The sequence below is a fragment of the Acinetobacter sp. ACNIH3 genome, from assembly GCF_002918965.1.
GTDB lineage: Bacteria > Pseudomonadota > Gammaproteobacteria > Pseudomonadales > Moraxellaceae > Acinetobacter > Acinetobacter schindleri.
Genome location: NZ_PQLP01000012.1, coordinates 1 through 57,671 on the forward strand (window position 1 = coordinate 1; position 57,671 = coordinate 57,671).

Genomic DNA, 57,671 nt, shown 5'->3' on the forward strand with positions numbered 1-57,671 from the left:
CATATAAACCATTATCTCCCTATAGCTTATTTTATTTTTATTTATTAAGTTAGTATAATCCACCCTTAAATCTAATTATCCACATTTCCAACTTATCAAAGAAAATTAATAATCAACAAATAATTAATTATTTTTAAACCCAATAATTTACATTTCTAAAAATAAAAATATAAAAACACCATTCAATTTGAGTGGTTTTTTCCTTTAAATCAAATGATCCGAGAAATTAATTTTACTCTTTATAACGATCTTGTTTTCTTGAATCCAAGGTATGAACGAGTAAAAAACATTGTTTTGTACGAAGTGTAAGGAGACAAAGCACTGCTTTGAATGAAGTATAAGAAGCGAAAGCACACTGTTTTCATCTATTTGAGGCATGAAGTTCAACTCAAATAAATCAGTTTTGTTTTTTACGAGACATCAAAAAAGCCCCTGTTGAAAACAAGGGCTTTTAGACTTAGAAATTAGAACTTAGTTCTTTTCTTTGTCTACAATCTTGTTCGCTTGAATCCAAGGCATCATCGCACGAAGTTTGTTACCCGTTACTTCGATACCGTGAGCAGCATTTTGACGACGACGTGCAGTCATAGATGGGTAGTTCAACGCACCTTCTTGGATGAACATCTTCGCATATTCACCTGATTGAATACGTTTAAGTGCATTGCGCATTGCTTCACGAGACTGTTCGTTAATAACTTCAGTACCCGTTACATATTCGCCGTATTCAGCGTTGTTAGATACTGAGTAGTTCATGTCCGCGATACCGCCTTCGAACATTAAGTCAACGATCAATTTAAGTTCGTGTAGACATTCGAAGTAAGCCATTTCAGGTGCATAACCCGCTTCAACCAAAGTTTCGAAGCCCATTTTAACCAATTCAACAGCACCACCACAAAGAACTGCTTGCTCACCAAATAAGTCAGTTTCAGTTTCTTCACGGAAAGAAGTTTCGATGATACCTGTACGGCCGCCACCAACACCTGATGCATAAGAAAGCGCAACGTTACGAGCGTTACCAGAAGCATCTTGATGAATAGCGATCAGGTCAGGAACACCTGAACCACGTTGATATTCAGAACGCACAGTGTGACCAGGCGCTTTAGGCGCAACCATGATTACGTCAAGATCAGCACGTGGAACAACCTGGTTGTAAAGAACAGAGAAACCGTGAGCAAATGCAAGAGTCGCGCCTTCTTTGATGTTTGGCTCGATTACGTCACGATAAAGTTGTGCTTGGAACTCGTCTGGAGTCAAGATCATCACTACGTCAGCTTGAGCAACAGCAGCAGGAACTTCAGCAACTTTAAGACCAGCGTTTTCAGCTTTTTTCCAAGAAGTAGAACCAGCGCGAAGACCTACAGTTACGTCTACACCAGAATCTTTAAGGTTAAGCGCGTGCGCGTGACCTTGTGAACCATAACCAATGATCGCTACTTTCTTAGATTGGATGATAGATAAGTCGCAGTCTTTATCGTAAAAAATTTGCATTGCTGTCTCCGCTTAATGCTTGTTTGTCTGTTTAACCAGGCAGTGAATCTTGTATTTACACTGCCTGATACCCCCTTCTTTTTAGGGTGAGGAAATACTTTAAAATTAGATTGTCAGTACTTTTTCGCCGCGTGCGATACCCGAAACACCTGAACGAACCACTTCTAAAATGGTATGTTCCGCAAGTGCATCAATAAACGCATCCACCTTTTCAGTTGTACCTGCAATTTGAATGGTATAAGTCGTTGGCGTTACATCAACAATCTGACCACGGAAAATATCGGCAGTACGTTTGATTTCATCACGCGATGAACCGAGTGCTTTGATTTTAATGAGCATCAGTTCACGTTCAATATGCGCACCTTCTGACAGATCCACTACTTTTACCACTTCAACTAATTTATTCAGCTGTTTAGTAATTTGTTCGATCTTGTGATCATCGCCATAAGTGGTCAATGTCAAACGAGAAAGTGTTGGATCTTCAGTTGGCGCAACGTTCAATGTTTCGATGTTGTAGCCACGTTGTGAGAATAAACCCACTAAACGGGAAAGCGCGCCTGCTTCGTTTTCAACAAGTACAGAGATGATATGTCTCATGCTGTGCGCTCCCCTTTTGCCAACCACATATCCTGCATTGACTGACCTGCAATAAGCATCGGATAAACGTGCTCAGAGCGATCAACCATTACGTTAATAAATACGCACTTATCATTGATTGCCATCGCCTCTTCAAGCTTAGACTCAAGCTCATCTGCATGATCAATCTGAATACCAACATGACCATAAGCTTCCATCAATTTTGCAAAGTCCGGCAATGACTCTACATAAGAGCTAGAGTGACGACCTTCATAGTTCATATCCTGCCACTGTTTTACCATACCCAATGCACGGTTGTTCAGGCACAGAATTTTCACGTTCAAGCCGTATTGCTTACAGGTTGAAAGCTCCTGGATACACATCTGGATCGATGCTTCACCAGTAATACACACCACTTGCTGATCCGGAAATGCAAGCTTAGCCGCCATTGCATATGGCAGACCTACGCCCATCGTTCCTAAACCACCTGAGTTGATCCATTGACGTGGACGCTTGTAGCGATAGTGCAATGCGCCGAACATCTGGTGCTGACCCACGTCAGAGGTGATGATCGCTTCGCCATTGGTCACTTTGTCGAGCGCACGAACTACTTGTTGAGGCTTCATCGAACCATCAGTCGGTAGATCAAACTTCAAGCAGTTCACTTGACGCCATTCATCAATTTGCTTCCACCATGCCGCAATCGCTTCAGGATTTGGCTTGGACACATTCATCTGTTTCAGCTGGTTTAGCATTTCGTTTAGTACAGGCTCTACTGCACCCACGATTGGAATGTGCGCCATGATGGTTTTAGAAATTGTCGCTGGGTCAATATCAATGTGAATGACTTTGGCATTTGGACAGAATTTCGCAGGATTATTGGTTACACGGTCATCGAAACGCGCACCAATACACAGAATCACGTCTGCATTGTGCATGCTCATGTTGGCTTCGTAAGTACCGTGCATACCGAGCATGCCCAGGAACTGTGGATCATCGCCCGGGAATGCACCAAGACCCATCAAGGTATTGGTTACTGGGAAGCCCAACAGATGTGCAAGTTCAGTCAATTGTGCTGAAGCATTGCCTTGAACCACACCACCGCCAGAATAAATCACCGGGCGTTTAGCATGAATCAGTTCGTCAATCGCTTTACGAATTTGACCTGAATGACCACGGTATGGTGGCTGATACGAACGCATCTTCACTTTTTCAGGATATTCGTAAGCAAATTTCTCTGCTGGATTGGTCGCATCTTTCGGAATATCAACAACGACTGGACCTGGACGACCAGAAGCAGCGATATAGAATGCTTTTTTGATAATTGCCGGAATTTCGCTGGCATGACGAACCTGGAAGCTGTGCTTTACAATCGGACGGGAAATACCAACCATGTCCGTTTCCTGGAACGCATCCTCACCAATTAAGTGACTTGCAACCTGACCAGACAGGATCACCATTGGAATGGAATCCATATAAGCTGTTGCAATTGGAGTTACGGTATTGGTTGCGCCCGGACCTGATGTCACAAGCACGACACCAGTTTTACCTGTTACGCGCGAGTATGCATCTGCCATATGGCCGGCAGCTTGTTCGTGACGTACGAGGTAATGATTAATTTTGTCTTGTTGAAATAGCGCGTCGTAGATATGTAGAACTGCGCCGCCTGGATATCCAAAAACATGTTCAACGCCTTCATCCGCTAATGCGCGAACGAGCATTTCACCACCAGATAAAAGTTCCAACGTGATTCACCCTAATATTATTCACTGCACAAATGGGAGGCATTTGCAGTGTTCATTCATTAACTGTCTGCACTGTTATAGCACATAAATTTCATAGTTTTCATAGCAATAGGAAAAAAAATCTGGTCTCTTTACTGTTCGAGCAATACAAGACCTAAAACATGTTGGGATAAACATATTTTGCTTAGCTTTGTTCAATTTCTCGGCTAGAGAAATCGCCCACTGCATGAAATGACACTTATTCGAAGGGTGATCGATCTAAGGCATATAAAACTACTGCAGCATTCTTGTGTTTTCAGTCTGTAAAGTCAAGTTCAAAAAACACTCTGTTTCATCTAGCTTATAGGGTTTTTGCTGTTTTTCTAAACTTTTATTCAAGATATAGCTTTATAGACCCTCTTTATCTAGCAAAAATATTTAATAAAATCATTATTATAAATATTTATTTCTATAAAATTTTAGTATGCCTTATATAAAAAAAATGAATGAATTTTTCTATTTTTTGATTTTAATGTTTATAAATAAATTTACTTATTGGTCTGTTTATATTTTCTTCAATTAGCTTTTTCTGCATTTATTACGAAAAGTCCATAAAAATACTCCTTTAATTATTTAAACTGACTACAATATGCACAACCTGAATGCTGAAACTGCAAAGGATCGATAACCATGAGACGTTCACTGTTTGCCATGTTAACAAACACCCTTCTACTCTGTTTTATGAGTGGAAACACCATGGCAAATCAATACTATAAATGGGTCGATGCCAAGGGAGTAACGCATTACACCAAAACACCACCGCCAAAAAATGCAAAAAAAGCAGGTAAAGTGGAAACTTATGGCTGGAAAAATTCAGCCCCAACCCCTCTTAGAAGTGCTGAACCTGCTGAACAAACTGAGCACGCATCTCAAGAACAGCTGCAACAATCGCCTCAAGCTCCAGCGAATCAAGACCAGCAGCAACGCGAAGCGAACGAAGCCTTGCAACAATCTAAAAAGCGTGCAGTCGCTTTATAAGGCATCCCTTTAATAGGACAGTCGTTTTTTCTTCGGGAAATGTGAGTGCAAAATTCACTATAAGTGCATTTTGCGCTATGCTGTGCCTCATAATTTTTTAACCGTTCTCTTGTATTACGTATATGACTACTCACATTGACTCAGAATACCAAGCCAGTGCGATTGAGCCTCAAGTCCAACAGGACTGGGAATCGCAGAAAGCCTTTAAAGTTGCCGACACTGTAGAAGGTCCACGTCGTTATATCCTCTCGATGTTCCCTTACCCAAGTGGCAAACTGCATATGGGTCATGTGCGTAACTATACGATTGGTGACGTGATCAGCCGTTTCCACCGTTTAAAAGGTGAAACTGTGCTTCAACCAATGGGTTGGGACGCTTTTGGCTTACCTGCGGAAAATGCAGCAATTGCGCATCAGGTTGCCCCTGCAAAATGGACCTTTGAAAACATTGATTACATGCGTAATCAGTTGAAAAAGTTAGGTCTTGCAGTGGACTGGGATCGTGAATTCGCAACCTGCACACCTGAATACTACCGCTGGGAACAATGGTTATTTGTTCAGCTTTATAAAAAAGGCCTGATCTACCGTAAACTTTCAACCGTGAACTGGGATCCAGTCGATCAAACAGTTCTTGCCAACGAACAAGTTGAAAATGGTCGCGGCTGGCGTTCAGGTGCATTGGTAGAAAAACGTGATATTCCAATGTACTACTTCCGCATCACAGACTATGCGCAAGAATTATTGGATGACCTAGACACACTTAAAGATGGTTGGCCACAACAAGTCTTGACCATGCAACGTAACTGGATTGGTCGCTCGCAAGGTATGGAAATTACCTTCCCTTCAGCAAATCCTGAAGTTTACTCAGATGGTCTAACTGTATTTACCACACGTGCCGACACCTTGATGGGTGTGACTTATGTTGCTGTTGCAGCAGAACACCCAATGGCGCTAAAAGCGGCTGAAACGAATCCTGAATTAAAAGCATTTATTGAAGAATGCCGTATGGGTTCTGTGGCAGAAGCGGATCTTGCCACTGCCGAGAAGAAAGGCATAGCAACAGGTTTGTCAGTTAAGCACCCTGTAACAGGTGAACAAGTTCCAGTTTGGATCGCAAACTATGTGTTGATGTCATACGGTTCAGGTGCGGTGATGGCGGTACCTTCACACGATGAACGTGACTTCGAATTTGCCAACAAATATGGCTTAACCATCAAGCAAGTGATTGATGCCAAAGGCGCAGATGATGCGGACTTTGATGCAACACAATGGCAAGAATGGTACGGTTCGAAAGAAGGCAAATTGGTCAATTCAGGCGAATTTGACGGTTTAGATTTCCAAGGCGCATTTGATGCATTCTTAGCGAAACTTGAGCCACAAGGTCTTGCGAATGTAAAAGTTCAATTCCGTTTACGTGACTGGGGCGTCTCTCGTCAGCGTTATTGGGGTTGTCCAATTCCAATGATCAACTGCTCAACGTGTGGTCAAGTGCCAGTGCCTGAAGATCAACTTCCTGTTGTACTTCCAACTGATGTGGTGCCAGACGGTTCAGGCAACCCATTGAACAAAATGCCTGAGTTCTACGAAACTAAATGTCCTTGTTGTGGTGGCGATGCACGTCGTGAAACCGATACGCTAGACACATTCGTAGAATCATCTTGGTACTATGCACGTTATGCATCTCCAGACTTTACCAATGGCATGGTGAAACCTGAAGCGGGTCAAACCTGGCTTCCTGTCAACCAATACATCGGTGGTGTTGAACACGCGATTCTGCATTTGCTTTATGCACGTTTCTTCCACAAATTGATGCGTGATGAAGGCGTGGTACAAGGTAACGAACCATTCACTAACCTTTTAACACAAGGTATGGTGCTTGCTGATACCTATTACCGTGAAGCAGAGTCAGGCAAGAAAACATGGTTTAACCCTGCGGACATCGAGCTTGAAAAAGACGAAAAAGGTCGTATCACTTCTGCGAAATACAAAGAAGATGGTCAAGACGTTATCGTTGGCGGTCAAGAGAAGATGTCGAAATCGAAAAACAACGGGATCGACCCGCAAGCGATTATTGACCAATACGGCGCAGACACTGCACGTGTATTCATGATGTTTGCTGCACCACCTGATCAATCTCTTGAATGGTCAGATGCAGGTGTGGAAGGTGCAAACCGTTTCTTGAAACGTGTATGGCGTTTGGCAACGGGTTTCCTTGAACAAGGTAACAATGTATCAGCTATTGATAAAGCTACGCTTTCTACTGCTGCGCAAGACTTACGCCGTAAAACGCATGAAACCATCCAAAAAGTGGGTGATGACATCGAACGTCGTCATGCATTTAACACTGCCATTGCAGCGATGATGGAACTTCTGAACGCAAACAATAAGTTTGAAGCGAAAGATGACAATGACGTGGCTGTTGCTCGTGAATCGATCATCACGCTTTTGACTTTACTTGCACCGTTTGCACCACACTTAAGCCAGACTTTATTGGCGCAGTTTGGTATTGAGTTAACTTCTGCTCAATTCCCAAGCGTTGATGAGTCTGCATTGACACGTAATACACAAACCATCGTGGTTCAGGTCAACGGTAAACTTCGTGGCAAGCTTGAGGTGTCTGTTGATGCATCTAAAGACGACATTCTTGCACAAGCGAAAGCATTGCCAGAAGTTCAACAATTCTTGACGGGTCCAACCAAGAAAGAAATTGTGGTGCCGAATAAGTTAGTGAATTTGGTGGTTTAATATCCTCAAGTTCCCTCTCCTATTAGGAGAGGGTTAGGGAGAGGTAATTTGAAAAAATCACCTCATCCTCTTGCGGAATATATTCCTCATCCCAGAGGGAGAAGGAACTTTATAAAGGATTTCACAATTCCCAAACAAAGCCCGTTGCCAGTCAACGGGCTTTGACTTTACAATCCCCTACAGAATTTCAATATTTTCCCATTTTGGAAAAACAGAGGACAGCGCATGCATTTGGGCAAACGTTTAGCAGTAATTGTTTTAACTTGTGGTCTGAGTGCAGGCTTAGTCGGCTGTGGCTTCCATCTTAAAGGTAATAATCCGAGCTCCGCACCTGTTACTTACTCTGTCATGAGCCTGTCTTTACCGCCCAATACTGAAGAACTGCAAGAGAAGCTGGCAGTTTACCTCGGTGCTGCAGGCGTACAGCTAAGTAATGCACCCAATGCTTATGTGTTACGTGTCTTGGATTATACCCCTCGCCGTCTAGAACTGAACGGTAAACTGGTAGAAACATTATTACGTCTCAATGTGACCTTCCGTATTGAAGATGCACGAGGTAATCCTGTGACTGAACCGCGTACGATCGTCGCGACCCGTACTTATCAATATGATATCGAGACAGTAAATACTGATGACCAGGAACAGGTTTTCCTGAAACAGGTTCTCATTGATGATGTAGCACAACAGATTGCGCGTCAGATATCATCAAATCGCCTACCATTGGCAAATCCTGAAACTCCTACTCAACCGGCACAATAAGACTGAACCATGAAAATTGATTACCTTCAGGCATTAAAACGTGTCTCCGATGCTCGCGGTGCCTGGGTGTTACATGGTCAGGAACCTCTGCTTGAGCAGAACTTGATGGATGCTTTTCGTACCAGCTGGCAACAGCGGGAAGTTGAACGTCAGCGCTATGATGTCAGTTCGGTCAGTGACTGGAAAAATGTCTTTAATGCATTAAATAGTTTGTCTCTGTTTTCGACTCAATTAGCGGTTGAAGTACATGGCAACATCAAGCCGGACGCTAGTGGCATCAAGCTATTAAAAAGCTATTTGCAGCAGGACAGTGACAATTTATTGCTGATCATCATGCCTAAACAGGATAGTAGCAGCCTGAAATCCAGCTTTTTCCAGGTCATGGATGCCAATGGCGTCAATGTCTCTCTGACAGCCAATTATCCGCGCGACCGTCAGCAAATTTTGTCAGTTGAGGCAGAAAAGCTCGGCATTAAACTTGCCAATGATGCCTGGGTATGGCTGGAACAACACCATGAGCATAACCTGCTGGCAGCCAAAAATAGTCTGATGCGTGTTAGTGATACCTTTGCTGAGATCGATGTAATCCAGGTGGATCATCTGTATGCCTGCCTGCAAGATCAATCACGTTATAGTACCTATGACCTGAGTGATGCCTTGCTAAATGGCAATCTGGCACAATCGATTAAAATTTTTCAGTATCTGATTGCTTCTGGTGAGCCATTGAGCTTAATTCTGTGGAGTATCAGCAAGGAAATGCGTTTGTTAATGCAGCTGTTTGAACAGCCACAAAATGCGCTACAGATCGGTATCTGGAAAACCAAAGTGAGCCTATATCAACAGGCTTTACGTCGACTTAGCCCACAAACCTTTTTATCTTGGCCAGCCCTGTTATTAAGAATTGATGCTTCTATCAAAGGATTAGGGCATGAAAACCCTGAATATCTGGTGCAGCAAGTCATTGCCAGTATGTGTGGCAAAACTTTATTTCATTAAGAACTTAATCATCAGATAAATAAAATAATAATCATTCTTATTTGTTAAAAAATTCACGATTTATCCTTAATTCGCTTTTATAATCATTCACATATCTCTGACTTAAATCTGTTCACTATGCCAAAAATAAAACCGTCCAAACTGATCATGGCAGTAGTAATTGCCATTGCACTTATAGCCACCGGGTGGTATTTCCTCAAACCTGAAGAACAGCCAACACAATACATTACTGCTGAGGTGACTCAGGGAGATATTGAAAACTCGGTACTGGCAACAGGTGTACTGGAAGCCACCAAAATGGTCAGCGTCGGTGCGCAGGTTTCTGGTCAGGTGAAAAGAATGTATGTGCAACTGGGCGATCAGGTTAAACAGGGTCAGTTAATTGCTCAAATTGATTCTGTACGTCAGGAAAATGATTTAAAAACTGCTGAAGCCAGTATTAAAAACCAGATGGCACAACTTGCTGTGCGACAAGCAAATCTGGCCAAAGTTGAAGCGGAATATAACCGTCAGAAAGCCATGTATGCACAGGATGCGACTTCCCGTTCAGAGCTGGAATCAGCCTTGGCAAATTATAAGACAGCACAAGCGGACATTACTGCAATTAATGCTCAGATTGAACAGTCACGTTTAACTTTAGCCACTGCAAAAGAAGATCTGGGCTATACCCAAATCGTGGCACCGATGGATGGCACCATTGTGGCAATTGTGACTGAAGAAGGCCAGACCGTAAACGCGAACCAGAGTGCACCGACCATTGTGAAGCTGGCAAAACTTGACACCATGACCATCAAAGCCGAGATTTCTGAAGCAGATGTCATGAAAGTTGAAGAAGGCCAAACGGTTTATTTCACTACCCTAGGCAACAGTGAAAAGAAAATCTACGCGAAACTACGTCAGGTAGAACCAGCACCGAATTCAATTAATACCGATACCAATACTTCAAGTTCATCTTCTAGTTCTGCAGTGTATTACAACGCCTTGTTCGATGTACCGAATGAAGATGGCAAACTTCGTATTGATATGACGGCGCAAGTCTATATTGTGCTGGATGAAGCACGAAATGTATTGACCATTCCAGCCGCTGCGATTCAAACCTCTAACCGTCCACAACGTCCAAATCGTGGTGAAGGTACTCAAGAAACACGTGGCGAGGGTCGTTCACGCAGCGAAGAGTCTGCTGCTCGTGATGAAAGCCGTGCCGACAATGCAAAAGGTGAGCGCCCTGCCCGTCTGGAACTTTCTGATGCAGAACGTGCTTTGATTGAACAAGGGAAAGCTCAACGTGCCATGGTTCGTGTATTACAAGCGGACGGTACTGCAAAACCGACCCCAGTGCTGATTGGTCTGAATAACCGTGTGACAGCGCAAGTGATTAAAGGCTTGAAACGTGGTGATCAAGTGGTTATTGCCGATGGTTCAGACACTTCAAATGACAGTGCTAAACGAAGTGGTGGTGGTCGTAGTGGCGCCGGCCCAATGAGAATGTAAGCATGAATCAACAACAACAGCCTCTGTTAGAGGTCAAGAATCTGATTCGTGAATTCCCTGCGGGTGAAAGTACGGTTCAAATTCTCAAGGGTGTTAACCTCGAAATCTATCCCGGCGAGCTGGTTGCCATTGTTGGTCAGTCCGGTTCAGGTAAATCAACCTTAATGAACATTTTGGGTTGTCTGGATAAGCCCACTGCTGGCAGCTATAAAGTCAAAGGGCGTGAAACCCGTGAGCTGGAAGCGGACGAGTTGGCCCAGTTACGCCGTGAATACTTCGGCTTTATTTTCCAGCGCTATCATCTTCTTGGTGACTTGAATGCTGCAGGCAACGTTGAAGTGCCTGCCATTTACGCGGGTGCGGACTCAACTGAACGTCATGAGCGTGCTGTCAAATTGCTGACTGATTTGGGGCTAGGTAAAAAAACCGAAAACCGTCCAAGTCAGTTGTCTGGTGGTCAGCAGCAGCGTGTTTCAATTGCTCGGGCCTTAATGAATGGTGGTGACGTTATTCTTGCCGATGAACCAACAGGGGCATTGGATAAGAATAGCGGTATTGAAGTAATGCGCATTCTGCGCGAGCTGAATGCCAAAGGTCATACCATTATTCTGGTCACACATGATCATAATGTGGCCAAGAATGCGACCCGTATTATTGAGATTTCAGACGGTAATATTATTTCTGACCAGCAGAATGTACCTGAAGTCGATGATGGTTTTACAAAGCAAACGCTAGAACGCAGTGAACAGAAGAAAATCTCCAGCTGGCGTTCAGCAGTAGATCGTCTCGGTGAAGCATTCCGTATGGCGCTACTGGCCATGAATGCCCACCGCATGCGAACCTTTCTGACCATGCTTGGGATTATTATCGGGATTGCCTCCGTGGTTTCCGTGGTTGCGCTGGGTAACGGCTCGCAAAAACAGATTCTGGAAAATATTAGCAGTCTCGGGACCAATACCATTACTGTATTCCAGGGCCGCGGCTTCGGGGATAATTCACGGTCCTCCCAAGCCAAAACCCTGATTCCTGCCGATGCAGATGCTCTGGCAGAACAGCCTTATGTTGATGGTGTGAGTCCATCGGTCAACAGCAGTGTCACTGGACGGTATAAAGAGATCGAAGCTTCAACCACCGTCAACGGCGTCAGTGAAGACTTCTTCTATGTCAGAGGCATGACTTTTAAGTCCGGTCAGCCTTTTGATAAGGAAAGTGTTACGGAACAGGCCCAAGATGTGGTCATTGATACCAATACCCAAAACACTTTCTTCAAAGATGGTACCAATCCGGTTGGACAAGTGATTCTGCTGGGTAGTGTACCAACCCGAGTGATTGGGGTCATTGATGCGCAAAAAGGCATGATGGGCAACAATGATACGCTGAATGTATACCTGCCTTATTCAACTGTTATGAGCCGTATGCTGGGGCAGTCCAATGTGCGTCAGATCATTGTACGTATTAAAGATGAGTACCCAAGTGCCGCGGCTGAAAATGCGATCCTGAACTTACTGGTACAGCGCCACGGTGCGCAGGATGTATTCACCCAGAATGCGGACAGTATTCGTGAAACCATTCAGCAGACAACCCAGACCATGACCTTGCTGATTTCTGCAATTGCAGTCATTTCTCTGGTCGTCGGTGGTATTGGCGTGATGAACATCATGCTGGTGTCGGTAACAGAACGTACCCAGGAAATTGGGGTACGTATGGCTGTTGGTGCTCGTCAAAGTGATATTCTGCAGCAATTCCTGATTGAAGCAGTACTGGTGTGTATTCTGGGCGGTATTTTGGGTGTGCTGCTATCCCTCGGTATTGGTCAACTCATTACCCATTTTGCTGGAGGTACTTTCCAGATGGCTTATTCGACCACTTCAATTGTGGCAGCTTTTATCTGCTCTAGTCTGATCGGTATTGTGTTCGGCTTTATCCCGGCGCGTAATGCAGCACGACTGAATCCTGTCGATGCTCTCTCTCGAGAATAAGGAATCTGATATGCAAATGAATTTAACCAAACTTGCCAGTGCCCTGCTCCTCGGGAGTTCACTGGTGGGATGCGCAGCTGTGGTAAAAACACCTTATGAACAGCCAAGCATAGCTGTGCCTGGCAGTTTTCAGAATAATACTGCGCTAAGTAAGCAGATTTATGATGATGTCCTGGCTGATCAATGGTGGACCTTATTTAAAGATCCTCAACTGAATACGCTTGTCGAGGATGTATTATCACGCAATAGCAACCTTGCAGTAGCCGGGATTAACCTGCAACAGGCACGTATTCAGGCCAGACAAACGCAAAGCCAGCAAGGTATACGCATTGGTGATGCACGTGTTTCAACTGGTCGTCAGTTTAGTCTGGATGGTGACGGGGACCGTTCTACTGGGATTTCACTAGGTTATCCTGGTCTTAGTTATGAGCTGGATCTATTTGGCAAGCTTGCCAATCAGACTGAAGCAGCCCGTTGGGAAGCTCGTGCTACTGAACAAGACTTGCAGGCAACGGCGCAAAGCCTGATTGGAACGACTGCACAGCTTTACTGGCAATTGGCTTATTTAAATGAGCGCTATAGTGTCGTACAGCAGAACCTGGCAACGGCCCAGAAGACTTATGACCTGGTACGGGTACAGTATCGTGCTGGTGCAGTTTCCGGACTAGATCTGACCCAGGCTGAACAGGCAATCCAGAGCCAGCAAGCTACTTTAAGTCAGATCGAGCAACAACGCGTTGAAACACGTACCGCACTTGCAGTCCTTATGAATATGCCGGTGCAGCAGCTTTCTATTCAGGAACCACAACGCCTGCCGAATATTGCCTTGCCTGCGATTGCAGCGGGTTTGCCTGCAAGTCTGCTGTCACGTCGTCCAGACTTAAATGCTGCTGAATTGCGTTTACGTAAAGCGCTCGCCAATAAAGATGCTAACAAGGCTAGCTATTATCCATCAATTAGTCTGACCGGTAGCTTAAGTACGGGTATTGGTACCAGCACGTCTTTGTCAGATGCGCTAAAAAATCCGGTTGCAACATTGGGCGCAGGTCTCACCTTGCCCTTCCTGCAATGGAATGACATGAAGCGTGATCTACAAGTGAATGAACTGGAATATGAAAAAGCAATTCTGCAATATCGCCAAACCATTTATGAAGCTTTTGCCGATGTAGAAAATGCCCTGTCAAATCGTACTGAGCTGACGAAACAGGTCGAGCTACAGCGTCGCAATGTCGAGCTGGCAGAGAAAACAGAACGTTTGACTGAAGTGCGTTATCGTAATGGTGCAGTTGCCTTGAAGAACTTACTTGATGCGCAGGAAACCACACGTAATGCGCGCCTCAGTCTGGTACAAACGCGTCAAAATCAATACAACGCTTATGTCACTTTGCTGCAGGCGCTAGGTGGTAGTCCAATCAAGCAATTACCATAATATCTTCAAATAAAAAAACCGCTGCCGAGGCAGCGGTTTTTTTATGCCAGTCTATTTTTCATTTGCAGATAGGCATTTAAATTGTTTAGCTGTTCCTGTGAAGCCGCATGTCCTAGCAGACTTCCCTTCTCTAGCCATGCTCGGGCAAGCGTTACATCACGATCTACACCAATGCCCTTGGTGTATACACGTCCCAGATGACTATAAGCGTCAGCATTTACCTGTGCAGCAGCTTTATGATAGAACTGGATCGCTTGATCCATATTAGCTTCAACGCCAATACCGTGTTCCATCACTTCCCCGAGCGCATTCAAGGCCATGGCATTTTGCTGGGCAGCTGCCTGCTTTAAATAATTCAGACCTAAAGCAGTCTCTTGCTCTACGCCTTCACCTTTAAGATAACTCATACCAAGCTGTGCTTGTGCCTGTGCATGACCTAACTGAGCCGCTTGATGCAAATAGCGTTTAGCCTGATCTTCATCAATAATAAATACTGGATATTGACCTGACAGTGCCTGATACAAATACCAGGCGGCATCAGCCGAACCTTTGCTTACGGCCTGATTCAGATATTGAATGGCCTTATCACGGTTGGGCAATGGATACTCAGGCAGGCTATAGAAGCGTCCAACGATATAAATTAGATCCGCTTCAGATTGTGTATTAATATTCCAGTGCTGCTGCGCGTTCTGCTGAATGATTTGCGTGGCTTTAGCGGTATCTTTAACTGTACCAATACCATGCAGATAGCACAGTGCGAGACCCATCTGGCTATAGAAATAAGCTGGATCAATTCCGGCAGCAGCCTGATACAGGCTAAACGCTTTTTCAGGCTCATTTGCGACCAGATAAGACTCATAATATAATGCTGCAATCATGCACAAAGCTTGAGGAAACTGAGTATTCGCAGCCTCGCTCCAATAGCGAAAGGCCATGGTTTCATTCTTATCGACAAACCAGCCATAAAAATAGGCTAAACCAAGTAAAGTTTTGGCTTGAGCATCTTTATGCTCATAAGACAGCTGTTGCAAATGCTGCAAGATCCGCTGCCGCTGATCAACATCAATCGTACCTAGCAATACACCAGCATAATAATCATACAAACCATTCTGATCGCCCAAATTAACGCTTTGTTTAATGAAGCGTAAGGCTTTTGAATGATCCTGTGGTAATAGCTCACCACTTGCATACAGTTGTGCAATCTGTTGGGTTGCTTCGAGATGATCTTGCTGCGCGGCCAGAAACAGATAATGGATTCCCAAGCTTAAATCTTGGGTAGTACCCTCTGCCAAATAATATTGTGCCAACTGGTACTGTGAACCAGAGTGTCCCTGATCTGCATTCTGAATCAGCAGTTGTAGACGATGCTGTTCTGCCGCATCCTGAGTGGGTTCGGACAATTCGGTGATTCGATATTGGGCTTCCAGATTACCTCGTGCCACGGCATGACGATACCAATACAGTGCTTTTTCGCGATCTCGATGCTGATAGTGATCATCTTCAAAGACCTGACCCAAATGGTAAGCAGCTTCATCACTGCCAAGACGGAATGCATTTTCAAACAGATTAATCGCATTTTCGGTACTTGGCGGACGCCCCAAACCTTTGATTTGCATCAGCCCCATACCAACATAGGCCTGAGGGATTTCCTGCTGCTGAGCCAGATCCTGATAGATCTGATAGGCACGCTCATAATTCGACTGCTGTCCTTCAGTACTGAGACGAGCCGCGTGCTTGAGCTGGGCCTCAATCTGTTCAATCCATAGGTCATGTTGCACTGCCCTGGCTTGATCTCGTGTTACCGGGTCAGGACGCTTCCACATCCAGATCCCTAACGCCACGATTCCCAAAATCAGCACCAGTAAGAACCACATAGCTGCTCCCTGATATTGTTTTTTGTTATATGAATATAGTTTTCATTCTAAACGCAGGCACAAAAAAAGCACAGTAACTGTACTTTTTTATTTTGTATATCAGGCTTTTGCTCGCTTCATATCCAGCTTTTTCAACACTTCTGATACTGCAACCATGGCAAAACTGGAAGTCACCACTACCGCTGAACCATAGCCACCGCAACGTAAGCCCGCGCTTGGACAGACATCGGCACTGGAGAAGGGATTGTCGATTGAATAAACACAGGTGATGCCAAATTTTTCTTTCGGTTTTTTACAGATACCTTTTGCACGTAATTGCGTACGTAATTTTGCCAGCATCGGGTCCTGTTCAGTTTTGGATAAATCAGCCACCCGGATTTTTAATGGGTCCAGTTTACCGCCTGCTCCACCCGAGACAATCAGAGGAATTTTATTGAAACGGCAATGCAGCATCAAAGCAAATTTAGCTTTTACATCATCAATACAGTCCAGAATGATGTCAGGATTACCTGCCAGGATTTCTTTGACATTTTCAGGCGAGAGATAGTCATCAATCAAGTTTACTTTAATACGTGGGTTAATCGCACGGCAGCGTTCTGCCATGATTTCAATCTTTTCACGGCCTAAGGTGGTCGTCATCGCGGGTAACTGACGATTGATATTCGATGCCGCCACTACATCCATATCAACAATAGTTACTTCACCGATGCCGGTACGTGCCAGTGCTTCGACTGCCCATGAACCGACACCGCCAATTCCAATCACCATCACGTGACTGTTTTCATAATGATGAAAGCTGTCATCGCCATAAATTTTGGCTACACCGGCAAAGCGGCGGTCATATTCATCATCTTGAAGCAGGTCAGTCATAGGTCATCAATAGCAAGAAAAACATCGGGGCATTTTAGCAAATTCGCAGCCGGTTGACTGCCACTAAAATTCAGACACAAATTCAGTCAAAAAACTATTCTTTAACCATCCATAAAAAGCTTAAAATCGATCAAATTCTATTCACCAGTAAAATCATCACAATAGATCTTTTTCATAAATCAAAACATGATCGTTATATTCATATTTAAATGGATATTGAAAGCTCCTTCTCCCTCTTGAATGAGAAGTATTACTTCGCAAGAGGAGGGAGATTTCTTAGATATAACCTTTTCCTTGCGCAGCAGTACTACTCATCTCCTACAAAGAGAGCAGAATTTCATTTTAATGATTAAAAAATGATTTATGAAAGAACCCTAATAACCAGAATATTTTAATCCTTCTCAGCTTATAGGGAGTCAGGTCAGTATGCTATTTAACGCTCTTTATGCACTCATGGTTGTTCTGTTCCTGCTTTATCTTTATGGCTTAGTTTTCAAAAAGCAGAAAAATTATTATATCAGTATCATGATTCGCTTACTGACTTTGGGATTATTTGCTTTAATTGTCTTTGATCAACATGAAACCCAGATCCATCTTGCTTTGGTCCTGCTCACCTGGGTACTGTTTGAAAGCAGCGACAATTTTTATAATAAAAGACTCTCTTCAAGTAAATAAAAAAGAGGCTTTACGCCTCTTTTTCAATGTCCGGATTACTTGTTCATAATGAAAAAATATTCACGATAGTATTTCAGTTCAGCAATTGAATCACGAATATCATCCATCGCCAGATGTGAAGCATTTTTCTTAAGACCACTCATGATTTCCGGACGCCAGCGTTTTGCCAACTCTTTCACTGAAGACACATCCAGGTTACGGTAATGGAAATATTGCTCCAGTTCTGGCATCAGACGATGCAAGAAGCGACGATCCTGACAGATCGAATTACCACACATGGGTGATACTTTTGGATTGACCCATTTTTTCAGGAATTCAATGGTTTGTTGTTCAGCATCTTGTGCAGTAAGCTTGCTGCGACGCACACGCTCCACCAGACCCGATTGTCCATGTTGACGGGTATTCCATTCATCCATGGCATTGAGCACACGATCCGACTGATGAACTGCAAGGACAGGACCTTCGGCAAGAATATTTAAATTGTCATCGGTTACAATCGTTGCAACTTCAATAATCTGGTCATTGTCTGTATCCAGACCTGTCATTTCCAGGTCGATCCAAATCAGGCGGCTATCCGGGGTGCTGCTCATAAATGTGCAATCTTATTAGGCTATAAAACATTTATAGTAGCAAATTTATTACGTCGATGCTGTAACTGACACCCTGCTTCATGCTATTTTTGCCATCTCGCTCCCATGGTTTTTTAGGATTTGAATGGCTTTAATACGTAAACGTCGTTTAACTGAACAACAACAACGTCGTATTCAAAAACAGCACAAAACGCGTCAGGAAGAGGCGGATACCTCCCAAGACCTGGAAGGACTGGTCGTGCAGCATTATGGTCGACAGCTAGAAGTCCAGGCGCTTTCGGTTCCTGAACTGCATCCTGAAAAACCGGTGGTGGCTGAAGGTGAACCTGAACCCTTCTGGAAAGAAATTGAAATGGGCAGCGTGTGGCGCTGTCATACCCGTACTAACCTTGAATTGCTGGTCACAGGTGACCGGGTCAAATGGCAGGCTGATCCAAATACTGGCTTGGGAATTATCACTGCGATTCATCCGCGTAAATCACTGCTGACCCGACCTGACCGTTATCACAAGGTTAAACCGGTCGCAGCCAATATTTCCCTGATTGTGATTGTATTTGCACCATTGCCTGAGCCAGCGCCAGGCCTGATTGATCGTTATCTGGTGGCTTGTGCCGATGCAGAGATTCCCGCACTACTAGTCCTGAATAAATCAGACTTGCTCAAGGAAAATGATCCAATTCTGGAACTGCTCAAAGAATATGAAAATCTGGGTTATGAAGTCATGCAGACCCAGTCTGATGGAGATCTGACTGAACTTTCTGCGCGTCTCAATGATGAAACAGTCGCATTTGTGGGGCAATCAGGTGTAGGCAAAAGCACCCTGATCAATGCCATCGTGCCGGATGCAGCTCAAAAAACGAATGTTATTTCTGAAAACTCGGCATTGGGTCAGCATACAACAACTTCAACACGCCTGATCTCCTTTGGTGATGGCGCAGCGCTGATTGACTCTCCGGGGATTCGTGAATTTGGCCTGTGGCATTTGACTTTAGACAAGGTACAAACCGGTTTTCCAGAGATTGAAAATCTGCTAGGGCACTGTCAGTTCCGTAACTGCACGCATAAACATGAAAAGCAATGTGCTTTACGTCAGGCAGCAGATTCAGGTGAAATTTTGCCGCGTCGTTTGGACAGCTATCTGCGATTAATTGATGAAATCACGGAAGCTCAACAAAAAAATTGATATTCTTAAGCTTTAGCCCTTGAAGCGGTGATTTTGATCACCATATTTATGAGCTATACTCTTGGCAATTTTGAAATTGTAATTAGGTGAATTGTGGAACGTTGGTTCGAGTTTATGGGGAATCACCCCTTTTTGTTTGGTGCACTTGCAGCATTGGTGGTTTTGTTCTTCATTATCGAAGGTCAACGTAACGGTCGTAAAATTTCTCCGCAATCGCTGGGAATTTTGGTTAAGGCAAAAAATGCCATGCTGATCGACCTGCGTGATGCCAAAGATTTCCGTGAAGGTCATATCAGCGGTAGCCGTAATATTCCATACAGCCAAATTACCAAACATGTCGAAGAGTTAAAAACAGCAGATCGCCCATTGGTGTTCATTTGTAATCTTGGGCAAGTTGCAGGTACTGCGCTACAACAGGTCGGTCATGCAGATGCTTACCGTCTTGATGGCGGCATCAGCAACTGGAAAGCCCAAGGCTTACCTCTGGTGAAAAGTAAATAATTTACGATCAGGAGATTCATTCATGGCTGAAGTCATTATCTATTCAACGACTGTGTGTCCATACTGTGTCCGTGCAAAACAGCTCCTTGAGCGTAAGGGCGTAGAATATAAAGAAATCAATCTGTCTAAAGAAGATCCGCAGGTTCGTCTTGATTTGATGCAACGCACCAACCACCGTACCGTGCCACAGATTTTTATTAATGAACAATTTATCGGCGGTTTTGACCAGCTTTATGCTTTAGAGCGTGAAGGCAAACTCGACGAATTACTGGCTTAATTGCCCTTTAATTATCACCTCATATTAAGGATTAAAGAATGAGTGAAGAACAACAAGCTCAACCACAATTGGCATTAGAGCGTATTTACACTAAAGACATTTCTTTTGAAGTACCTGGGGCACAAGTTTTTACCAAGCAATGGCAACCTGAGCTGAACATCAATCTGTCTTCTTCTGCAGAAAAGATTGATCCAACTCATTTTGAAGTCGCTTTAAAAGTGGTAGTACAGGCAAACAACGAAGGTGATACAGCATTTATCGTTGATGTCACTCAAGCAGGTATCTTCCTGATTGATAGCGTTGAAGAAGAGCGTCTGCCTTACATTCTTGGTGCGTACTGTCCAAACATCCTGTTCCCATTCCTTCGTGAAGCAGTGAATGATCTGGTCACTAAAGGTAGCTTCCCACAGTTACTGCTTACACCGATCAACTTTGATGCTGAATTCGAAGCTAACATGCAACGTGCGCAAGCTACTGCTGTTGAAGGTCAGGCTTAATCGTTTGATCTTTAATCAAAAAAGACCGCAATTGCGGTCTTTTTTATGGTCTGTTTATAAGTTATTTAAAGGCTTGATGCCCCTGCTTTTTAATCTCATCCATTTTCACGGACAAATTCTGAGCTTCCTGTAACTGCTTAGCAGCAACCAGCTGTTCTGCCTTTTTAATCTCTTTTAGCAAATCCTTTAGCAATCCCTGATAGGCCACTACATGTGCATCTTCGGCTTTCAGTTTTTGCAGCTTGGATGGTAAATGTTTCTGGTAGCTTTCTACAGTTTGCTGCATGATCTGTAATGCTGCTTGTGCCTCTTTAGAATCCTCTGCAGCTTTAAATTTTTTCAAATTTTTATCCAAGTCACGCATGCTGTAATGCTGGTGCTCTTCTACTGCCATAGCCGAAGTTCCCAGACCTAAGCCTATGATGAAAATGATGTTAACCCATTGTGATTTAAACATGGTTATTTTCCTGATTTTTTTTGTTTTAAGCATCTTAATGGCAAAGTATTAAAAGATAAATTATCTTCATCCTATTTTTTAAACTTGATGTCATCAGATTTACATCATTGTCCATTAGCATAAAAAATAAAAACCCCTCAATTGAGGGGTTTTCTTTGCTTGAAATAAGTATTAAAAATCTTATTCTGCATCCAGCATCAGCTCTGCACTCATGCCAACCGTATTATAACCGGCATCAACATACATGATTTCGCCAGTGATGCCATTTGCCCATGGTGAGCACAGGAATAATGCAGCATTACCAACATCTTCAATGGTGACATTACGTTTAAGCGGAGCCACTTTTTCATTCAGATCCAGCATTTTACGGAAAGATTTAATGCCAGACGCTGCAAGGGTACGGATTGGACCAGCTGAGATGGCATTAACGCGGATACCGTCTGTGCCCAAGCTAGATGCCAGGTAACGTACACCCGCTTCTAGTGATGCTTTCGCCAGACCCATTACGTTGTAGTTCGGCATCACGCGCTCAGAACCTTGATAAGTCAGAGTGAGTAGACAACCTTGGCGTGCAGCTAAAAGTGGCTTTGCAGCACGTGCCATCGCGATAAAGCTATAAGCACTGATGTCATGTGCAATCTTGAAACCTTCACGATCCGTCACATCTGTAAAATCACCGTCTAAGGTATGTGCAGGTGCAAAACCGATTGAATGCACGACTCCATCCAGACCATCCCAATGTTTTGCCAGTTCTGCAAATGCATGGTCAATTTCTGCATCTACCGCCACATCACAAGGAAATACCAATTCAGAACCGAATTGTGCAGCAAAATCATCTACACGTTTTTTCAGCTTTTCATTTGGATAGGTAAAAGCAAGTTCTGCACCTTCACGGTGTAATGCCTGAGCAATACCAAAAGCAATTGATAATTTACTTGCAATACCTGCGATCAGGAAGCGCTTACCCGCCAATAGTCCTTGTGCCATGTGAATCTCACTCAAAATAATTTATATGCATGATGCCAAGTCTAAAGCATTTTAGAAATTGCATAATGCGCCTTTTTTCATTGGATCATACATTGAAATACAGTTTTCGACTGATGCAAGGATTTTATATTAGATATCCAGATGCAAAGCCTGATGGGTATTTTTCCAGAGCTGTTCTGCCAGTTCCTCTTGATCCATATGCAAACTTTTAGCCAGTCCTTGCAGCACATAGGGCAGATTTGCAGGCGTATTGCGGGTACGCTGTTCAGTAGAATGCTGACAACATAAGGGCGTCATGTCTGGACAATCGGTTTCAAGGACCAGATGTTCCGTGCCCATCTGCTGTACCACCTGATGCAGTTTTCTGGCATTGGAATTGGTAATTTGTCCTGTCACCCCAATCTTGAAACCCAGTTTGACAAAAGCCTTGGCTTCTTCAATCCCACCACCAAAGGCATGCGCAATACCGCCTTGTTGAAATTGATGCTCTTTCAATATTTTGAGTACTTCCGCATGGGATTTACGGATATGCAGTAAAATCGGTTTGTCATATTGCTGTGCCAGTTCAATCTGAGCAGCAAAAAAGTCTTTCTGCTTCTGGAAAATTTCTGCTTGCTTATGCTGTTTCAGAAACGTATCCAGACCGATTTCACCAATGGCAATACAGTCTTCAGTTTGCAGGACCTGCTCTAAATCCTGCAAATGATCCTGCTGATGTTGCTCGATATAAAAAGGATGTAAGCCGGGGGCTAAATAGCTCCTTGGCGCATCGGCAAGATCATTTAAAAAATGCTGGGTTTGAATCAGGTCCTGAAAACGCTGCTGTAAAAAACCGATCAGGATTAGCCCTTCCACGCCTGCCTTTTTAGCGGCATAAGCTAACTGTTCCCGATCATGATCAAAATCAGGAACATCGAAGTGGGTATGCGTATCAAACAGTTTTAGGCTCATTTTGCAACTTGAGCTTCTGAAGCAGCCTGTTCAGTTTTCGGCAGATACTCTGGTTTTAAGATTCCCTGTAAATCACTATAAGGAATATTTAAACGCGGCAAGCCGACCACATAAGGTCCAATTTCATATTCTGCATATTGCAGTGCCAGACCTTGTTTGGTCAGGAAGAAATTATCCGTTAACTTGAATTTCCAGGCCTGCTCGTATTCTGCAACATCAGTTGCCAGCTCTGAATCAATTACCCAGGTTTTAAAGGCGTCATGCGCTTTGGCTTCCAGCTGCGCCTTTTGTTTTGGCAGGACAATATCATCCAGTTTGACCAGCTTTTTACTATCCAGGTCAAAGTTATAATAGTTCTGTGCAGTAGAACCATGTGCCCCACCCAGATAATGTGTGCTATTTAATACTACTGTTGCCAGCGGATTTCCAGGATTCAGGATCTTCGGCTTGATCATCAGGCTAATACTGTGATTGGCACTGAGTGCTTTCAGCTCCTTGTCCAGATTCAGGAAAGTCTGCATATAAGGAATAGTCTGCTTTTCCAGCTGCTGACGTGCACTGAGCTGGGGTTGAGTTACAGCTGCCTCTGAAGCTGCGGATTGAACAGGTGTTGGCTCACTGGCAGCTTGTACTTTCGCTGACGTAATCGCATCAACATCAAGCATACCCTTCAGTCGGGCTAAAATCTGTTGATCAATAAATTCATCAATAAAACGCTGATTACTATTCAGACGTTCAATGGTGATTTCAGGACAGCTTTTACCATCACATTCCGGGAGATCCAGGTTAAGCTTTTCGGTTTCACCCTTGAGCTGGACGATTTCAGGCTCTGCCTGAGTGACTTCCGGTGGATTAACCTCTTTGGCTTCCTTTTCTCGAGGTTGACAGGCAGTCAACAGAATCGCTGTCGCCAGTACAGACAGGCCGAATATCTTGTTATATTTTGGCATTCAATAACCTTTTGTGTTACATCACATTCCACCCGTTCTCGGGCATCAATCCTAAAACATATGCTGATACACTTCAGCTTTCAAGACCTGTTGTGTTTGTTCTTGACTAAGATAAATATCAAGTTGTTTAGCATCCTTGACAATTTCCCCACCACGATAATGCAGCCCAATCCCCTCCTGATCAAAGAACCAGTCAGCTTGCCCCCAATACAGTTTTTTCGGGGCAGTTTGTCGGACTTCTTTACTATTTTCTTTTAGCCATTTTGCATAAGCATCTTGCACGATCTTGTCCATCGTGACCCGTCTTTGTGGATCAATAATATCTAAGGCCGTCAGATTTTTTTGACTGCGGCGATCTGCCACATAAAAATAATAGCGTTCCTTCACCGTAACATTTTCCTGCTCTGTATCCACCCCAATCTGCATTAGCACATACTGATTATGCTGATAAGGGATGCGGGTATACATGGAGAGTTGATAGGCTTTATTGATTTTAATCTGTTCCTGCCAGGTATCTGATTTTTTTACATAGGCATTGACGGCCTGCTGTAAGCTTATGTCCTGCTGCTGATCTTTATCCCGAATCTGATCCTGAATCACCAGTGCCTGTTTACCTTCCATCCACTGGTTCAGCCATGGATCTACCGTTTCCAGGGTCTGAATATCCAGTTCGATACAGTTTTTGTTTTCACAAAATGGGAGTGCAATCTTGGCCGGCTGTTCCTGAATATTCAGATAAGGCAATACATCTGCCTTTTCTACTTGCTCAATTTCGACTACCGTATCCTGAGTTTTTGTTTCTGGTTCTGATTTTTTTTGATCGCAGGCGCCCAGCAATAATCCTAAACTGATTGCTGAACTCAGCATGACTGCATTGCTAAGTTTCATATTCCCAAGCAAATTTGAAAAGATAAGTGAATGTAGCACAAAATAAAACAGCTTCCTGAGAAGCTGTTTTATTTTTAAATCATTTTATTACTTAGTGTTCACGGGTATTGCGGAACACGATGTCAGGGTAACGTTCCTGCATCAGTTGCAGATTGACACGGCTTGGTGCCAGATAAGTCAGATGGCCGCCACCATCAACAGACAACTGGTCATGGGCTTTTTTCTTGAATTCATTAAATTTCTTTTCATCATCACAAGAAACCCAACGCACAGTATTAATACTCACTGGCTCGTACACGCAGTCTACTTTGTATTCTTCTTTCAGACGATATGCGACAACTTCGAACTGTAGCACACCCACTGCCCCAACGATCAGGTCATTATTATGTTGCGGCATGAAGACCTGGGTTGCGCCTTCTTCAGAAAGCTCTTTCAGACCTTTTTGTAACTGCTTAGATTTCAATGGATCTTTCAGACGTACACGGCGGAACATTTCCGGCGCAAAGTGTGGAATACCTGTGAACTGCAGATCTTCACCTGAAGTAAAAGTATCACCAATCTGAATAGTACCGTGGTTATGCAGGCCAATAATATCGCCTGGCCATGCTTCTTCCAGATGCTGACGGTCACCCGCCAGGAAGGTCAATGCATCACTAATACGTACATCTTTACCCAGACGCACATGCTTCATTTTCAGGCCTTTTTCATACTTACCTGAACAGATCCGCATGAAGGCAATACGGTCACGGTGCTTCGGATCCATATTGGCCTGGATCTTGAAGACGAAACCACTAAAACCTTCTTCAGTTGCTTCAACTTTACGGTTTTGGGTTGGATGCGCTTTCGGCTCTGGTGCGTATTCACTAAATGCATTCAAGACATGGTCTACACCAAAGTTACCTAATGCCGTACCGAACAGCACTGGTGTTTGGCGACCTGCCAGGAATTCTTCACGGTCTAATGGCTCATTGGCCATTTGAACCAGTTCAAGAGATTCTTCAAATGCTGCCCATGCCAGCTCACCTACTTTTTCACGCAGGTCTGCATGATCATAACCATCACGTACTTCGATGTCAGTAATCACTGAACCGAAACCCGCCTTATAGACATAGAATTTTTCTTCAATCAGGTTGTATACACCAGCGAAGTCACGACCAGTACCCAGCGGCCAGGTGATTGGCACACATTTAATTTTCAGGACGTTTTCGATCTCGTCCAGAAGCTCAAGCGGCTCACGGATTTCACGGTCCATTTTGTTGACGAAAGAGATAATTGGTGTATCGCGCATACGACACACTTCCATCAATTTAATGGTACGGTCCTCGACACCTTTTGCACCATCAATTACCATCAGCGCCGAGTCCACAGCAGTCAGGGTACGGTAGGTATCTTCCGAGAAGTCTTCATGCCCCGGGGTATCGAGCAGGTTGATCATCTTGTCTTTAAACGGGAACTGCATGACCGAGGTCGTGATCGAAATACCACGTTCCTTTTCTATTTCCATCCAGTCCGAAGTCGCCGCACGGTCAGACTTACGGCTTTTTACCATACCGGCAACCTGGATCGCCTGCCCCCATAACAGCAATTTTTCTGTCATGGTCGTTTTACCGGCATCGGGGTGGGAAATAATCGCGAAAGTACGTCGCTGAGCGACCTGCGCCGCTAACTCTTGTTTAAAACTCATGGAAAATACCTACTGCAGATCCGCAGTGCAAAAGATCAAGCACGATCAATATGAAAAATTGGCGATATTGTAGCAGAATTTCTAAATGCAGTACTCATTCCTCAATGCCCACCCTCTCCTGCACTTGTCCTTTATAGAATGGACAGTTTTTAGAAGAACACCGTCTTCAGGTTGAAATTTCAGGAGAAATATCGACTTTTATCTCATGGTGAAACCTATTTAAAATAGATTTATATTTTAAGAGATCATTTAGTTTCTAGAAATTTATTGAAGCACCTGATCACATTTAAATAAGGATAAAAAAATGACAAGGATTGCCTTTCAGTATCTGTATGCTGAACCCTACACCCACTGTTATGGCTGTGGACGTGACAATCCACATGGTCATCAACTGAAAAGTTACTGGGACGTTCCTTTTGTACAGACTATTGCACATATTTTCCCCGCCTCTCATTATACCGGCGGTGTACCCGATCATCTGTATGGTGGCTTGATTGCATCTCTTCTGGACTGTCATGGGACCGCCTCTGCGGCAGCATTTAAAAGCCATGCAGCTGGCATCGCCTTTGACGGTAGTGAAGCCTTAATTCGATGTGTTACTGGTAGTCTGAATATGCAGTTTATTCGACCGGTACCTGTGAATACTGAATTGATGTTGACGGGTCGATTACTGAAAATTGAAGGCCGAAAAATCCAGATTGCACTTTCTCTGTCTGCCGATCAGATTGAATGTGCAAAGGCTGAAATGCTCGCTATTCAAATTAAGTAGCTCCTGAATTCAGAGGCTGATTGATAAAATTAAACAGATTAAGAAACGATAGCGGCTTCAGGTAAATCCTTCACACTAACTGGTCTACTAAATAGGAATCCTTGTAACTGCTGACAACCCAAACGGGTCAGGATGTCTGCCTGTAACTGAGTTTCCACCCCTTCAGCAGTAACCTGCAAACCCAGCTTAATTGCAAGATGGATAATACTTTCCAGGATCATCTCTTCCTTGGAACCTGCGGTCAGGTCTGCAATAAATTCTTTATCGATTTTTAGCTCATTCACTGGCAGGTTCTTCAGATACAAGAAACTGGAATGCCCTGTACCAAAGTCATCAATTGCCAGCTGAATCCCCATATCACGCAAGCGTTCCAGGGTACGCACACTGCTATCAATATGATGCATGGCTGTAGATTCAGTAATCTCAATCATCAGGTGATTCGGATTAATCTGGTAACGTGCTAACAGTTCTTCCAGATTTTTAAACAGGTTCTTATGTTCAAACTGCACGGCAGACAAATTAACAGCAATCGGGAAGAAATTCGTTCCTTCCGTTTCCCATTGATGAATCTGTTTGCAGGCCTGCTCCAGTGCCCAATACCCCATCTGGATAATCAGGCCGGTTTTTTCCGCACCCCGGATAAACATTACTGGTGATAACAAGCCCAGTGCCGGGTGCCGCCAGCGGATCAAGGCTTCAACCCCACAAATCTGCAAATCTTCGGTACGATATTTAGGCTGGTAATACAGCTCAAACTGGTGTTCTTCAACCGCTTTATACAGGTCATTAATCAGCTTGCTCTGACTTCTGGATTCCTTTTCATCATTGCTGAAATTGAACAATGAATAGGTATTACGCCCCTGATTTTTGGAAGTCAGCATGGCTGAATCGGCATTGATCAGAAGATCCTGAACATTTTGACCATGTTCCGGGTATATTGAAATACCAATACTCCCTGAAACATTAATCACCTTGCCAGCAATCATAAAGCTTTCCTGAATCATGCTTAAAATTTTTTCAGCGACTTCAGCAGCCTGTTGCGGTTCTGCATTTTCCAGAATCAACAAGAATTCGTCACCCCCAATTCGCAGCAGTCTGGAGTGCTCATTGAGTAAACTATGAATCCGGTTAGCCAGCTGGATCAGGAGCTGGTCACCCACATGATGCCCAAAGACATCATTTACTGCTTTGAAGCGGTCAAGATCAATATACAGAAAGGCAAACTGTGCATTACGGTAATGATGATCATTAAACAGAAAGTGAGAATATTCTGCCAGATAAAAACGATTGGGTAACTTGGTTAGATTATCCTGTACAGCCAGATTGGCCAGCTCTTTATTGGCCTCAGCCAGCTGACGATTGCGATGCTCAAGACGCTGTTCCAGCATGGCTACACAGAAACCGGCAACAAGAACCAGACAGGTAATGAAAACTATAGTAATCAGCAATTCGCGCTCAAGCGTGGACATTTCGGCCAAGCCCTCACCCACTATGGAATGAAAACTGGTCGCGGCCATCCCGGTATAGTGCATCCCGACAATGGAAAAAGTTAGCATCAATGCCACACCGGCTTTCAGCCAGAAACTACGGCGAGCAATACTGCGATTCTTGAACAGCATCCAGAAGCCTAAACCAGCCCCGCTAATCGCAATGAGTACCGAGCAGATCACCAGTACCGGATCATAGCGGATCACATAACCTTGCACCACCATACTCATCATGCCGGTATAGTGCATGCCGGAAATTCCCAGCCCCATTAATACCGCGCCGAGTACCAGACGGGGAAAAGGCAGGGTTTGTCGTGTCGTCAGCCAGATGGCAAAGGTCGAGGCGATAAAAGCAATAATGTAAGAGGTAACAGTCAGTCCGGAATCAAAATAGGTATTGTCTGGCAAATGACTGGCGGTCATGCCGACAAAGTGCATACACCAGATAGAGAATCCTAAAATCGCACCACTTGTAACCAGAATCAGCTTTTGATATTTGGGAGGAGCTTTATCAAATAACAGCTGTTCAATTGAAATGGCAAGAAAACAAACTACCAAAGCTACAATGAGCGAGCCTATAACCAGATTAATGTCATAATGAACATGGATCATATAAGAGTCCTGTAGAAGCTTGCTTTCCCGAACTGCTTAAGCCCACATTGCATCTTTACCTGCCTAACTCGAGGGCACCCAAGAACATTGCTCAACCCATATACCCTTGGTCATATTTGACCCATAAAAAATTTTTAATTTATCGATACTTGAACCGCAATATTTAAAGTACAACAAAAACTATGATTTTACTGACTTAAATCCAAATCTGACAAAAATAAGAAATATGTGACATATATTAAAAGTGTTTCAAGTTTTAGCAAATGGTTAAATTCATTCATTGACTAGAATTTAACAGATCTAGATCACAACATTATGAATTTCAACAAAACAGATAGCATTTTTAACACTTATCAACTTTTTTCTTGTTTACTATTTTTCAACAAAAAATAGAAAAACAGCCTGCATATGCAGGCTGTTAGTCAAATTAAATTCTTCAATTCTGAATAACTATTTCGCTTTTCCTTGTAAACGAGCATAGTCATGCAAAACATTGGCAGCTTCTACAACAAATACTTCCTCTTCAGGGAGCTGCGGACGATCTTTAGCTTTCATCTTGGCACGTGCTTCAATCAATGCATCCATTGAGGCCTGATAGCTTTCCCAGTTTGGATAAGGTTTCTGACCCGTTGCTGCACGACGTGCATTTTCAGATTCCAAGGTCTTACGTTCAAGTTCCAGCAATTCCGCTTTACGCTGATTCAGATCCAATACTAGACGCTTTTTCTCGTCAGTTTTCTTGGCAATCGCTGTACGTTGCTCAAGATACTTGAATTGTGGATCCAGATTGACACGAACCTGTGAGCTCTTGATCAGATCAGGTACATATTTCTGTACTTCACCTTCACGTTTAAAGGGTGCTGTCGGAATGGTATCCCACTGCAAGGCATTTTTAGCCTTACGCTCACCAAACTCTTCATTGTAAATATCGACCAGCTTGATATCGGGGACCACACCCTTGTTCTGGGTACTGCCACCAGTGATACGATAGAACTTACGTTGCGTCAGTGTAGCCTGTCCATGTGCCAAGGTATCCAGCTGTACTTGTGCCGTACCTTTACCTGTCGTGGTGCTACCAATGACAATACCACGTTCATAATCCTGAATTGCAGCAGAGTAGATTTCACTTGCCGATGCAGAAGCGAGGTTGACCATGACCGCCAGTGGACCAGCATAGGTCTGTGCACCGCCATCATCATCTTCAAAGACACTTACATTGCCATTGCCATCACGAATCTGTACCACTGGACCAGACTTGATCACTTGCCCCAGCATACGTGCAACTTCTTCTAATGAACCACCTGGATTATTGCGTAAATCAACAATAATCCCTTCAACATTTTTGGCCGAAAGTTCTTTCAGGGCATTGTTGGTATCTTCAGATACAGAACGATAATCTGTACCTGCACGTCGTGCGCGATAGTTTAAGTAAAAAGATGGAATTTCAATCACACCATATTGATACTTCTTGCCATCTCGCTGAATCTCGACCACACGGGTACGTACGCCAGCATCTTCTTCCTGGATCACATCACGGGTAATGGTGACATTACGCGCCTGTCCCAGTGTTGCGCCAGCGCCCAGCAATTTCAAAGTAACTTTAGTGCCACGTTTACCACGAATCAGACCGACAATTTCATTACTCGGCCAACCAATTACATCGACCATTGGTCCGCCATCCTGAGCGACCCCAATAATACGGTCACCGGATTTCACCTGACCTGATTTACTCGCCGGACCACCTTCCACAATAGTTTCAATCTTGGTGTAGTCTTCATTGCCACGTTCTGGGCGAATTGAAACACCCACACCTTCAAGCTGTAAAGTCGTTTGGCGGTTCAGCTCCATCGCATCCACAGGCGGGAAATAATTGCTATGTGGATCATAGGTCAGCATCATGGCATTCAGCGTTTTATCCAGCACATCATCGCTCTTGATGCGACTTAAACGTTCAAGCTGACGGGTATAACGCTTGGTTAAGGTCTGTGCCGGTGTCAAATCCTCTGGACCACTCAGATCCTGACCATTAGCCAGTTCTGGGTTGTCTTTTAATACTTTTTGTTTGGCCTGCTCTTCTTCTTTACTGATGGTCAGATTAATCAGCTGAGAAACCAGCATTTTTGACCAGTAAGCGCGTTGTTCTTCAGGTGTCTTGAAGAATGGGGCTTTCTCACGGTCAGTCTCAATATAAACATTACTTTGATTCAGGTTTTGAGGCTTTTTCAGTTCATCCAGCATAAAGGTATAGAACTGCTTGAGGCGTTCACTATAGTGTGCATGAATCTCAAATGGACCAGCCAGATTGCCTGATTTCAAGTTGGCACCAAAATTGGCACCATAACGTTTTTTATAGTTATCAATTTCAGGTGCCAGGAACAGGCTATGCTCCGGATCCAGGCTATCAATATAAAAATCAAAAATGCGCTGTGAGGTTTGAGCATCCAGACGCATATTCAAATAGTGCTGACGATCCACTAAAGTAGCCAGCTGTCTAGATACGAGCGCTTGTTCTTGAGATGGTTGAAGGGCTTTGCTTACGACTTCTGATTTTTCAGCAGCAATCGCGTCGCTCACCACATGGGTAAAAAAGAATCCGCCTGTCGCAACTGCAACTGCGCAAGCTACTGTTTGAAGTTTCATAAATAATTCGTACTTCCTTGGCCTTTTGACCAATTTAACCGTGTCGTTTTCCGATCTGAAATAAACGTATCCGGGATCTTAAACAACTTAATAAGTTTATGTTGTGTAGTTTTATCATATTCTGTGCAGTCAAAGTGTAGCAAAAGATTGCAGAAATCAGGTATTGTTTTCGCTGAAAAATTCTAATATGGACACCGCATATGATTGGCGCATTGATGCTCGACATCGCTGGCACTCACCTTACCCAGGAAGATATTGAACTGCTACAGGCTCCGCAGGTTGGCGGGGTCATTCTGTTTGGCCGTAATATTGAATCACCTGCACAGGTTCGCGCCCTAACGGATCATATGCGTCAAATTCGTCCGGATATTCTGATTGCAGTCGATCAGGAAGGTGGTCGCGTTCAGCGCTTGAAACAGGGTTTTACTTTACTCCCGGCCATGGGTCATTTTGGAGAACTTTACCAAAGCAAACCTGAACGTGCGTTAGAATTGTCAGAGAAATGTGGCTGGTTAATGGCGATTGAAGTGCTGGCAGTCGGCATTGATTTTAGTTTTGCTCCTGTGCTGGATCTGAATGACATCAGCGATGTTATTGGTGACCGTAGTTTTGCCACAAATATTCAGGACATCACTCCACTGGCAAGCGCTTTCCTGAAAGGTATGAAACGTGCTGGCATGGCATCGACCGGCAAACACTTCCCGGGTCATGGTTCTGTAAAAGCCGATTCTCATGTGGCAGCGGCCGTAGATCCACGCAGCTATGAAGAAATCCAGCAAAAAGACATGCAGACCTTTATTCAGCTACAGTCACAACTGGATGCCTTGATGCCAGCGCATGTGATCTATAGTCAGGTCGATCCTAATCCAGCCGGTTTTTCAGAATTCTGGATTCAAAAGGTTTTGCGTCAGGAACTTGGTTTTGACGGTGTATTGTTCTCGGATGATTTGAGTATGCAAGCCGCCTGTGTCGCAGGTGGCGCTGATGCCCGTATTCAGGCAGCACTAAAGGCAGGTTGTGATATGGGTCTGGTCTGTAATGACCGGGCAGCACAATGCCTGGCCCTTGAGGGAATTGTAGATTTACCATTGCCGAATCAGGAACGTCTGCAACGCATGCGCGGTCGTATTCCTCAGATTCAGATTCATGACGTTTTAGATCTTGGTGAAGAATGGCGTCAGGTTCGTGATGAAATTACAGGATTTAGAAATCAGGTGGCTTCATAAGCATATTTAGCTAGTACGATTCAGGAATACGATAAAAGGAACACCACAAGTGTTCCTTTTTGTTTATGATGTAAAAATACAAAAACTTATACAATAACAATAAGGTCAGGAAGACATGACACAACCACTCTCGCAACATCGACATATCTCTTTTACTGCGCACTATACCGGCTATATCTGGTACCAAATGGGAATTTCTCATCCAGTGTTTGCGACTGGGCGAGGTAAATTTCTCGCTGCATTGGTTCATCCCTTGGAAACCTGGGCTGAAAAGCACGTGGGCGGCAGTATGCGTACTACCTTAAAACAGCGCCACCAGATGATTGATGAACATCTCTGTCAGCTCATTACTCAGCACCCACAGCTACAAGTACTGGAAATTGCTTGCGGACTATCTCCGCGTAGCTGGAATTTCAGACAAAAATTTCCTGAAATCAATTACCGTGAACTTGATCTGCCAGATATGGCCAAGATCAAAACTCAGGCGCTGAAAATTCTGGATCAGGATGCACCAGAAGTCTTGACCGCTGATATTTTTAGTGAAGAGCTTGTCAATATTTTTCAGGTTTTTGATTCTGAACGACCACTAGTGGTCATTAGCGAAGGACTGATCAACTACTTTGACAAGGACATGCTGCACACCTTATTAAAAGGTATTACCGAGTATGGACAACGCTTTCCGGAAATTCATTACCTCAGCGATATTTACCCTGAACCGGTGAAGAACCGATTAGCCAGCTTTATCTGGATATGCAGCCGTTTACTGAAGTTTATGTCACATAGTGCTTTTACTTTCCACTTTAAGTCCCCCCAAGAATTACAGCAGTTTTGTCAGCAGACCGGTTTTATAGCGGTAGAAGTAAAACAGCCGCAGCGCTATTTTGCCCAACCTCAGCAGTCCAATCCAGCATCTGAGCAAGATGAGCATTTAGGTGATCTAGTCTGGATGATTCATGCGACCAAAAAAAACAGCGTTGAATAACGCTGTTTTTTTCAAAGTATCTATTTAACTTTCAAATTCAGGTCGGGAGCATTCTAAACGACTGCATCCAGCACTTGTGCTTCAAGTAGAGCTTTTTGAGTCTGCACAAAACCTAGCAAACGTTCCGCCACTTCAAAACTACCGTGCTTAAACAAGGCACGAATCTGCGTTTCATCATGCTGGAAGATCAGGCATTCAATTTTGAACTCACCTTCTTCATCTTCCAGATGCAAAGCCAAATCCCTTGGATACTGAATAGCCTGCTGCACCTGCGCTTCTTCCATTTCAAATAAGACACCAAAGAAACTTAAATCCACAATAGTGGTAGGCAAACGCAGATCCGAGTGTCGATGACTCAGGAAACGTTCTGGCTCTTGTACCGGAATACGGTCTTCACCACGACGTTCAAGTTTTAGCATCTGTTCCCGAGTAAAGGGAATAATCCCTTCCAGCTGATCTACAGGTTCATCACGCAGGAAAGTGGCGAACAGATGCATGGTTTCTTTACGGCGCTGCAGCTGTGGTACATGGTCGGCACTGGCAATCTGTACATACTGCATGTCTGGGCACTGTAGGGCAAAGCCAGCATTTTCATGCGGCAGGGTGAAACTGTCATATTGGCCGCAAGCGACGAGTACTTTACATTGTGGAATGGGCACATGTTTCAGGCGTAATAGACGGTTGCAGTTAACATCATAACGATCCTGCTCAGTTGCGGTAAACTCTGCCATCTGTCTGAAGAACAGACGCTTGGCCGTCGGTGACATACGGGTTTCTTTTAAACGGGCATGATTGACCAGATACAAAATGACAGCTTGACCAAACTCGTCCATACGCCCTTCTTTCATCAGGTGCAGGGATTCTTCCAGCAACATCCGCCAGCTCTTGCGGGTTTTTTGCATCACCCCCATCAGGATCATGCGATCCACCAGCTCAGGACGCTGATCCGCCAGACAGGAAGCCACGACAGATCCTAATGACATGCCCAATACTGCAACCTTAGGCAAACACATTTGCTCTAGCCAGCGTCCTAGCATGCCTGCCAGATCTTCCAGTTCCAGAGAGCCTGCAGAGATGCCAGTATCCACATTGGTGATCTGCTGGTTAGCACCCATTGAAGGCAAGTCAATCAGGATGATTGGACCTGCAGCGAATAGCTGTTCTACACAGTATTTATAGGAATTAAAGTTCTGAAATGCCCCACCAATAATAACCATCGGTGTCATATGCAGGGTTTCAGGGCGGGCGATTGCCATATATTCAATTTTCCAGCCATCCATCCAGGTCGTACGTGGTGGCTGTTTAAAACTGTTTTTATCGTATAGATCAAAAAACGCATAGTGGCTGTGTTGCTCAATGCGGTGGTGGTCCATCTGGATAATGGAATTCATCTTCCTTTCCTCCATCCTTGCCTTATTTTTATTGTGCAAGCAATTATTGAGAGATTTCATGCTTCAAGATCAAATGTGAAAGACCTGAATACACGTCCTACTCTTTATTTATTATTGAATTCGACATCAATGTCGCTGTCATTCATTCTATACAGAGGTTCTTTTTACAAGCAACTAATCTTGCAACCGCTTGTCTGCTTTTAAAGATAAAACGATTTCAAAATGTTTAACGATTGTAAAAGCACATGAAATTTCGCCAGCAGACTTCATTGTATCGGCTCAGACTGTTAATATCAGAAGGATATTTCTAAGTGATCGAACCGCTATGCAAGAGTCTATTGAACAATATATGCAAACGGTAGGACAGCAGGCTCGTCAGGCTTCACGCATCTTGGCGCGTGCGTCCACCCAAACAAAAAATGATGCATTGTCAGCAATTTATACTGCTTTAAAAAACAGTGAAGCTGCGATTTTGGCTGCCAATCAGATTGATATGACCAAAGCGCATAGCAATAATCTGGACAGTGCTCTCCTCGATCGCTTAGAACTGACTCCCGCACGCTTCAAAGGCATGCTACAGGGCTTAAATGATGTGATTAGCCTGGTCGATCCGATTGGTGAAATTACCGATATGGCCTATCGTCCATCTGGTATTCAGCTGGGCAAAATGCGCGTACCTCTTGGCGTAGTCGGCATGATCTATGAATCACGTCCAAACGTGACCCTGGAAGCAGCATCTTTAGCACTGAAATCTGGTAATGCCATTATTTTACGTGGCGGTTCGGAAGCACTTGAATCTAACCAGGCCATTGCCAAAGCGATTCAGCACGGCTTGCAGGTTTCAGGCCTACCAGAAGCAGCCGTGCAAGTGATCAATACCACAAACCGTGCAGCAGTGGGTCAGCTGATTACCATGTCTGAATATGTCGATGTGATTGTGCCTCGTGGTGGTAAGGGCCTAATTGAACGCATTACCAATGATGCGCGTGTACCAGTAATCAAGCATCTTGACGGTAATTGTCATGTGTATGTAGAAGCACAGGCTGACTTGCTCAAAGCCTTACCTATTGCCCTGAATGCTAAAACTCATCGCTACGGCGTATGTAATGCCATGGAAACTTTGCTGGTCGATGAAAAAGTTGCGGAAGAGTTCCTGCCACGTATTGCCGAACTGTATGAAGAAAAGCAGGTAGAACTGCGTGGTTGTCCTGCAACTCGCCGTATTCTGGAAAATGCAGTACCTGCTTCAGAAGAAGACTGGTATACCGAATATCTTGGTCCGATCCTGGCAGTCAAGGTGGTTTCTGGCGTTGAGGAAGCGATTGAACATATTAATAAATATGGTTCACATCATACCGATTCAATCATCACTGAAAACTACAGTATTGCGCGCGAATTTTTAGCTGGTGTGGATTCAAGCTCGGTAATGATTAACGCCTCTACCCGCTTTGCTGATGGCTTTGAATATGGTCTCGGTGCGGAAATTGGTATTTCAACCGACAAGATTCATGCCCGCGGACCGGTTGGTCTTGAAGGTCTGACTTCACAGAAATGGATCGTATTTGGTGACGGTCAGATTCGTCAATAACAATGCGGTAAAAAATCATTTTCAGCTCTGTTCGCAGGGCTGATTTTTTATAGAACTAAATGAAGAAAATAAAAATCCAGCTCAGTGAACCTTTAGGTCACCTTTTATGAAGATTATCTTTGGAAATTTGTAGCTTGTTTAAATTTCTAGCAATTCAATGTATAAACTATAAAAAGTGAATCTGTTTAGCATGCTTTATAAGGTTTATTGGCTCAACGCTATTTTGAATGAGGTCTGCTTTTACTACTATTTCATTGATAAATGAAAACGATGAACTGATAAATTTTAATTATAACTGACAAAATGATCGATAGTGCTTAAGTCTAATCACCTAAAGTCTATCTAGGACAGAAAAATATCGCATGTTACAACTGCATCACTGATCTAAATTGCATCGCCTAGGCGCACAAAATAGATCAATCAAATGGATGAGAATTTTAATTAGAATCGGGTAAACAATCGTGTCTAAATCAGTATTAGTTATTAATTGTGGCTCTTCTTCAATCAAGTTTGCCTTATTACTTGAAGAACAGAATTTCCGTATTCACGGCTTAGCTGAGAACTTAGGCACAGAAAATGCCCGTATTAAAGGTGTGACTATCGGCAATGAACCGGTAGACATCCATATCCCATTTGCAGATCATAAAAAAGCACTAGAAGTTGGTCTGGAGCGTCTAGCCAATTATAAACCAGATGCGATTGGTCATCGTGTGGTCCACGGCGGCAGCTTGACTAAAGCCGAACTGATCAATGATGAAATTATTGAAAAAATTCGTGAAGCTACCCCGCTTGCACCATTACATAATCCAGCACACCTGATTGGAATTGAAGCAACGCAACGCCTGTTCCCTGATCTGCCACAGGTTGCAGTATTCGATACCGCGTTCCATCAAACCATGCCAGCACATGCTTACCGTTATGCCGTGCCGAAATTCCTTTACACTGACTTTGGTGTACGCCGTTACGGTTTCCATGGTACCAGCCATGCTTATGTATCTGAGCGCGGTTCTGAACTGGCTGGCAGCTTCAAACAAGGTGGCTGGTTAACAGCACATTTGGGTAATGGAAGTTCGACCTGTGCCGTATGGAATGGGCAAAGTGTCGATACTTCTATGGGCCTGACTCCACTGGAAGGTCTGGTAATGGGTACCCGTAGTGGTGATGTTGACCCAAGTCTGCATAGCTTCCTGGCAGCGAATCTGGGCTGGGACGTCTATAAAATTGACAGAATGCTAAATAAAGAAAGTGGTTTGCTCGGTTTATCAGACAATCTGTCTAATGACATGCGTACGCTGATCGAAGCTTCTGAAAATGGCAATGAAGATGCAACGCTTGCGATTGAAGTATTCTGCTACCGTCTAGCGAAATCATTGGCCGCTTTAAGCTGTGGTCTACCGCGTCTTGATGGTCTGTTCTTCACAGGTGGTATCGGTGAAAACTCCGCTTATATCCGTGAAAAAACCATGGCTTACCTGCCACATTTTGGCTTTAACCTCGATAAAGATGCTAATAATGTATTAAAGCGTGGTACTGAAGGTCGCATCGATAATGGTACAGGCCCACAAATCTGGGTCGTACCAACCGATGAAGAAGGCCGTATCGCCAAAGAAACCCACAGCGTGGTTGAGCAGGAAGTGGAGAACACCACTGCAAAAAAGTCTGAACCTGAGGCTACGCTTGCTTAAGCAAGCGTAGGATTCCTATACCTTCTATTTGATTTTAGATATTTGAATACGCTATGAAGACCATTCTATTAGTTCCGACTGGGGAAGGCGTTGGTTTAACGTCAGCATGCTTAGGCCTGATTTACGCACTGGAATGCCAAGGTGTAAAGGCTGGTTTTGTCAAACCATTTTCTCAGGAAATTACGGATACGGCAGACCGTACCACTGCCCTGTATCGTCATATCTCCAACGCAAAGACTGTGGAACCCATCAGCTATAACGCAATGATGCAACGTCTCAGTCATGGCGAGCAGGATGAACTTCTAGAAGATGCCGTGCGTCTGCATCGTGAAATTGCCCGCAATCACGACCTGATTATTGTAGAAGGTGTAGTGCCAAATGGTCGTGACAGCTTTGTCGATGAACTGAATGCTTCTCTGGCTCAGGCACTCGATGCCAAAGTGGTTATTGTCAGCAATGCCGATATCCGTCATCCAGTGCAAACAGCAGAAAAAGTTGAAAATCAGATTCGCAATTTTGGTGGTGCAAGCTCAACACGCCTGTCTAGTATCCTGTTCATGCGTACCAAAGGCTTACCTGAAGAATCTGCCCAGATTCCAGTGACCATTGATCCAGAACTGCGTCTGACTGCTGAAACTGAACAGTTTGTACAAGCTATTCAGAAAACCCATCCATATATCGGCTCTGAAAAGCTTCCAGTGATTGGCTTGGTTCCGTTTAGTAAAACTCTGAGCGTGCCACGTATGTCCGATCTGGCTGCACATATTTCTGCGCTATGGATCCATCAAGGTGAAGCGGCTCAACGCCGTGTTCAGCACAGCAGCCTGATTGCATCCAGCATTGAACATGAACTGCATAAATTTGTCGCGGGTGAACTGATCATTACTGCCTCTGACCGTGTCGATGTGCTGCTGGCAAGTAGCCTGGCGAGCTGTAATGGTATTCCACTGGCGGGGTTAGTCCTGACTGAGCAACATCAGCCAAACGAACAGGTGTTAGGTTTCTGCCAGTCTGCAATTAAACATGGCCTGCCGATTTTACATACCCCATTAAGCACATTTGAAACTGCGCAGAAGCTGGCCAATCTTGGCAATGAAATTCCAGTTGATGATACAGAACGTGCTGATCAGGTTACTCGTTTTGTATCTAGCCATATCAATCCAGACTGGCTGATTCAGATGCTAAATGGCACCTACAAGCCACGCCTGTCTCCTTCTGCTTTCCGTCATGAGCTGGTACAGAAATCGATTGCAGCAAAAAAACGCATTGTGCTACCTGAAGGTGATGAGCCACGTACCATTCAGGCTGCAGCTATCTGTCAGTCACGTGGTATTGCGCATTGTATTCTGCTGGCTAAGCCTGAAGCCGTACTGGAAGTTGCCAAAGCACGTGGCATTGAATTGCCAGAAGGTTTAGAAATTGTCGATCCTGACCTGATTCGAGACAACTATGTCGAAAAAATGGTAACGCTGCGTAAAGGCAAGCTGAATGAACTGCAAGCCAAAGAGCAGCTGCAAGATACTGTTGTTTTAGGCACGATGATGCTAGCCCTTGATCAGGTGGATGGCTTGGTATCTGGTGCAGTTCACACTACTGCAAATACTGTGCGTCCAGCCTTCCAGCTGATTAAGACTGCGCCAGATTATTCACTGGTTTCCTCGGTGTTCTTTATGCTGTTACCAGATGAAGTATATGTATATGGTGACTGCGCGATTAATCCGGATCCGGATGCTGCGCAACTGGCAGAAATTGCCATCCAGTCTGCTGACTCGGCAAAAGCTTTTGGTATTGACCCACGTATTGCTATGATTTCTTACTCTACCGGAACTTCTGGTGCCGGTGCTGATGTAGAGAAAGTGGCAGAAGCTACCCGTATTGCCAAGGAACGTCGCCCTGACCTGTTGATTGATGGTCCATTGCAATATGACGCTGCATCGGTTGAAAGCGTGGGGCGCCAAAAAGCACCGGATTCCCAAGTAGCTGGTCGTGCCAATGTCTTTATCTTCCCGGATTTGAATACGGGTAACACTACTTATAAAGCGGTGCAACGTGCAGCAAATGTGGTGAGTGTTGGCCCAATGCTGCAAGGCCTGAATAAGCCAGTAAATGACTTGTCACGTGGTGCCTTGGTGGATGATATCGTATTTACTATTGCACTCACTGCGATTCAGGCAGATCAGCAAGATCAATAGATATATTCTAAATTTTTAAAACCACCCATAAGGGTGGTTTTTTATTCTGTTTAAATAATTTTATATTTAAAACATATATTTATTTTTCATGTAAAAATTCATCTATTAATAATTTTGTTTAGTAATAGAAATACATTGCCAAAAGAGCTTGACTTCCTTTTGCATAAATTATATACATCAATAATGATACGAATCGTATCATTATATGGAAATTATAAGAATATTTAAAATAGACAGGATGTGTGCCCATGATAGGACTGATAGGAATTGTCTTATCCTTAATATTGCTCATGTATCTAGCATATAAAGGATTTAGCGTAATTATTTTGGCACCTGCTTTATCATTATTTGCCGTGCTTTGGAGCGGGTATAGTCATGAATTACTCGGGTTTTACTCGCAAGTTTTTATGACTGGCCTCGGTGGTTACATCATCAAATATTTCCCGTTATTTTTACTTGGCGCCATTTTTGGGAAATTAATGGATGACTCGGGTTCAGCAAATACTATTGCTAACTTCTTTGTAAATAAATTAGGTCATCACCGTGCAATGCTTTCAATTGTATTGTCATGCGCAGTACTGACATATGGTGGGGTTTCACTGTTTGTTGTTGGTTTTGCCGTATTTCCAATTGCAGCCGCATTATTTCGAGAACTAAATATCCCTAAACGGTTGATTCCAGGTGCAATCATGTTAGGTGCATTGACCTTTACAATGACTGCATTACCAGGTACACCAGCGATTCAGAATGCTATTCCAATGCCTTTCTTTGGAACAGATCTTTATGCAGCACCTGGTTTGGGAATAATTTCCTCAATCTTTATGCTAATTGCAGGTATGTGGTGGCTTAATCGCAGAATTGCGCATGCTGCTGCAAATAATGAGGGCTATGGGAATCATATAGAACATCATCAAGGCCCGCGTCACCAAGCAGGTCCTAGCTTGATGATCGCATTTGTCCCAATTATTGTGGTGATTGTGGCAAACCTTGTTTTAACTAAATTGATCTTACCTCAGCTTGACGTTTCATATTTAGCCACAGATAAATTTGGTAATACCTCTCTTAACTCTGTTGTTGGTTTATGGGCCATTATCTGCGCCTTAGTACTTGCCTGTTTAACTATTATTTTCTGTAACTGGAACAGGATTGCTGATGTTAAAGAGTCATTACAACAAGGTGTATCTTCTTCTTTCTTGCCTATTTTTAACACAGCATCAGAAGTAGGTTATGGCTCAGTTATCGCTTCCTTAGCTGGCTTCCTCATTCTTAGAGACTTTCTTGTAGGGCTTGCACCTCATAACCCTCTGATCTCAGAAGCAATCGTAATTAATGTCTTAGCCGGTATTACAGGTTCTGCTTCTGGTGGTTTGAGTATTGCCTTAAATACGATGGGTGAAACCTATATGAATTTGGCAACTGAATTCGGAATCAATCCAGAACTTATGCATCGTGTCGCCTCCATGGCTTCTGGTGCACTAGACTCTCTCCCTCACAACGGCGCGGTGATTACCATTATTACTTTATGTGGACTGACACATAAACAATCCTATTACGACATGTTTGTCGTCGCAGTCATTATTCCATTAATTGCACTGACTGGTGTTATTACACTTGGAACAATGTTTGGTTCTTTCTAAAACAAGTTGGAAAGTTATTAATAAAGGAAGATATGAATGACCCATACTATTAATTTACCAAGAATTATGGAAATTGGTAAAAACTCAAGATTTAAACTCCCAGAAATATTAAAAACCATAGGATGCAGCAAGCCACTTATTATCACAGATAAAGTGATGGTCTCGCTGGGTTATGTTTCAGAAATCCAGAATATTCTCAATGAGGCAAATATTACATCTGAATATTTTGATGAAACTATCCCAGAACCGACATCGGGCTCTATTGAAGCAGGTGTAGTCAAAGTTAGATCAAGTCAATATGATTCAATTATCGCAGTTGGCGGTGGTAGTCCAATTGATAGTGCCAAAGCTATTAGTATCTTGGGAAAGTTTGGTGGTGAGATTCATGACTATAAATTTCCTCGCCAGGTCAATGAAACAGGTTTGCCTATTATTGCCATTCCAACGACAGCTGGTACCGGCTCTGAATGTACACGTTTTACGATTATTACCAATGATACAACAAGTGAAAAAATGCTCTGTGCGGGAATAGGCTTTCTCCCTATTGCTGCGATCGTAGACTATCAATTAACTATGTCTTTACCTGCCCGGACAACAGCAGATACAGGTATTGATGCTTTAACCCACGCCATAGAAGCTTATGTGAGTAAAAAAGCAAGTCCTTATAGTGATGCACAGGCTATCGCTGCTATGCGTTTGATCGGTCCTAACTTACAACGTGTCTACCAGGAACCAAGCAATGAACTTGCGCGAGAAAGCATGATGCTTGGATCTACCTTGGCCGGTATCGCCTTTTCAAATGCCTCCGTGGCTCTCGTTCACGGTATGAGTCGACCATTAGGTGCTTTTTTCCATGTACCCCATGGCCTTTCCAATGCCATGTTATTACCCATGATTACTGAATACTCAATTGCAGCTGCATCTGAACGCTATGCTAATTGTGCCCGTGCCATTGGGGTCGCACATATTGATGATCATGATGATGTGGCCAACCAGAAATTAGTATCTGCACTTATTCAAATCAATCAAGAACTACAAGTTCCTACTCTTGCGGAATTTGGAGTTGAAAAGACATATTTTGATGAAGTCGTTCAGACTATGGCAGAACAGGCTTTAGCTTCTGGCTCACCAGGTAATAACCCACGTGTACCCTCTATTCCAGAAATGGTCGAACTTTATAACAAGCTTTGGTAATTCAGCATTCAAAAATTCACCTAATCATATTTATTTAAGGAATTAGATTATGACAACTATCGGACATTTTATTAATGGTGAAACTTGCTTAGAATCTCATCGCACTCAACCAGTTTTTAATCCATCAACTGGTACTTCAGAAAATGAAGTTGCGATTGCAAGTAAGCAAACAGTCGAACAGGCCATTGCTGCTGCAGAAGCCGCTTTTCCAGAATGGCGTAACACACCTGTACTCAAACGTGCTCGGGTAATGTTTAAATTTAAAGAATTACTTGAGAAAAATGCAGATAAAATCTGCGAGCTGATCGGTAGTGAACACGGTAAAATAGTTCATGATGCAGCAGGTGAACTACAACGTGGTATTGAAAATGTAGAATATGCCTGTGGTGCTCCTGAATTCCTAAAAGGCGAATACAGTAAAAACGTAGGACCTAATATTGATTCCTGGAGTGAAATGCAGCCTTTGGGTGTGGTTGCGGGCATTACACCATTTAACTTCCCTGTTATGGTTCCACTGTGGATGTTCCCAATGGCAATTGTATGTGGGAACACTTTTATACTGAAACCTTCAGAACGAGATCCATCTTCTACACTATTTATTGCCCAACTTTTAAAAGAGGCTGGTTTACCAGATGGCGTATTAAATGTTGTAAATGGAGATAAAGAAGCGGTAGATACCTTATTATATGATCCTCGTGTACAAGCGATCAGCTTTGTAGGTTCTACCCCAATTGCTGAATACATTTATACAACTGCTACTTCACAAGGCAAACGCTGTCAGGCTCTAGGCGGAGCAAAAAATCATGCCATTATTATGCCTGATGCTGATATAGATAATGTCGTTAGCTCTTTGCTTGGTGCTGCATTTGGTTCATCTGGTGAGCGCTGCATGGCTTTATCAGTAGCTGTCGCAGTAGGTGATGAAATTGCTGATCAAGTTATTGAAAAATTAAAAAATGAGATTCAAAAATTAAAATTCGGTCATTTTTCTGACAAAAGTAATGATTTTGGTGCAGTGATTACCGCTCAACATAAAGCTAAAGTAATTGGCTATATCGATAGTGCAGAACAGCAAGGTGCCACTATTGTAGTAGATGGCCGTCAGGTAGCCCCTGAAGGCTATGAAAATGGTTTCTATGTAGGACCTACACTCATTGATCAGGTACGTTCAGACATGGTGAGCTATAAAGAAGAAATTTTTGGCCCCGTGTTACAAATCTTGCGAGTAAATACCATGCAAGAAGCGATGGACCTGATTGATCAACATGAATACGGGAATGGGACCTGTATCTATACTCGTGATGGTGAAGCTGCACGTTATTTCTCAGACCACATTCAAGTTGGGATGGTAGGGATTAATATCCCACTACCAGTACCAGTTGCATCACACAGTTTCGGGGGATGGAAAAGATCATTATTTGGTGATTTACACGCTTATGGTCCGGACGGTGCTCGTTTCTATACCCGCCGTAAGACAATCACGCAACGTTGGCCATCTGCCAATATTAGAGAAGGTGCGCAATTCTCTATGCCAACCTTAAATTAATTTCAACTATTCACCTCTACGAATGAGCAAATCTTCTAAAGATTTGCTCATTTTTATTCTTTATCTTCAATAAGTTTACTCAGTTCATGTGCTGCACTTCTTAATAATGGCTCAAATGCTAGCAAATCATCTAATGATTTTCTTATCGTGGGTGCATGAGTGTATAAGCAGGCTACAATATTGTCATTTTTTTGAATAGGTACAGAGCAAGCCACCATACCCGCAACAAACTCCTCATTATCTGTTCCTAATTTTTTATTAAAAATTTCTTCCAAGTTTTGTTCTAAAAGTTCAGGATTAGTGATCGTATTTTTAGTAAGTTGAGTAATAGGTAAATGCTCAACAATATTTTTACGTTTATTTTTCGGCTGATAACTTAAAAATAATTTTCCACTCGAGGTACACCATAAAGGTACTTCTGAGCCTACAGGTAAGTAAATTTGTAATGGCCAGTTGGTTTGTACACGGTCGGTATAAAGCATCTGATTATTATTTAAAATAGCAATCCCACAAGTTTCATTAATCTGATTGGATAATTTCTGAAGAATCGCCAGTCGTTCAACTTTTCGAGACTCTTGTTCCCATGTGCATATCAGCATCTTATAGGTACGGTCGGCAATAATATAACCACCATACATATCATAGGTAACAAAACCTTCCTGTTCTAATGTCTGCAACAGTCGATGAATACTAGGCTTAGGGATATCAAGTTGAATGGACAAATCCAAGGGAGTGGGAGGATGCTTTGCTGTAGAAATTGCTTCTACAATATCCAATACTCGTGTAATCGATGATCCCTTTTTCATTCATCCCTCATAAGATTATACAATTTATGATTTTCATTCGCGCTCTTTATTTTAGAGTTACCTTTTAAATTAATCTATGAAAATCGAATTTACTATCTATTAATAAAATATTAATGATTAAAGCAGCCCACTAACCTGCCAACCCCATTCTCTATCTGTGCTTTCATCATTCAATGGACGCAGTGGATGGTTTTTTTTAATTCTTAAAAATTGCATATATAAGAATGCCAGTCGATTCGACTGGCATTCTTTGATAAATCATTTGCTTTTCTTATCACTCTTATAGAAAGAGATATGAGTTAAAGAAAAGTAGTTTGACTTACATCGTGGTCCATTCATTACGGACATCATCTGCCGCTTTATTCAAAATGACCTGATCACCTTTCACTTCACTGACCCAGCTTAACGGAATCAGATGATGCTCATTATTTTCGTCATCACTTCTTGTTAATTTAATTGAATCTTGGCCTTCTAAATGGTCCACTTTTCCAACTTGTGTCCCGTCTGAAGCAATTACTGATGCATGTTCCTTGATGTCACTTGGATTTACTGTAGTCATTACAATTGCCCTATTATTAATAGAAGTTGAGAGAAATCAGTCTAGGCAATAAAAATTCGACTGTGTGTAAGGGTTATCAGACTTTAAGTATTACTAGGTTAATAGTGTAATGATAAAAATACAGTGTGTTTCAACAAGTGAGTAGCGTAACGAATTGATGGAAAGATTTAGGGGATTGTCAGTTTAGAGAATATGGGAATAGTTTTTTTATAATTTTTTTAGCATAAAAAAAGAAGATTAAGCTTAGGCTTGATCTTCTTTTTGACCGTACATCCAAGTCGCCGCGATATATACACAAAAACCGCTAGCCATCAAAATACCTGTAACCATTGTCTTAGGATCTCTTCGTTTCGATGTGTGCATTATGCGAAAGTTTTATGACAGTTATATGACAATATACGAAGTATTTTATTTTTAAAATAGTTATTAATTTCAAATATTTAATAAAATAAATACTATTTTTTGGGTTTTATAACATGAAATATGACAGTTATTATGACAGTTTTTAGTCAAATTATGACGCGATAGAATTTATCTCTAGATAGATAAGCGCACATTAAACTTTCGCCCAAAAGCCCTGTAAAACGTCCCACAACTTTTATGTTTTGTCATATAATTTAGCCCGCTAGCTATCAGCCCGCTCAAGAGATTTTTGTATGACAACTATTATCAAGCAAGATGACTTGATCACATCGGTTAAAGATGCGCTTCAGTTCATTTCTTACTACCATCCACAAGATTTCATCCAGGCGATGAGTCGTGCGTATGACCGTGAAGAAAACAAAGCGGCTAAAGATGCGATCGCGCAAATCTTAATTAACTCTCGTATGTGTGCAGAAGGCCACCGCCCAATCTGCCAGGATACCGGTATCGTAAACGTATTCGTTGAAGTGGGCATGGACGTTAAATTCGATTTAACGATGAGCTTAGACGATGCGATCAACGAAGGTGTACGTCAAGGTTACCTAGAAAATTCTAATGTCTTGCGTGCGTCTGTACTTGCTGACCCTGCATTCGGTCGTAAGAATACGAAAGACAACACCCCTGCTGTGATCTACCACAAACTTGTTCCAGGTAATAAAGTTGACATCACTGTTGCAGCGAAAGGTGGCGGTTCAGAAAACAAATCTAAACTGGCAATGCTTAACCCATCTGACTCAATCGTGGATTGGGTACTGAAAACTGTTCCAACAATGGGTGCAGGCTGGTGTCCACCAGGTATGCTGGGTATTGGTATCGGTGGTACTGCTGAAAAAGCTATGATGCTTGCAAAAGAAGCATTGATGGAAGAGATCAACATGGACGAACTTCTTCGTCGTGGTCCACAAAATAAACTTGAAGAACTTCGTATCGAAATCTTCGAAAAAGTAAATGCTCTGGGTATCGGTGCGCAAGGTCTTGGCGGTTTAACCACTGTTCTCGACATCAAAATCAAAGATTACCCATGTCACGCTGCGGGCAAACCAGTCGGCATGATTCCGAACTGTGCTGCAACGCGTCATGCACACTTCACGCTTGATGGTTCAGGTGTTGCAAACATTATTGCACCGAAACTTGAAGACTATCCTGAAGTAACTTGGGATTCATCATCATCTAAACGTGTTGACCTAGACACGATTACTCAAGAAGAAATGAACGCTTGGAAACCAGGCGATACCCTACTTCTTAACGGTACAATCTATACAGGTCGCGACGCGGCTCACAAACGTATGGTTGACATGTTGAACAACGGTGAAGAGCTTCCTGTCGATCTTAAAGGCAAGTTCATCTACTACGTAGGTCCTGTAGATCCAGTAGGCGACGAAGTTGTAGGTCCTGCTGGTCCAACCACGGCTACACGTATGGATAAATTTACACGTCAAGTCCTTGAAGCAACTGGCATGTTTGGCATGATTGGTAAAGCGGATCGTGGTCCTGCTGCTGTTGAAGCCATCAAAGACAACAAAGCGACTTACCTCATGGCTGTGGGTGGTGCTGCATACTTGGTATCTAAAGCCATTCGTGAAGCTGAAGTTGTAGCATTTGCTGACCTTGGTATGGAAGCAATCTACAAGTTCGTGGTGAAAGACATGCCTGTATCTGTTGCGGTCGACGTAAACGGTACTTCTGTACACGCAACTGCACCAAAAATCTGGCAAGCTAAAATTGGCAAGATTCCAGTAGTTGACGCTGCTGCAGGCTAATTTAATCTGCAAAAAAAGCACCCTTGATGGGTGCTTTTTTTATTGGGTAATCCCCCCTAAAAATAATAGGATCTAAAAGTAGAATTTTCTCTTAAGATACGAGCAGGAGATTCTGCATGAAAACATCTAAATTTACTGACAGTCAGATCATGTCCATCTTGAAACAGGCAGAATCTGGCACACCTGTAGCGACCCTTTGCCGTGAACACGGCATGAGTAATGCTACCTTTTATAAATGGCGTGCCAAATATGGTGGTATGGATACATCATTAATGGCTCGACTGAAAGAGCTAGAAGCCGAAAATACCAGACTTAAAAAGATGTATGCGGAAGAGCGATTAAAGGCCGAAATCATCCAGGAAGCGATGGCAAAAAAGTGGTAAAGCCATCTTGCCGGCGTAAGATGGCACAACAGGCAGTTGCCCAGCATGCCATTAGTATTCGTTTGGCTTGTAAAGCATTTGGCATTAGTGAAACCTGCTACCGCTATCAAGCCAATCTCAGCGATGACAATGCACTCATTGCTGAACAGCTCATTGAACTCACTGAGGAAAATTCCGATTGGGGCTTTGGTTTGTGCTTCTCGTATTTACGGCATGTTGAGAGTTGCTGCTGGAATCACAAGCGGGTTTACCGCATTTACTGTGAGTTGGCACTGAATCTGCGTATTAAACCGAGAAGAAGACTAAAACGGCATGCGCCTGAACCATTGAAAGAACCAATCCGAGAAAATCAGGTTTGGTCATTAGATTTTATGCATGATCAGCTTTCCGATGGTCGCAAGTTTCGATTATTGAATGTGATTGATGATTACCGCCGCGAAGGCCTAGCCATTGAAGCAGGGTTCTCATTGCCCACAATCAGGGTTATTCGTACGTTGAATCAATTGCTGGAGTGGAGAGAAAAACCGTTAGTGATCCGATGCGATAATGGTCCCGAATTTATCAGTCCCGAATTTGTGCGCTGGGCTACTGAGCACGGTATTCGTATTGAATATATTCAACCGGGTAAGCCACAGCAGAATGCGTATATTGAACGCTATAATCGGACCATACGTTATAGTTGGCTGAGCAAGCATTTATTTGATACTTTGGATGAAGTACAAGATTATGCAACAAACTGGTTGTGGCATTACAACCATGAAAGACCACATCAAGCTAACAAAGGAAAGCCACCTCTAATGGCTGCTTAACCTCTACTTTTAACTTCGGTTATTTATGGGAGGATTACCATTGTACTCTTTTCCTATAAAGGTTTAATTACCAAGTACGCGGATCCCATAACTTAAATGGGGTAGTCAATTGTACGTCTTCAGTCGGATTATATTCGATGGCTTTAATTTTCTGGGCTTTCTTGCGAAGTTTCCCCGTATCCTGATCTTGGGCAACAAAATTAAAACTATCCGACTTAAGCTGGGTAAATGCAATTTCATTTAAACCTACAGTTTCAGGCATCAGCATTAGCGGACCTGTAGCTGTACGGCGAGTCGTTATATTTTCTTCGTCATATTTAATGAAGTAGGATTTGCCAGATTCCACGCTAAAATCCAGATATTTCGGTTTCTGGAAATGCAGTGCACCGAGCGGACGGCTGGTACTCAGACGATATATACCCGGTGGCAGCTCAACCCAATAATAATGATTATGCAACAGACTTGGAATACGTTCCTGATTGATAAAAATACTGGCAGCCACAATTTCCTGGCGGTTCCATTTCGAATCTGGACGATATAAGTAAACCATTGCTGCCTGTTCATGTTGCGGTTTCACTGGTGTAAAACGTTGACCCAGCTTTTGATTAACCCATCCACCAATCGTGAACATGCCTACCTTATGCTGCTCGACAAAACCCGGTTTTTTGTTCAGATCGATATTTTTCAGTGTTGATGTCAGTTGCTGTTCCTGAACAGCGTGCTTCGAATGACACCCCATCAAGGCTAAACTGCTGATGAGTACAATTGCGGCTCCACGCATGCTTATCCCTCACTGCGTCTTTATTATTTTATGCACATTTTTATAAATTTATATGAATGATCAGGCGTCCACGCCTAAGAAACGAGATTAACATTGTGATTTATTTTTGAAAATAAAAAACGTGCGAAAACAGTTCATTTTCGCACGTTTCAGACGAACAGCAGTTAAGCAGACTTACTATTTACTACCTTTAAATCAGCCTTGGGAGTAGCAGTCTGTTCAATAGCAGCCTGACGTTCCGGACGGAATTCCGGTTTAGCCTCGCCATTGATCACAGCCTCACTCACTACCACAGTACCAACATCGGTACGGCTTGGCAGGTCATACATGGTTTCAAGCAATGAGTTCTCAAGAATAGAACGCAGACCACGTGCACCTGTATTACGTTCCAGGGCTTTTTTCGCCACAGCGCGTAATGCAGAATCTTCAAAGACCAGGTCTACATTTTCCATATCGAACAGATGCTTATACTGACGAGTTAAAGCATTCTTTGGCTCAGTCAGGATTTGCATCAAAGCTTCTTCATCCAGCTCATCCAGCGTTGCGATCACTGGCAGACGGCCAATGAATTCTGGAATCAGACCGAATTTCACCAGGTCAGTTGCTTCGACTTGGCGGAACAGGTCAGATAGCTTCTTGGTTTCCTCTTTATTGCGTACTTCTGCAGTAAAGCCGATACCACCCTTCTCCTGACGTTGCTGCACAATTTTCTCAAGTCCTGAGAATGCACCACCACAGATAAACAGGATATTTGAAGTATCAATCTGAATGAATTCCTGCTGCGGGTGCTTACGGCCACCTTGTGGTGGAATTGAAGCAACCGTACCTTCGATCATTTTTAATAACGCTTGCTGTACACCCTCACCCGATACATCACGTGTAATGGATGGGTTTTCAGACTTACGGGTAATCTTGTCGATTTCATCGATATAGATAATACCCTTTTGCGCTTTCTCGACATCATAGTCAGCTTTTTGCAGCAGTTTCTGTACGATGTTTTCAACATCTTCGCCCACATAACCTGCTTCGGTTAAGGTCGTTGCATCTGCCATCGCAAAAGGTACATCTAAAAGACGTGCAAGGGTTTGTGCCAGTAAGGTTTTACCCGAGCCTGTTGGACCGACCAGCAAAATATTACTTTTGGCAATTTCAACGCTGTCATCAGCTTTTTTACCATTGGTCTGCACTTTTAAACGCTTGTAATGGTTATAGACTGCAACAGATAACGTCTTTTTCGCTACGTCCTGACCAATTACATATTGATCTAGCGCCGCACGGATCTCATGCGGTTTCGGCAAAGGACGATTCGCCCAGTCATTGGTTTCTACCTGTTGACTGGTCTGAACCAGATCCAAGCATACGTCTACACATTCATTACAGATGTAGGCGTCTTCGCCAGCAATCAGCTTGCCGACTTCAGACTGCGTTTTACCGCAGAATGAACAATGCTTTTGTCCTTGAGTATGTTCGGACATAGTCTCTCCAATATCTCAATCTTTCAAACTTATGGACGTTTCGTTAGAACTTCGTCCACGAGACCATATTCTTTCGCTTGCTGAGCAGTCATGAAGTTATCACGGTCAGTATCACGCGCGACTTTATCAAAGTCCTGACCACTGTGTTCTGCCATCAGACGGTTTAAACGCTCTCTGATAAACAGGATTTCACGGGCATGGATTTCAATATCAGATGCCTGACCCTTAAAACCACCCAATGGCTGGTGAATCATGACACGGGCATTTTCAAGGCAATAACGTTTGCCTTTTGCGCCCGCATTTAACAGAAATGCACCCATTGATGCAGCCTGACCCATACAATAAGTCACAACATCCGGCTTAATAAATTGCATGGTGTCATAAATGGCCATACCTGCAGTCACCGAACCACCTGGCGAGTTAATATATAGATGAATATCCTTGTCAGGATTTTCAGCTTCTAAAAACAGCATTTGCGCAACAATCAAGTTGGCCATGTTGTCTTCAACTTCACCAGTCAAGAAAATTACCCGCTCACGTAAAAGACGTGAATAAATATCAAAAGAACGCTCACCACGAGATGATTGTTCTACCACCATTGGAACTAAAGCGTTTTCAATCGCTGGAACATACATACGTTTATTTATTCCTAAATTTTTTGTGACTTAACCCATAATTACAATATGAGGGATAATGATCTAAATTGCAAAATATTCGCCATGAATTCCATGATATTTTTTGCATTAGTTTTGTGAAAAACGGATTAGGTCATAGAAAGCTAAAGTATTAAAAAAAGGCGCTTAAAGCGCCTTTTTTATGACCAGCTAAACTTAGCCTTGTTGGCGAGCTTGCTGAGCTTTCAATAGGTCTTCATAGCTAACCTTAGTGTCAGTCACTTTAGCAGCAGCCAGGATGTGATCAACAACTTGGTCTTCAAGAACAACTGCTTCGATTTGAGCACGTTGTTGCTTGTCGTTTTTGAAGTATTCAATCACTTCAGCAGGATCTTCATAAGAAGAAGCCATGTCTTCGATGTAAGCTTCTACACGTGCTTGATCAACTTCGATTTTCGCGTCAGCAAGTACTTTACTTACCAACACGCCAAGTTTCACTGATTTTTCAGCTTGTTCTTTGAACAGTTCATCTGGAAGCATGCTTGAATCAAATGCTTTCGCGCCTTGGGCACCAAACTGTTGAGTGAACTGCTGGATCATTTGTTGACGTTGACGGTCAACTTCTTGAGCAAGCATTGCAGCTGGAATTTCAACTTCGTTTGCAGCTACAAGTGCATCAAAAGTTGCGCCTTTCACCTGGTTGCGAAGACCGTTTTTCACTTCACGTTCCATGTTTTTACGAACGTCAGCTTTCAGTTTTTCAACGCCTTCTTCTTCAGTTAAACCGAAAATTTTCAGAAATTCAGCATCAATCTCTGGAAGTTTTTGTTTTTCAACAAGTTTCACAGTGATTTTGAATTGAGCTTGTTTACCCGCAAGGTTTTCAGCCTGGTAGTCTTCTGGGAAAGTTACATCGATAACTTTCTCTTCGCCTTTCTTCATGCCGATGATGCCATCTTCGAAGCCAGGGATCATACGACCAGAACCTAAAACAAGTTTAAAGTCTTCTGCAGAACCGCCTTCAAATTTTTCGCCATCAACTGAACCTTCGAAATCGAAAGTTACTTGCATGTCTTTTTTCGCCATGCCTTTAGTTTCAGCCCAAGCAGCACGTTGTTTTTGAAGATTTTCGATCATCTTCTCAACGTCTTTGTCGTTTACTTCAGCTTCGTTGCGCTCAACTTCAAGGCCTTCAAACTTCACTTCAACTTCTGGGTAAACTTCAACAGTTGCTTCATAAACTAAAGCATCATCTTTCATTTCAGTTTTTTCGATGTTTGGCATACCAACAGCGTTGATTTTCTCTTGTTGGATTGCTTCAAAAACTGTATCGCGAATGATGTCGTTAACAACTTCTTGGTAAATACCAGCGCCGTATTCACGACGAATAACGTTCAAAGGCACTTTACCAGGACGGAAGCCGTTGATCTTCGCAGTTTTAGCAGTGCGTTTTAAACGAGCTTCAAATTGCTCATTAATTCGGCTCGTCGGTACAGAAACATTTAAACGACGGGCAACGCCCGAAACCGCTTCAGAAGTTACTTGCATGGCTTCCTCTATATATTTGGTAATAACAGGTTATAAAAAAATGTGCCACATTATATGACATCATTTAAAGATATACAAAACATACAGCCTTGTTACAGTTTTTAGAAAAGATTTCTTCACATTATTCCTATTTATACGATGAATTACTCTTTTGATTAAAATATCTATATACACCTTGTTGCAAATGATAAATATTATCATTAATATTGCAAAAATTTGATACACAACTCTAATTTTATCTCCATTATCCTGGAATCTTGGTTATGCGCACTTTCAATCTTCGCCCTCTTGCAGTGGCTATCCTTGGGGTCACATCATCCTCAGTATTTGCTGAAACAACATTAACGCCTACAACAACACATCAACTGTCGACGATTGTCGTTTCTGCAGCGGGTTTTGAACAAGAACTAAAAAATGCGCCTGCTTCTATTAGTGTGGTAACCAAAGAAGATATTGAAAAGAAAAATGCGACCAGCATTGCTGATTTGCTCGTTGATGTTCCTGGCGTAGACATTCGTGATGGTGTCGGCAAGACATCAGGTCTAAATATTAAGATGCGTGGTTTAGGTAATGATTACACGCTTATTCTCATTGATGGTCGTCGCCAAACGACATCTTCTGATGTTGCACCAAATGGTTTTGGTGAATCATCGAATACTTATTTACCGCCATTAGCCTCTATTGAACGCATTGAAGTGATTCGTGGTCCAATGGCAACACGTTATGGCTCAGAAGCTATGGGTGGTGTCATTAATATCATCACTAAAAAAGTTAGCGATGAATGGAATGGTAACGTTACCCTAAGTGGTAATGCCATGGAACACAGCGGTGAAGCAGATGCATGGAAGACAAGTTTTGCCTTAAATGGTCCTGTTATTAATGACCGCTTAGGCTTACAGTTACGTGGTTCTTATCTGGATCGCCAAAGATCTGAACGTATTGCCGAATCAGGACGTGACCCTCGTCCAAGTAAAGCAGATATTTATGATGTAGGTGGAAAACTCAATTTAACAGTTGATGACGCCAATACTCTATGGATTGATGCATTTCATTCAAGCCAAACTTATCTCAATGAAGATAACCGCCTAGGTAACATCGACACCCCTACTCGTGCAAATGGTTATAAAGATGAACTCGAGTTTAATCGTGAACAATATGCTCTTGGTCATGATGGAGACTACAGCTTTGGTACATGGAAAAGTTATATAAGCCAAACAAAAACTGAAACATTAGGTCGTACCATTCCACGTAATACTTTCCCTGGTAATGCCTTCGCAGGAAATGATCGCACCCTTGAAAATACAGACTTGGTCTTAGATTCTCACATCATTGCCCCTATTGCCAATCACAAGATTACTGCGGGTGTAGAATATAAAGATTCAAAAGTTGCTGATGATATTGCGGGTATTGGAAAAGAATTTTCTAAAGACTCATGGTCATTCTATGCTGAAGATGAATGGAGCTTGTTAGATAACCTTCGCTTTACTTTCGGTGGCCGTTATGAAGATCACTCAGGGTTCGGTGGACAATTCAGTCCTCGTGCTTATTTAGTCTGGAATACCAATGATGTTCTTACGCTAAAAGGTGGTGTAAGTACAGGTTATAAGGTTCCTTCTGCGAAAGCTTTACATGACGGGATTATTAACTACAGCGGTCAGGGTACAACACCAACTTTAGGAAATTCTGATTTAAAACCAGAGACCTCGACCAACTATGAACTCGGTTTAAATTTCCAACCGAACGATCGACTTAACTTGACTGCTACGGCATTCTTTAACCAAATTGAAGACAAAATTATGTCTTCAACTTATCAATGCCCAGCTTCACCAGAATGTTCAAGTTTGGCGCCTAGCGTGACAGAATATAGCAAAAGTTCAAATGCAGATGAAGCTGAAACTCAAGGCTTAGAACTTAGTCTTCATTACTCCATCCTGCCAGAATGGGATATCAAGACCGCCTATACATTTATGGAAACCGAAATTACGAAAGGTGACAAAAAGGGTCAATATTTTAGTAATGTACCGAAACATGCATTAAATACAACATCTACATGGCACATTAATCCTGCCCTAGATATCTGGTTACAGCATGAATATCGCTCGAGCAAAGACCGTTTCCAATCTAATCCAACAGCACCAGCAGCAGGCCTTGGTTCAAGTGATTATGAAGAGTCTTTGATTTTTGGTGATAAGTTTAGTGGTTATAACCTCTTTAACTTAGGTGCAAGCTATAGCTACTCTGATGCATTACGTTTTAATTTTGCTGTAAACAACCTCTTAGACAAAGACTTCACCGAAGGTAGCACCACGTATTCTTATATTAATAACGATGGCGAAACTGTATCTGCCACTGGTTATAAATATCTTGATGGGTAATCCTCCCATAAATAACCGAAGTTAAAAGTAGAGGTTAAGCAGCCCTTAGAGGTGGCTTTCCTTTGTTAGCTTGATGTGGTCTTTCATGGTTGTAATGCCACAACCAGTTTGTTGCATAATCTTGTACTTCTTCCAGTGTGTCAAATAGATGCTTGCTTAGCCAGCTATAACGTATAGTCCGATTATAACGTTCAATATACGCATTCTGCTGTGGCTTACCTGGTTGAATATATTCAATACGAATACCGTGCTCAGTAGCCCAGCGTACAAATTCATGACTGATAAACTCCGGGCCATTGTCACACCGAATAACTAACGGCTTTTCTCGCCACTCCAGCAACTGATTCAACGTACGAATAACTCGGATTGTAGGTAATGAGAATCCTGCTTCAATCGCTAAGCCTTCTCGACGGTAGTCATCAATCACATTTAATAATCGGAACTTTCGACCATCGATCAGCTGATCATGCATAAAATCTAATGACCAGACCTGATTTTCTCGGATTGGTTCTTTCAATGGTTCAGGCGCGTGCCGTTTTAGTCTTCTTCTCGGTTTAATACGCAGATTTAGTGCCAACTCA

46 protein-coding genes (1 of these 46 running past the window's edge) are annotated in these 57,671 nt (G+C 43.0%); 24 read left to right on the forward strand and 22 right to left on the reverse strand.

Features of this window, described 5'->3' with window-relative positions:
• Positions 1-471: 471 nt before the first annotated feature.
• From ilvC to C3420_RS07145, 3 genes are all read right to left on the reverse strand, one after another.
• Positions 472-1,488: a ketol-acid reductoisomerase gene (gene ilvC / locus C3420_RS07135; RefSeq protein WP_004813124.1), complete on the reverse strand. Its 1,017-nt coding sequence runs from the start codon at positions 1,486-1,488 to the stop codon at positions 472-474.
• A 105-nt stretch (positions 1,489-1,593) separates the two neighbouring features.
• A complete protein-coding gene (gene ilvN / locus C3420_RS07140; protein ID WP_103801057.1) occupies positions 1,594-2,085 on the reverse strand; it encodes an acetolactate synthase small subunit in 492 nt (163 codons plus the stop codon).
• Entirely contained in the window at positions 2,082-3,809 is a 1,728-nt protein-coding gene (locus C3420_RS07145) for an acetolactate synthase 3 large subunit (protein ID WP_004813127.1), read from the reverse strand. Before C3420_RS07145 ends, ilvN begins: the two co-directional genes overlap by 4 nt.
• Positions 3,810-4,499: 690 nt before the next feature.
• On the opposite strand from C3420_RS07145, the gene C3420_RS07150 reads away from it, so the two are divergent.
• The 7 genes from C3420_RS07150 (at position 4,500) to C3420_RS07180 (ending at position 14,224) form a co-directional block, all read left to right on the forward strand.
• Positions 4,500-4,826 carry a DUF4124 domain-containing protein gene (locus C3420_RS07150; RefSeq protein ID WP_228152949.1) on the forward strand — a complete coding sequence of 109 codons (327 nt, stop codon included), beginning with the start codon at positions 4,500-4,502 and terminating at the stop codon, positions 4,824-4,826.
• A gap of 122 nt (positions 4,827-4,948) precedes the next feature.
• Complete coding sequence (leuS, locus tag C3420_RS07155) at positions 4,949-7,570, forward strand: leucine--tRNA ligase (RefSeq protein WP_103800328.1); 2,622 nt, start codon at positions 4,949-4,951, stop codon at positions 7,568-7,570.
• A gap of 225 nt (positions 7,571-7,795) precedes the next feature.
• Positions 7,796-8,329, forward strand: a complete 534-nt coding sequence (locus tag C3420_RS07160) for a hypothetical protein (protein WP_071320455.1) — start codon at positions 7,796-7,798, stop codon at positions 8,327-8,329.
• A gap of 9 nt (positions 8,330-8,338) precedes the next feature.
• Entirely contained in the window at positions 8,339-9,325 is a 987-nt protein-coding gene (gene holA / locus C3420_RS07165) for a DNA polymerase III subunit delta (RefSeq protein WP_103800327.1), read from the forward strand.
• 117 nt (positions 9,326-9,442) lie between these two features.
• Positions 9,443-10,816 (forward strand): MacA family efflux pump subunit, encoded by a 1,374-nt coding sequence (locus C3420_RS07170; RefSeq protein WP_005220935.1) that lies wholly within the window; start codon positions 9,443-9,445, stop codon positions 10,814-10,816.
• Positions 10,817-10,818: 2 nt separating this feature from the next.
• A complete protein-coding gene (locus C3420_RS07175; RefSeq protein ID WP_103800326.1) occupies positions 10,819-12,795 on the forward strand; it encodes a MacB family efflux pump subunit in 1,977 nt (658 codons plus the stop codon).
• Between the two features lie 10 nt (positions 12,796-12,805).
• Positions 12,806-14,224: an efflux transporter outer membrane subunit gene (locus tag C3420_RS07180; protein WP_103800325.1), complete on the forward strand. Its 1,419-nt coding sequence runs from the start codon at positions 12,806-12,808 to the stop codon at positions 14,222-14,224.
• 41 nt (positions 14,225-14,265) lie between these two features.
• Here the strand turns inward: C3420_RS07180 and C3420_RS07185 are convergent, their stop codons facing one another.
• Positions 14,266-16,098: a tetratricopeptide repeat protein gene (locus C3420_RS07185; protein ID WP_103800324.1), complete on the reverse strand. Its 1,833-nt coding sequence runs from the start codon at positions 16,096-16,098 to the stop codon at positions 14,266-14,268.
• A 99-nt stretch (positions 16,099-16,197) separates the two neighbouring features.
• Entirely contained in the window at positions 16,198-16,968 is a 771-nt protein-coding gene (locus C3420_RS07190; protein WP_103800323.1) for a ThiF family adenylyltransferase, read from the reverse strand.
• Between the two features lie 426 nt (positions 16,969-17,394).
• Here C3420_RS07190 and C3420_RS07195 point away from each other — a divergent pair, with 426 nt between their 5' ends.
• Entirely contained in the window at positions 17,395-17,643 is a 249-nt protein-coding gene (locus tag C3420_RS07195; RefSeq protein ID WP_004813139.1) for a hypothetical protein, read from the forward strand.
• A gap of 35 nt (positions 17,644-17,678) precedes the next feature.
• On the opposite strand, the gene orn is transcribed toward C3420_RS07195, so the two are convergent.
• A complete protein-coding gene (gene orn, locus C3420_RS07200; RefSeq protein WP_004813140.1) occupies positions 17,679-18,233 on the reverse strand; it encodes an oligoribonuclease in 555 nt (184 codons plus the stop codon).
• A 124-nt stretch (positions 18,234-18,357) separates the two neighbouring features.
• Here orn and rsgA point away from each other — a divergent pair, with 124 nt between their 5' ends.
• The 4 genes from rsgA (at position 18,358) to secB (ending at position 20,691) form a co-directional block, all read left to right on the forward strand.
• Positions 18,358-19,416: a small ribosomal subunit biogenesis GTPase RsgA gene (rsgA, locus tag C3420_RS07205; protein WP_004813141.1), complete on the forward strand. Its 1,059-nt coding sequence runs from the start codon at positions 18,358-18,360 to the stop codon at positions 19,414-19,416.
• A gap of 93 nt (positions 19,417-19,509) precedes the next feature.
• Positions 19,510-19,917 carry a rhodanese-like domain-containing protein gene (locus C3420_RS07210; protein ID WP_004813143.1) on the forward strand — a complete coding sequence of 136 codons (408 nt, stop codon included), beginning with the start codon at positions 19,510-19,512 and terminating at the stop codon, positions 19,915-19,917.
• A 22-nt stretch (positions 19,918-19,939) separates the two neighbouring features.
• The gene (grxC, locus tag C3420_RS07215) at positions 19,940-20,194 is read left to right on the forward strand and encodes a glutaredoxin 3 (RefSeq protein WP_004813145.1); all 255 of its coding nucleotides are present in this window, start codon (positions 19,940-19,942) and stop codon (positions 20,192-20,194) included.
• 38 nt (positions 20,195-20,232) lie between these two features.
• Positions 20,233-20,691, forward strand: coding sequence for a protein-export chaperone SecB (gene secB, locus C3420_RS07220; protein WP_004813149.1), 459 nt, complete (start codon positions 20,233-20,235; stop codon positions 20,689-20,691).
• A 61-nt stretch (positions 20,692-20,752) separates the two neighbouring features.
• Here secB and C3420_RS07225 read toward each other — a convergent pair whose 3' ends face one another.
• The 6 genes from C3420_RS07225 to C3420_RS07250 form a co-directional block, all read right to left on the reverse strand.
• Positions 20,753-21,148, reverse strand: a complete 396-nt coding sequence (locus C3420_RS07225; protein ID WP_103800322.1) for a cytochrome b562 — start codon at positions 21,146-21,148, stop codon at positions 20,753-20,755.
• Positions 21,149-21,328: 180 nt separating this feature from the next.
• A complete protein-coding gene (locus tag C3420_RS07230) occupies positions 21,329-22,135 on the reverse strand; it encodes an enoyl-ACP reductase FabI (RefSeq protein ID WP_004813155.1) in 807 nt (268 codons plus the stop codon).
• A gap of 129 nt (positions 22,136-22,264) precedes the next feature.
• Positions 22,265-23,086 carry a TatD family hydrolase gene (locus C3420_RS07235; RefSeq protein WP_004813158.1) on the reverse strand — a complete coding sequence of 274 codons (822 nt, stop codon included), beginning with the start codon at positions 23,084-23,086 and terminating at the stop codon, positions 22,265-22,267.
• Positions 23,083-24,036 carry an RsiV family protein gene (locus tag C3420_RS07240; RefSeq protein WP_004813160.1) on the reverse strand — a complete coding sequence of 318 codons (954 nt, stop codon included), beginning with the start codon at positions 24,034-24,036 and terminating at the stop codon, positions 23,083-23,085. Before C3420_RS07240 ends, C3420_RS07235 begins: the two co-directional genes overlap by 4 nt.
• 51 nt (positions 24,037-24,087) lie before the next feature.
• Positions 24,088-24,924: a hypothetical protein gene (locus tag C3420_RS07245; RefSeq protein ID WP_004813162.1), complete on the reverse strand. Its 837-nt coding sequence runs from the start codon at positions 24,922-24,924 to the stop codon at positions 24,088-24,090.
• A 91-nt stretch (positions 24,925-25,015) separates the two neighbouring features.
• Positions 25,016-26,608, reverse strand: a complete 1,593-nt coding sequence (locus C3420_RS07250) for a peptide chain release factor 3 (protein WP_103800321.1) — start codon at positions 26,606-26,608, stop codon at positions 25,016-25,018.
• A gap of 304 nt (positions 26,609-26,912) precedes the next feature.
• Here C3420_RS07250 and C3420_RS07255 point away from each other — a divergent pair, with 304 nt between their 5' ends.
• Positions 26,913-27,377: a PaaI family thioesterase gene (locus tag C3420_RS07255; RefSeq protein WP_103800320.1), complete on the forward strand. Its 465-nt coding sequence runs from the start codon at positions 26,913-26,915 to the stop codon at positions 27,375-27,377.
• Positions 27,378-27,415: 38 nt separating this feature from the next.
• Here C3420_RS07255 and C3420_RS07260 read toward each other — a convergent pair whose 3' ends face one another.
• On the reverse strand, positions 27,416-29,476 hold the full coding sequence (locus C3420_RS07260) for an EAL domain-containing protein (protein WP_103800319.1): 2,061 nt from the start codon (positions 29,474-29,476) through the stop codon (positions 27,416-27,418).
• A gap of 450 nt (positions 29,477-29,926) precedes the next feature.
• Positions 29,927-32,116 (reverse strand): carboxy terminal-processing peptidase, encoded by a 2,190-nt coding sequence (locus tag C3420_RS07265; protein ID WP_103800318.1) that lies wholly within the window; start codon positions 32,114-32,116, stop codon positions 29,927-29,929.
• Between the two features lie 200 nt (positions 32,117-32,316).
• Here C3420_RS07265 and nagZ point away from each other — a divergent pair, with 200 nt between their 5' ends.
• Positions 32,317-33,342 carry a beta-N-acetylhexosaminidase gene (gene nagZ / locus C3420_RS07270; protein ID WP_103800317.1) on the forward strand — a complete coding sequence of 342 codons (1,026 nt, stop codon included), beginning with the start codon at positions 32,317-32,319 and terminating at the stop codon, positions 33,340-33,342.
• Between the two features lie 115 nt (positions 33,343-33,457).
• A complete protein-coding gene (locus tag C3420_RS07275; protein WP_103800316.1) occupies positions 33,458-34,324 on the forward strand; it encodes a class I SAM-dependent methyltransferase in 867 nt (288 codons plus the stop codon).
• A 53-nt stretch (positions 34,325-34,377) separates the two neighbouring features.
• Here C3420_RS07275 and C3420_RS07280 read toward each other — a convergent pair whose 3' ends face one another.
• On the reverse strand, positions 34,378-35,715 hold the full coding sequence (locus tag C3420_RS07280; protein WP_103800315.1) for an alpha/beta fold hydrolase: 1,338 nt from the start codon (positions 35,713-35,715) through the stop codon (positions 34,378-34,380).
• 325 nt (positions 35,716-36,040) lie between these two features.
• Here C3420_RS07280 and C3420_RS07285 point away from each other — a divergent pair, with 325 nt between their 5' ends.
• From C3420_RS07285 to C3420_RS07310, 6 genes are all read left to right on the forward strand, one after another.
• Positions 36,041-37,303, forward strand: a complete 1,263-nt coding sequence (locus tag C3420_RS07285) for a glutamate-5-semialdehyde dehydrogenase (protein ID WP_103800314.1) — start codon at positions 36,041-36,043, stop codon at positions 37,301-37,303.
• Positions 37,304-37,764: 461 nt separating this feature from the next.
• Positions 37,765-38,988 (forward strand): acetate/propionate family kinase, encoded by a 1,224-nt coding sequence (locus C3420_RS07290; protein ID WP_103800313.1) that lies wholly within the window; start codon positions 37,765-37,767, stop codon positions 38,986-38,988.
• A gap of 53 nt (positions 38,989-39,041) precedes the next feature.
• Positions 39,042-41,180, forward strand: a complete 2,139-nt coding sequence (pta, locus tag C3420_RS07295; protein WP_103800312.1) for a phosphate acetyltransferase — start codon at positions 39,042-39,044, stop codon at positions 41,178-41,180.
• Positions 41,181-41,428: 248 nt separating this feature from the next.
• Complete coding sequence (locus C3420_RS07300; RefSeq protein WP_103800311.1) at positions 41,429-42,817, forward strand: GntP family permease; 1,389 nt, start codon at positions 41,429-41,431, stop codon at positions 42,815-42,817.
• A 36-nt stretch (positions 42,818-42,853) separates the two neighbouring features.
• The gene (locus tag C3420_RS07305) at positions 42,854-44,011 is read left to right on the forward strand and encodes an iron-containing alcohol dehydrogenase (protein ID WP_103800310.1); all 1,158 of its coding nucleotides are present in this window, start codon (positions 42,854-42,856) and stop codon (positions 44,009-44,011) included.
• Positions 44,012-44,060: 49 nt separating this feature from the next.
• Positions 44,061-45,557: a CoA-acylating methylmalonate-semialdehyde dehydrogenase gene (locus C3420_RS07310; RefSeq protein WP_103800309.1), complete on the forward strand. Its 1,497-nt coding sequence runs from the start codon at positions 44,061-44,063 to the stop codon at positions 45,555-45,557.
• 53 nt (positions 45,558-45,610) lie between these two features.
• Here the strand turns inward: C3420_RS07310 and C3420_RS07315 are convergent, their stop codons facing one another.
• Positions 45,611-46,363 (reverse strand): IclR family transcriptional regulator, encoded by a 753-nt coding sequence (locus tag C3420_RS07315; RefSeq protein WP_103800308.1) that lies wholly within the window; start codon positions 46,361-46,363, stop codon positions 45,611-45,613.
• 319 nt (positions 46,364-46,682) lie between these two features.
• On the reverse strand, positions 46,683-46,922 hold the full coding sequence (locus C3420_RS07320) for a DUF2171 domain-containing protein (RefSeq protein WP_004813194.1): 240 nt from the start codon (positions 46,920-46,922) through the stop codon (positions 46,683-46,685).
• Positions 46,923-47,578: 656 nt separating this feature from the next.
• On the opposite strand from C3420_RS07320, the gene C3420_RS07325 reads away from it, so the two are divergent.
• Entirely contained in the window at positions 47,579-49,105 is a 1,527-nt protein-coding gene (locus C3420_RS07325; protein WP_004813196.1) for a fumarate hydratase, read from the forward strand.
• Between the two features lie 116 nt (positions 49,106-49,221).
• Positions 49,222-50,297, forward strand: a protein-coding gene (locus tag C3420_RS07330; RefSeq protein ID WP_103800307.1) for an IS3 family transposase whose coding sequence is annotated in 2 segments (ribosomal slippage) — positions 49,222-49,474 and positions 49,474-50,297 — 1,077 coding nt in all. Because the reading frame shifts where the segments join, the coding sequence is not laid out codon by codon here.
• A 67-nt stretch (positions 50,298-50,364) separates the two neighbouring features.
• On the opposite strand, the gene C3420_RS07335 is transcribed toward C3420_RS07330, so the two are convergent.
• The 4 genes from C3420_RS07335 to tig all read right to left on the reverse strand — a co-directional run bounded on the left by C3420_RS07335 (position 50,365) and on the right by tig (position 54,715).
• Positions 50,365-51,078: a DUF2846 domain-containing protein gene (locus C3420_RS07335; protein WP_103800306.1), complete on the reverse strand. Its 714-nt coding sequence runs from the start codon at positions 51,076-51,078 to the stop codon at positions 50,365-50,367.
• A 164-nt stretch (positions 51,079-51,242) separates the two neighbouring features.
• Complete coding sequence (gene clpX, locus C3420_RS07340) at positions 51,243-52,553, reverse strand: ATP-dependent protease ATP-binding subunit ClpX (RefSeq protein WP_004813200.1); 1,311 nt, start codon at positions 52,551-52,553, stop codon at positions 51,243-51,245.
• 29 nt (positions 52,554-52,582) lie between these two features.
• Entirely contained in the window at positions 52,583-53,188 is a 606-nt protein-coding gene (clpP, locus tag C3420_RS07345) for an ATP-dependent Clp endopeptidase proteolytic subunit ClpP (protein WP_004813202.1), read from the reverse strand.
• A 195-nt stretch (positions 53,189-53,383) separates the two neighbouring features.
• Positions 53,384-54,715 carry a trigger factor gene (gene tig, locus C3420_RS07350; protein WP_004890158.1) on the reverse strand — a complete coding sequence of 444 codons (1,332 nt, stop codon included), beginning with the start codon at positions 54,713-54,715 and terminating at the stop codon, positions 53,384-53,386.
• Positions 54,716-54,978: 263 nt separating this feature from the next.
• Here tig and C3420_RS07355 point away from each other — a divergent pair, with 263 nt between their 5' ends.
• Positions 54,979-57,090, forward strand: coding sequence for a TonB-dependent receptor domain-containing protein (locus tag C3420_RS07355; protein WP_103800305.1), 2,112 nt, complete (start codon positions 54,979-54,981; stop codon positions 57,088-57,090).
• Between the two features lie 34 nt (positions 57,091-57,124).
• Here C3420_RS07355 and C3420_RS07360 read toward each other — a convergent pair.
• Positions 57,125-57,671, reverse strand: a protein-coding gene (locus C3420_RS07360) for an IS3 family transposase (protein WP_098733269.1) (it continues 529 nt past the right edge of the window). Within the gene, positions 57,125-57,671 belong to an annotated coding region that runs on past the window's edge; the region does not span the whole gene.

Excerpts from the sequence above, each read along its gene's own strand:
- ilvC (WP_004813124.1), bottom strand. The coding sequence starts at position 1,488 with ATGCAAATTTTTTACGATAAAGACTGCGACTTATCTATCATCCAATCT.
- ilvN (WP_103801057.1), bottom strand. The coding sequence starts at position 2,085 with ATGAGACATATCATCTCTGTACTTGTTGAAAACGAAGCAGGCGCGCTT.
- C3420_RS07150 (WP_228152949.1), top strand. The coding sequence starts at position 4,500 with ATGTTAACAAACACCCTTCTACTCTGTTTTATGAGTGGAAACACCATG.
- leuS (WP_103800328.1), top strand. The coding sequence starts at position 4,949 with ATGACTACTCACATTGACTCAGAATACCAAGCCAGTGCGATTGAGCCT.
- C3420_RS07160 (WP_071320455.1), top strand. The coding sequence starts at position 7,796 with ATGCATTTGGGCAAACGTTTAGCAGTAATTGTTTTAACTTGTGGTCTG.
- holA (WP_103800327.1), top strand. The coding sequence starts at position 8,339 with ATGAAAATTGATTACCTTCAGGCATTAAAACGTGTCTCCGATGCTCGC.
- C3420_RS07170 (WP_005220935.1), top strand. The coding sequence starts at position 9,443 with ATGCCAAAAATAAAACCGTCCAAACTGATCATGGCAGTAGTAATTGCC.
- C3420_RS07175 (WP_103800326.1), top strand. The coding sequence starts at position 10,819 with ATGAATCAACAACAACAGCCTCTGTTAGAGGTCAAGAATCTGATTCGT.
- C3420_RS07180 (WP_103800325.1), top strand. The coding sequence starts at position 12,806 with ATGCAAATGAATTTAACCAAACTTGCCAGTGCCCTGCTCCTCGGGAGT.
- C3420_RS07185 (WP_103800324.1), bottom strand. The coding sequence starts at position 16,098 with ATGTGGTTCTTACTGGTGCTGATTTTGGGAATCGTGGCGTTAGGGATC.
- C3420_RS07190 (WP_103800323.1), bottom strand. The coding sequence starts at position 16,968 with ATGACTGACCTGCTTCAAGATGATGAATATGACCGCCGCTTTGCCGGT.
- C3420_RS07195 (WP_004813139.1), top strand. The coding sequence starts at position 17,395 with ATGCTATTTAACGCTCTTTATGCACTCATGGTTGTTCTGTTCCTGCTT.
- orn (WP_004813140.1), bottom strand. The coding sequence starts at position 18,233 with ATGAGCAGCACCCCGGATAGCCGCCTGATTTGGATCGACCTGGAAATG.
- rsgA (WP_004813141.1), top strand. The coding sequence starts at position 18,358 with ATGGCTTTAATACGTAAACGTCGTTTAACTGAACAACAACAACGTCGT.
- grxC (WP_004813145.1), top strand. The coding sequence starts at position 19,940 with ATGGCTGAAGTCATTATCTATTCAACGACTGTGTGTCCATACTGTGTC.
- secB (WP_004813149.1), top strand. The coding sequence starts at position 20,233 with ATGAGTGAAGAACAACAAGCTCAACCACAATTGGCATTAGAGCGTATT.
- C3420_RS07225 (WP_103800322.1), bottom strand. The coding sequence starts at position 21,148 with ATGTTTAAATCACAATGGGTTAACATCATTTTCATCATAGGCTTAGGT.
- C3420_RS07230 (WP_004813155.1), bottom strand. The coding sequence starts at position 22,135 with ATGGCACAAGGACTATTGGCGGGTAAGCGCTTCCTGATCGCAGGTATT.
- C3420_RS07235 (WP_004813158.1), bottom strand. The coding sequence starts at position 23,086 with ATGAGCCTAAAACTGTTTGATACGCATACCCACTTCGATGTTCCTGAT.
- C3420_RS07240 (WP_004813160.1), bottom strand. The coding sequence starts at position 24,036 with ATGCCAAAATATAACAAGATATTCGGCCTGTCTGTACTGGCGACAGCG.
- C3420_RS07245 (WP_004813162.1), bottom strand. The coding sequence starts at position 24,924 with ATGAAACTTAGCAATGCAGTCATGCTGAGTTCAGCAATCAGTTTAGGA.
- C3420_RS07250 (WP_103800321.1), bottom strand. The coding sequence starts at position 26,608 with ATGAGTTTTAAACAAGAGTTAGCGGCGCAGGTCGCTCAGCGACGTACT.
- C3420_RS07255 (WP_103800320.1), top strand. The coding sequence starts at position 26,913 with ATGACAAGGATTGCCTTTCAGTATCTGTATGCTGAACCCTACACCCAC.
- C3420_RS07260 (WP_103800319.1), bottom strand. The coding sequence starts at position 29,476 with ATGATCCATGTTCATTATGACATTAATCTGGTTATAGGCTCGCTCATT.
- C3420_RS07265 (WP_103800318.1), bottom strand. The coding sequence starts at position 32,116 with ATGAAACTTCAAACAGTAGCTTGCGCAGTTGCAGTTGCGACAGGCGGA.
- nagZ (WP_103800317.1), top strand. The coding sequence starts at position 32,317 with ATGATTGGCGCATTGATGCTCGACATCGCTGGCACTCACCTTACCCAG.
- C3420_RS07275 (WP_103800316.1), top strand. The coding sequence starts at position 33,458 with ATGACACAACCACTCTCGCAACATCGACATATCTCTTTTACTGCGCAC.
- C3420_RS07280 (WP_103800315.1), bottom strand. The coding sequence starts at position 35,715 with ATGAATTCCATTATCCAGATGGACCACCACCGCATTGAGCAACACAGC.
- C3420_RS07285 (WP_103800314.1), top strand. The coding sequence starts at position 36,041 with ATGCAAGAGTCTATTGAACAATATATGCAAACGGTAGGACAGCAGGCT.
- pta (WP_103800312.1), top strand. The coding sequence starts at position 39,042 with ATGAAGACCATTCTATTAGTTCCGACTGGGGAAGGCGTTGGTTTAACG.
- C3420_RS07300 (WP_103800311.1), top strand. The coding sequence starts at position 41,429 with ATGATAGGACTGATAGGAATTGTCTTATCCTTAATATTGCTCATGTAT.
- C3420_RS07305 (WP_103800310.1), top strand. The coding sequence starts at position 42,854 with ATGACCCATACTATTAATTTACCAAGAATTATGGAAATTGGTAAAAAC.
- C3420_RS07310 (WP_103800309.1), top strand. The coding sequence starts at position 44,061 with ATGACAACTATCGGACATTTTATTAATGGTGAAACTTGCTTAGAATCT.
- C3420_RS07315 (WP_103800308.1), bottom strand. The coding sequence starts at position 46,363 with ATGAAAAAGGGATCATCGATTACACGAGTATTGGATATTGTAGAAGCA.
- C3420_RS07320 (WP_004813194.1), bottom strand. The coding sequence starts at position 46,922 with ATGACTACAGTAAATCCAAGTGACATCAAGGAACATGCATCAGTAATT.
- C3420_RS07325 (WP_004813196.1), top strand. The coding sequence starts at position 47,579 with ATGACAACTATTATCAAGCAAGATGACTTGATCACATCGGTTAAAGAT.
- C3420_RS07335 (WP_103800306.1), bottom strand. The coding sequence starts at position 51,078 with ATGCGTGGAGCCGCAATTGTACTCATCAGCAGTTTAGCCTTGATGGGG.
- clpX (WP_004813200.1), bottom strand. The coding sequence starts at position 52,553 with ATGTCCGAACATACTCAAGGACAAAAGCATTGTTCATTCTGCGGTAAA.
- clpP (WP_004813202.1), bottom strand. The coding sequence starts at position 53,188 with ATGTATGTTCCAGCGATTGAAAACGCTTTAGTTCCAATGGTGGTAGAA.
- tig (WP_004890158.1), bottom strand. The coding sequence starts at position 54,715 with ATGCAAGTAACTTCTGAAGCGGTTTCGGGCGTTGCCCGTCGTTTAAAT.
- C3420_RS07355 (WP_103800305.1), top strand. The coding sequence starts at position 54,979 with ATGCGCACTTTCAATCTTCGCCCTCTTGCAGTGGCTATCCTTGGGGTC.